The sequence below is a fragment of the Jannaschia seohaensis genome, assembly GCF_900116765.1.
In the GTDB taxonomy this organism is placed as follows: Bacteria; Pseudomonadota; Alphaproteobacteria; order Rhodobacterales; family Rhodobacteraceae; genus Jannaschia; species Jannaschia seohaensis.
On the sequence record NZ_UETC01000009.1, the window covers coordinates 54,827 to 107,035 of the forward strand.

Sequence of the window (52,209 nt, forward strand, 5' to 3'; positions counted from 1 at the left end):
GGCCTCAACACCAAGGAGTATCAGCCCGCCAAGGTGGCCGCGATGGAGGGCAACTGGTCCGATACCGACGGCAACACGCCCCTGATCCTCTTCGCCCTGCCCGATGACGAGGCGCGGGAGAACCGGATGGAAATCGGCGTGCCCGGCATGGCTTCGTTGATCCTGGGGCACAGCTTCGACGCGCCGATCCCCGCGCTCGACGAGTTCGTGACCGAGGACGGGACCGTCCTGCACCCGCCGGTGGACAAGGTCTTCTGGTCGTTCCGCGTGATGGTCGGCACGGGGATGGCGATGCTGCTGCTGAGCTGGGGCGCGATGGTCTTCCTCTGGCGCCGCCGTCCGGATCCGGAAACAGGCGTAGAGCGCCGCTTCGTCCTCCGCAGCCTGCCTAGGCCGATGCTCTACGCGCTGGTCCCAATGGCCTTCTCGGGCTGGGTCGCGACGCTCGCGGGCTGGTACACGACCGAGATCGGCCGTCAGCCCTGGCTGGTGCAAGGCGTGATGTCGACGGCGGAGGCCGTGGCCGACGTGCCCGCGCCGATGGTCCTGTCGACGCTGCTGGGCTATCTCGCGATCTACGCGGTGCTGCTCTTCGCCTATGTCGGTGTGATCGTCTATCTGGCGCTCAAGGCGTCCGGGGACGACCCGCTCGACTCGATGACCCCCTCCTCCGGCGAGGCCGTCGTCGACGCCATCGCCCGCGAGGATCGCGGCCTGGTTCCGGCGGAGTGAGTCCCATGGAGATGTTTGGATATCCGCCCGAGACCTGGCTGCCCTTCGTCTTCGCCGGCCTGATGGGCGTGTCGATCCTGCTCTATGTCATTCTGGATGGCTATGATCTGGGGGTGGGTATCCTCACCCCCTTGGCCTCCGATGACGAAAGGCGCGACATGATGGTCGCGTCGATCGGCCCCTTTTGGGACGCCAACGAGACTTGGCTGGTGCTGGCCGTCGGCCTGCTCCTGGTGGCCTTTCCGGCGGCACATGGGATGATCCTGTCGACGCTCTACCTGCCGGTCTTCGTGCTTCTGGTGGGCCTCATCTTGCGCGGCGTCTCGTTCGAGTTCCGGGTCAAGGCGCGGGCGAAATACAAGGAACTCTGGAACCGCCTGTTCTTCGTGGGCTCGCTGATGGCGACGCTGGCGCAGGGGTTCATGCTGGGCCTCTACGTGATGGGGCTGGAGTTCACTGTCCTCACGGTCGCCTTCGCCACGCTCTGCGCGCTGGCGCTGACGGTGGGCTATGCCTTCATCGGCGCGACCTGGCTGATCCTGAAATCGGAGGGCGCGTTGCAGGCGGCGGCGGTGCGCTGGGCGCAGAATTGCATCTGGGGGCTGGTGATCGGCATCGGGGCGATCTCGCTCGCCTCGCCGCTGGTGAGCCCGCGGATCTTCGACAAATGGTTCGCCTTTCCGACGTTTCTCTATCTGCTGCCGCTGCCGCTCTTGTCGCTGGGCCTGCTTTGGCTGCTCTGGCGGTCGTTCCGGCATCTGCCCGCGCAAGGAGATCGTTGGGCCTGGGCGCCCTTCGTCTCGGCGCTGGGACTGTTCACGCTCGCTTTTCTCGGTCTCGCCTACAGCTTCTACCCCTATGTCGTGCCGGATCGGCTGACGATCTACGCGGCGGCCTCCGCGCCCGAGAGCCTTATGATCATCCTGATCGGGGCCTGTTTCGTGGTGCCGTCGATCCTTGGCTATACGGCGCTGGCCTATTGGGTGTTCCGCGGCAAGACCAAGGCGCTGCGCTACGATTGAGGGCCAACGGTGAAGAGCCGGGCCGCCGCTGTCTCCGTCCCGGGAACGGGGCGGAGGAAGGCGGGCACCGCGCCCGCGGCGATGCGGGCGGCGAAGCTGTCCGGGTGGCCGTCGATGAGGGTCGCGACATCGCCATCGCCGGGGCAGAGCGCGACGTAGTCGGCACCGGTCCGTCGGAGGACAGCCTCCGCTTCGGCGTCGGTTTCGGCAAGCATCAGCGTGTAGGCGACCCGGAGCCCGGCCTGATTGCGGTGATAGGGCGCCGCCAGCACGCTGTGCCCGGTCCCAAGCAGAATCGGCACGCCCGCATTGGACCCGTTGGCCACCCGCCCCGGAGGCAGGGCGGCGAGGGCCTCCCAGGCCCCTGCCTCGGCGCAGCTGGGCGTGCTGGCGGTCGCGGTCGGCCTTGGCTCCAGAATCTTGCTGCCGGGGCCGAGCAAGGTCGCGGCCCCGGCGAGCAGGAAGACCGCAGCGGCGGAGAGGCCGGTCGTCGCTGGCGCGGGCCTCGCCTTTGCCCGGTCGCGCAGGATGGCGGCCACGACCGACAGGGCGAGAACCGTCAGTACGACGACCGAGAGCAGCCCACGCACCTGGTAGGTCGCGATGGCCAGTCCCAGACCAATCAGCGCCCCAGGCAGCAGGCCCGCCCGGCCGATGGTGAGCGGCAGGGCAATGGCCGCCAGCGCGGAAATCACGGCGATGACGAGGTAGCTGAGCTCGCCCTCGGCGGTCTTCATGGCGATGCCTTTTGCCTCGTCGGTCTGTTTCAGCCAATGCTCGACGAGGAAGGGATCGAGCGCCGCATAGGGGTTCGAGAGGCAGGTCGGCATGAAGACCGCCACGGCGGCGGCCAAGGCCGCGCCGCCGCCGACCAGAGCCGCGCCGCGGACCGGCGCCGCGCGCTCCGACAGGGTCCAGGCCAGCCCGGCCAGCAAGGCCGCGCCCGCCAGAACAGGGATGGCGAGGTCGGTCGAAATGGCATCGCAGAACCCGCCGCGCCAGGCCATCTCCGGCGCCGTGAGTGGGAAAAGCACGGTCAACCCGCCGCCAAGGCCCAGGGTGAAGCCCAGGGCGGGCGCGCGTTCGGCCTCCCCGCCCGTGGCCCAGAGTCCCGCGACCGTGAGTCCCAGCAGCGTCAGCAGCGGCAAGGTCTCGACGCCCACGCAGAGGCTTGCCGCGATGGCGAGCCCCGCGCCCGGTGCGGCCCATCGCGATTCGTGGCGCGTCAGCACGCCCCAGAGCGCCAGCACCAGCAGCAGCACCTGCACGTTGTGATGGTCGATATCCCCCGGCATGAAGCGCCACCGCAGCATCAGCGTCAGCAGTCCGGCGCCAACCGTCAGCAAGGCGGCCAAATCCCCGCCAAGGCGGCGGGCGATCATCGCGCAGGTGGCCAGCACCGCCGCCAGCATCGCCAGCGGCCAGACCAGCAGAAGGGCGTATTCCGCGCCCGCGCGGCCGAGCACCGGCTCCAACGCCGCGACCAGCACCAGCATCGGCGCATCGACCAGCCGCGACCAGTGCATCTCCGTTCCGTCCAGCCCCAGCCGAGGCTGCCTTGCGTCGAACCAGCCCTGGCCCGCGCTCAGGTCGCGCAGTGTGAGCAGGCGCATGCCCGCGTCGTTGCCCATCACCATCGTCTCGACCGGGCCGTCCGGCAGGCCGATCGTGCTCCACAGCGCGAGCAGCAGGACGAAGCAGCCCGTCCAGATTGCGGGCCAAAGAGGCAGGCCCGCGCGGAGACGGGCAGGGGCGGCACTCATGGTCATCGCGCGCACCTCCCGCGCGGGGCTGGCGCGCAACGGGTCAAGGGGCTACTCGGCGCGTCATGGGTCCGTCTCCCTCCTACCGGATGCGGCGCGCGCTGTTCTTCGTCCTGGCGGGGAGCGCGGGCTTCGTCGTCGATGCCGGCGTGTTGATGCTGGGGCTCTGGGCCGGTCTTCCGGCCTGGGCGGCGCGCGGGCCGTCCTTCCTTTTGGCCGTGATCACGACCTGGGCGGTGAACCGCACGCTCACCTTCCGAACAGGCGCGCACCCCAGCCTGCGCGAGTTCGGCGGCTATCTCGCCGCGATGTCCCTGGGCCTTGCCGCCAATTACGGCCTCTACCTGCTCGGCCTGATCCTGGGCCTGCCGCCTCTGGCGGCGCTGGCGGGCGCGTCGATCATCGCCATGGGGATCAACTACCTGGGCGCGCGGCGGGTGCTGGACCGGTCCTGAGCGCCTCATTGCGGCGCCGGATGCTGGAGGTAGAGCGCATAACGCGCCTCCCGCCGGCTCCGCGCCAGACTGTCGAGGATCAGCGCGCAGCCGAAGCACATGACGGCAAGGCCAAGCCCCCCGACCGAGACGATCAGCGTGGGGAAGCGCTCCACCAGGCCCGTGCGCAGAAATTCCAGGAAGACCGAGAGGAACAGCGCCACCGAGGGCAGGCCCAGCGCCAGGGTCAGGGCGCCGAAGACCTCCATCGGCTTCTCTTCCTTGGCCAGCAGGCCGATGGTGCGCAGGATCCGGATCGCGTCGCGATAGGTCGAGAGCTTGGAGGCCGAATTCTTGGGCCGCGCGGCATATTCCGTGGCGACTTCACCCGCCGGAACTCGCATCTGGAGCGCGTGGATCGTCAGCTCGGTCTCGATCTCGAAGCCGTGGGACATGGCCGGGAAGGTCTTGACGAAGCGGCGCGAGAAGATGCGGTAGCCTGAGAGCATGTCCTCGAACCGACGCCCGAAGATGCGCTGCACCAATCCGGTCAGCAGGCGGTTGCCGAGCCGGTGGCCCGGGCGATAGGCGGCGGCGTCGCTGTGGCGGCGGGTGCCGACGACCATGTCGAGACGCTCGGCCCGCAGCTTTTCGATCATGGCGGGTGCGGCGGCGGCGTCATAGGTCAGGTCGCCATCGGCCAGCACGTAGATGTCGGCCTCTACATCGGCGAACATGCGGCGCACGACATTACCCTTGCCTGGGCGCGGCTCGGTCCGGACGACGGCGCCCGCGGCCCGCGCGGCCTCGGCGGTGCGGTCGGTGGAGCCATTGTCGAAGACATAGACGACCGCATCGGGAAGGGCCGCGCGAAAGGCCGCGACGGTCGCGCCGATGGCGGCCTCCTCGTCCTTGCAGGGCAGCAGAACGGCGGTGCGGGGACCGGTCGCGACGAAAACGGTTGGGTCGAAGCGTTCGTGCTTCATGAGGGAGCCCCCACGGCTGTTTCTCAATCCCGAAAAATCATGGAAATGTGGCCCGACTGGGGGCAAGCGGCGGCCAAAAGTCGGAATCGGTCGGGATGGGCAATCGCCCGACTGTCAGGCAGAGCGGCCGGCGTTTGACGAAACTTCTTTGAGGGGTGGGCAATCGAGCCTAGTCTCAGGCACGGGCCGCGACGGTGTGACCCGCATTCTCGACATCCAGGGGGCTCACGATGTCTATCGAAACCACCGCGCGCGACTTTTTCGAGGCCTGTGAAACAGGCAAGGGCTGGGAGGGGTGCAAGGCGTTCTGCCACGATGGCGCCGCCTTCGCGGCCCAATGCGACGCCCTGGCCGATGTCACGACCGTAGAGGCCTATACCGAATGGATGAAGGGCCTCTTTGTCCCGATTCCCGACGGGCACTACGAACTCAAGGCCTTTTCGACCGATGAGGCGAACAACACGGTCACGGCCTTTGCCGTCTTCCACGGAACGCATACGGTCGATGGCCCCGTCCCTGCGACGGGTAAGACGGTCGCGGCGGACTACGTCTATGCGATGGTCTTCGAGGACGGCAAGATCAGCCACATGACGAAAATCTGGAATGACGCCCACTCGCTGAAGCAACTGGGCTGGGCGTGACGGGGGTCTAGAACGCCGCCTCGATCGAGGGCAGGTTCAGCGACTTCAGCAGGTCGCGCACCTCTTGCCGGGCGGCGATGTTGCTGAGGTTCAGGTTCGCCACCCCGATATCCTTGAGGTCCAGCAGGGTCATGCCGCGCGGGAAGAGCTCCCGGAAGATGACGCGCTCGGTGAAGCCGGGGGCGACGCGAAAGCCGATGCGCTTGGAGAGATCCTGCAACGCCTGGCCCATCTTGCGCTTGTTGTGCATCTCCTGCTTGCCCAGCCGGTTGCGCAACACGATCCAGTCGATGGGCTTCAGCCCCGCCTTGGCGCGCAACTGGCGCGCGTGCCAGACCATCTCGGAATAGACCGAGGGACCGAGGATGCGGCTGGAATCGGGGTCGATCTTCGCCAGGAGGTCGAAATCGACAAAGCTGTCATTGAGCGGCGTGACCAGCGTGTCGGCCAGGGAATGGGCGACCTGGCTCAGCCGCGTGTGGCTGCCGGGGCAGTCGATGACCACGAAGTCGCAATCGGCCTCCAATTCGGCCACGGCAAGGGTCAGCGCCTTGTCGAACGGGTTCTCCCCCGGTTGCAGCCCGTTGCGGTCGACCTTCGGCAGCTGCGCCACCTTCGGCGTCGGCAGGGTGACACCGTTCTTGGCCGCGTAGGCCGCGCGATTTTCGAGGTAGCGGGTAAATGTCCGCTGCCGCAGGTCGAGGTCGAGCGCACCAACCCGTGCGCCGGACCGCGCCAGCGCCGTTGCGGTATGCATGCAGGTCGTGGACTTGCCCGACCCGCCCTTCTCGTTTCCGAATACGATAATATGCGCCATGGCTCACTCGTATGGTACGCCCCGGGGCGCAAGACTACGCATGGCTCGCACGCAATGAAAGCGATGGCGGGCCGATATCCGGGAATCTTGAGGGCGGGAGCGGGGCCCAAGACGCGAAAGGGCCGCCCGAGGGCGGCCCGACCGTGTCGCGATGATGGCGCGTGGGATCAGAAGCCCAGGCCGGCGTACTTGTTCTTGAACTTGGAGACGCGGCCGCCCGTGTCCATCAGGCGGGACGTGCCGCCCGTCCAGGCGGGGTGCACCGAGGGGTCGATGTCGAGCGCAAGCTGGTCGCCCTCGCCGCCCCAGGTGGATTTCATCTGAACGACGGTACCATCGACCAGTTTGACGTCGATGATGTGGTAGTCGGGATGGGTATCGGCTTTCATCACACCGTCTCCTTGGCGTTGGGCGCGCGATAGTTGGACTGCTCGGCGATGCGGGCGGACTTCCCGCGGCGCGTGCGCAGGTAATAGAGCTTGGAGCGGCGGACCCGGCCGCGGCGCACCACGGTGATCGAATCGATATTGGTCGAGTGCAGCGGGAAGACGCGCTCCACCCCCTCGCCGAAGCTGATCTTACGGACGGTGAACGAGCCGGCGATGCCGTTGCCGTTCTTGCGGCTGATGCAGACGCCTTCGTAGTTCTGCACGCGGGTGCGCGTGCCCTCGGTCACCTTGAAGCCGACGCGAATCGTGTCGCCGGCCTTGAAGTCGGGAATGTCATGGCCGAGCGCGGCGACTTGCTCCGCCTCGAGCTGTGCGATCAGGTCCATCGGACCCTCCTATGATACGGCAGGGTTTGCCCCCGGATGATGTCCTGGCCCGTTCGGCGGACCGGCTGTTCTTTGCTGAAAACAAGACAGCCCCCATGCGGGGGGCGGTCCTGGATCGCCGGTGCATTAGCGCCACACGGCCCGCCGCGCAAGGGGTCAGGCGCCCCGCTTGGCCCATAGATCGGGCCGGCGCGCGCGCGTCAGCGCCTCGGCCTGGGCGCGGCGCCAGGCGGCGACCTTCGCGTGGTCTCCCGAGGTCAGGACCGGAGGGATGCCATGGCCGCGCCACTCCGCGGGCTTGGTGTATTGCGGGTGCTCCAGCAGACCGGCGGAATGGCTCTCTTCCTCGGTGGAGGCCGCGTTGCCCAGCACCCCCGGGAGCAGCCGCACGGTGGCGTCCAGCATCGCTTGCGCCGCGATCTCGCCGCCGGTCAGGACGAAATCTCCCAGCGACACCTCCTCCAGGCCGTAATGGTCGATGACCCGCTGATCGACGCCCTCGAACCGGCCGCAGAGCAGGGTGACGCCGGGCGCGGCGGCCCAATGGCGCGCGGTGGCCTGGGTGAAGGGGGTGCCGCGGGGGCTGAGATAGACGAGGGGGCCGGGCAGGCGCGCCTCGTCCAGGGCCGGGCCGACCACGTCCGGGCGCAGCACCAGGCCCGGGCCGCCGCCCGCGGGCGGAGCATCGACATTCCGGTGCTTGCCCAGTCCGAAGCGGCGCAGATCGGTGACCCGAAGATCCCAGAGCCCGGCCTTGAGAGCGCTGCCCGTCAGCGACAGGCCCAGCGTGCCTGGGAAGGCGTCGGGAAAGAGCGTCACGATGCTGGCAGTCCAAGCACCGGCGCGGGCGGTCTCGGCCATCAGGTCGCGGGGCTGCGCGGTGAGCCGGATCTGCTTGGTTCCGTGGGAGCGGGCGGGGGGTTCCATGTCCCCGGCTTACCCCGGAGGTCCGGAGGGCGGAAGGGTGGAAGGACCAGGTCGTCACGGCGCAACCGCCGATCGGCGACAGGGCCGATGCGCCGCGCGGGCATAACGGGGATCTCGGTCCTTAGACGCGTGACGCCGGATCGGCGTCCCTGCGGGGAATGCCGCGAAGGCGGTGACGGCACCGGGAGTGGACCCCCGTTCGGGCGGAGGCTGCGGGTCTCTTTCGCGACGGCGCTTCGGGGGCGGGCGCCCCCATCCTCTCCGGTTCTAGCCCTTGTCGTCCTCGTCCAGCAGGCCCGCCGGCGGGTCGACGACGAGTCGCCTGGCGGCCAGATCGACGGTCGGGACGACCGCGCGGGTAAAGGGGATCAGGACCGGCGCACCGCCCTTCGGGCGCAACTCCAGCAGATCGCCGGCGCCGTGGTCGTGGACGGCGTGAACCCGGCCCAGAGGCGCGCCGCCGGTGTCGTAGGCCTCCAGGCCGATCAGATCGGAATGGTAGAACTCGTCGTCGGGCAAGTCCGGCAAGGCCGCCCGCGGTGCCCATAGGCGCGTGCCGCGCAGCGCGTCGGCGGCCTCCTTGTGTGGCACGCCGGACAGGCGCACCGCATAGCCGCCCTTCACCGGGCGCAGCACGGTGACCGTGTAGGTCTTTCCGTCATCGCCGGTCAGAGGGCCGTAATCGCCGATGGCGGACGGGTCCGCGCAGAAGCTCTTGACGCGGACCTCGCCGCGCACGCCGTAGCTGCCGGTGACGGCGCCGAGGCAGACGTGATCCTTCATGGGGCCTCTCGCTTGTGTCGGGACGGGACGGTTGCGCGCCACGCGCGACCGGTCAAGTCAGCAGCGCGATGGCGACCAGCATCGCGGCCCCGGCCAGGAGGCCCAGACCGATCAGCCGCGCGCGCGGATGTTCCGATTGCAGGGACAGGGCCGACCCGATCACGGCGAAAAGCACCGCTAGGATCAGGGGGGCCAGGGTCAGATGGGCCATTGGAGCCTCATGGAGGGGTTGGCCGACCCGGGAAGCCGCCCGACGCGATCTCGATCAGGAAACCCATGCGTCTTCTTCTGGCCGGAAATCCTCCGGGGGATCGAGGGCCAAGCCCGAGCGGCCTGGCCCCCGGTCCGAACTCCGAAGCGCGCGATTACTCCGCGCTTTCCTCGGCGGGAGCGGCCGCGGCGGCGGCCTTATCGGCCTTCTCCTTGGCGCGTTCCTGCGCCTTCTTGCCCGGCTCGGCCTTCTTCATGTTGGCGCGGGTCTTCTTGGGCGCCAGCTCGGCGGCCTCCAGGAAGCGGGAGACGCGGTCGGTCGGCTGCGCGCCCTGGCCCAGCCAGTACTGCACGCGCTCGACATTCATCTTCACGCGGTCTTCGCTGTCCTTGGGGAGCAGCGGGTTGTAGGTGCCGAGCTTCTCGATGAAGCGGCCGTCGCGGGCCATCCGGCTGTCGGCGGCGACGATGGCGTAATGCGGGCGCTTCTTGGAGCCGCCGCGGGCGAGACGAATTTTCATGGCCATGGATCTTGTTCCTTCGATTGGCAGGTGGGGTGGCGGGGTCAACCCCGCCCTACGATTGGTGTTTCCGGTGGTGACGGATGACTTCCTCGATGATGAAGGCGAGGAATTCCTTGGCGAAGGAGGGGTCCAGCCCCGCCTCCGTCGCGAGCCTCTCCAGGCGCGCGATCTGCTTGGCCTCCCGATCGGGATCGGAGGGCGGGAGAGCGTGCTCGGCCTTCAGCTTGCCCACGGCCTGAGTGTGGGCGAAGCGCTCGGCGAGCGTGTAGACGAGGACCGCGTCGAGGCGGTCGATGGAGGCGCGGTGCTCGGCCAGCAGAGCGGCGGCGCGCGCGGCGGTGTCGGTCTCGGTCATGGTCGGATGATCCCTGCGGGGCGGTGCGGGTGCCTAATGCGGGTTGCGGCGTCAGTCAACGGGCATGCCCTCCGGGCTGAGCTTGGGGTCGGCATAGTGCTCGATCTCGCGCGCGATGGCCCAGGAAAGGCGCGTGTCGGCGAGCTCGGCCGGGCTGGGATGGCGGTAGACGAGGTCGTCGCCGGCGATGGTCTGCGCCTCGGGGTCGCGCTTGGCGCCGAGCCGCTCGCACAGACGGATGGAATCGAGGTTGCGGGAGCCGACATAGCTCACGGCCCCCTCCCAGCCGGTGCGGTAGAGATAGCGGCGCACGGCATCCGTGGCCTCCAGCGCGTACCCCTGGCCGGCTTCCTTGGGCCAGATGATCCAGGCCAGCTCCCGCTCCGGCCAGGCTGCGGGCTGCCAGCCGCCGGCCATGCCCAGGGTGCGGTCGTCGGCCTTGGCGTGGATCATCCACATGCCGAAGCCGCGGATGTCCCAATGGCCGATCTCGGCGGCGTAGAGCATCCAGGCCTCATAGGGCGTGAGCGGCCCGCCCATGAAGCGCGAGCGGTAGGAGGCGAAGGTCGCCTTGAAATCGGGATAGTCCTCCGGCTCGGGCGCGCGCAGCACCAGGCGGCGGGTTTCGATCAACGGGATCTTCGCACGGGTCATGCCGCCTCTCCTTCGGGGTGGTGCCAACGCACGGTCTCGCCATAGGTCGGGTGGGGCATCGTCTCGCCGGGCGTGCAGCCCAGGCGGCGCGCGAGGGCGACGGAGCGGGTGTTCCGGGGCGCGACGTGGCTGACGAGCGCGGGCTTGCCCTGTGCGTGCCACCAGCGTCGTGCGGCGCGCGAGGCCTCGTAGGCGAGCCCATGGCCTTCGGAGCCGGGAAAGGTCGCCCAAGAAAGTTCGACCGCGGGCCAGTCAATCGGCTCGAAGAGGCCGACCAGTCCGCGCGGCGTGGGCTCCTCCCGGCGGGTGACGATCCAGCGGCCATGGCCCCTGAGCCGCCATTGCCCGAGGAGCGCGCAGAACTGGTGCCAGGCGGCCTCCCGATCGATGGGACCGCCGAGCCAGGCCATCGCGTGCGCATCGGCGCGGAAGGCGGCATAGGCGTCGAAATCCGCAAGCTCGGGCACCCGAAGGATCAGACGGTCCGTCGTGAGCGTGGGGATCATCGGATCCTCTCCGGCTGTGCTGTCCCGATCGCGCGGGTCGGGCAGGATGCCGGTCTCCGCGTCACGTCTCGCTGCCGGAGCGCGCGGCGTGCCCCGCTCGATGACCGTGAGGGAAGATTGAGCGATCATGCCCCCGCTCCCCAATGCCGCCAGACTGTGACAGTGCCGTGAAGGAGCGTTCCGTCCGGTTGCGCTCCAAGCCGGGCCGCGATGCGCTCCGAGCGCGTGTTTCCCTGCGGGATGTAGGAGACGAGCGACGGCAGGGTCAGGACGTCGCGGGCATGGGCCAGGGCCGCTTGGGCGCCCTCGGTCGCGAGGCCGCGGCCCTCGAACTCCGCGGTCATGAGCCAGCCGAGCTCATGCTCGCGGTCGCCGGGTTCGGTTCCGATCAGAATGAAGCCCGCGGCCGCGCCGTCATGTTCCAGCGTCCACATGCCATGCCCGCGCAGGAGCCAGGTCGCCGTCATGGCGCAGAAGTCGGCCCAGCTCTCTTCGGGGGTGGAGGGCCCCCCCTCGAAACTGTTGCGGTCGGAGCCGGTGATGGAATGCAGCACGCTGAAATCCGTCAGGCGGGGCGCGCGCAGCATCGTGCGTTCGGTCCGAAGGACCGGGACGACGGCGTCCAGCGCCGCGGCCTGGGCGGCGGCGGCGGGGACAACGGGGATGGTCAGCGGGGCGATCATCGGCACCCCCGCCGCAGGGGGCGGCCCGGCAGGGGCATCGAGCCCCCGCCGGCCCGGCGCGGGCCGCAGTCCGGCGCGTGCTGTCGATGGGGGCCCCGCGCAGGGGCGGCGGCATGCGGGGCGCGCCGCTGCCTGGGCTCCGCGTGGGGCGCGGACGGGATTTGAGTATTTGGGAACCCGTGATGCGGGAGACGCGCCTCCTGGGCGGTGTTGCGCGGGTTTTTGGAGGCGGGGGCTCGGAGGGGCCGGCCGTTCCGTCGGTCGGGCCGGTGGTGGAGGACTCGCCCGAAGCCGCGGCCCTCCCCATGATCGACGGTCCTGCGGAGAACTCGCCAGGCCCCGGTACCGTACAGGGGAGCGTCCGCCCAACGGGCGCGGGCCGATCCCGTGAAGCCGTGCAGGCTCGGCCAGCCGGAGGCCATCGCGGCGCGTGGGGTCGGGCGCTCGCTGCGCAGGACGGCGGTGGGGACGGGACGGATCATCGCGCCGCTTCCGAGGAGGGGGCGGGATGGCGCCAGACCGTCGCGGGGCCGAAGCGCTCATGGGTGAAGCGGCCGTCCGGGGCTGCGCCCAGGCGCTGGGCCACGCGGGCGGAGGCGTCGTTGCCGTCCCGGATCAGGCTGACGAGCGTGGGCCAGCCGAGCACGTCATAGGCATAGGCGCGGGCCGCGCGGGCCGCCTCGGTGGCGTAGCCCTTGCCCTCATGGCCGTCGAACAAGTCCCAACCGATCTCCCGTTCGGGGAAGCCCTCGGGGAACCAGAGGCCGACCATGCCGACCGGCGCGCCCGCGGCCTCGACCACCCACCGGCCGTAGCCGCGCAGCTGCCAGTGCCCCGCCTCCTGCGCGAGCGCGCGCCAGGCCAGCTCCCGCGTGAGCGGCCCGCCGACAAAACGGGAGCGCGGGGAGGCGTAGAACGCCGCCAGCGCCTCGAAATCCTGGAGCGTGGGTGCGCGCAGGGTCAGGCGGTCGGTGGTGAGGACCGGGATCATGCGGCATGCTCCCAGATGGTGCAGTCCGGGTCGTGGGCCGGAGAGGCCTCCGTGTCCCGTGCGCCGAGCCGGGCGGCGACCCTCTGGCTCGCCGTATTGCCGCGGTCGATATGGCTGACGATGCGGGGCCAGGGTTGGCGCGTCTCCCGCGCCCAGGCGAGGGCGGCCCGCCCCGCCTCGGTGGCGTAGCCCTGGCCTGTGGCGGAGAAGAGCGACCAGCCCAACTCGACCTCGGGCCGCCCGGCGGGCAGGTGAAAGCCGCAGGTGCCGATGCAGCCCGTCCCGTCGTCCAGCGCCCACCAGCCGAAGCCCCGCAGGTGCCAATGACCGACATCGTTGGCCAGCACCTTCCAGGCGGCGGTCTCGTCCCGCGGGCCGCCGATGATGTGGCTCCGCTCGGAGGCGTAGAAGGCGGCATAGGCCGCGTGATCGCGCGCCTCGGGGGCGCGGAGGGTCAGGCGCTTGCTGGTCAATGTCGGGATCATGCCGCGACCTCGGGTGCGGGATGGCGCCAGGCGCGGACCGGTCCGCCGGGGAGCCGGGCCTCGGCGTCGACCGAGCAGCCCAGACGGCGGGCCAGGGCGGTGGAGCGGTGGTTGCCGTCCTCGATATAGCTGACCGCCGTGGTCCAACCGAGCCGGTCGTAGGCGTCCCGCCGCGCGGCGCGGGCCGCCTCGGCGGCGATGCCTCGCCCGGCGGCGGGGGCGAAGACGATCCAGGTGATCTCGCCCTCGGGCCAGCCGGCGGGGCGTTTGGGGCCGACGATGCCGACGCAGCTGTCGTCCCCGGTCTCGGTCACGGCCCAAGGTCCGAAGCCCAGATGCATCCAGTGCCACATGATCGCACCGTAGCTGCGCCAGGCCGCCGTCTCGCTGCGGTGGCCCGCAAAGTGGCGCGCGGCGTCGGTTCGCATGAAGGCGGCATAGGGCGCCCAATCGGCAACGGTCGGGGGGCGGAGCGTAAGGCGCTCGGTCGTGAGGGCGAGACGGTCGGTCATGCCGCAGGCCTGTCGTGACGCCAAATGTCGAAGGGGCCGAACTCCGGATGGGTCCAACCCCCGTCGCGACGGGCGCCGAGCCGTTCGGCCACGCGGGCGGAGCGCGGGTTGTCCGGCGCGCAGGAGGAAATCGCGGTCGGCCAGTCCAGCGTCTCGAACGCATGGGTTCGGGCGGCGCGGGCGGCCTCCTGTGCGACGCCCTTCCCGCGCCCGTCTCCCCAGACTGTCCAGCCGATCTCGGGCTCGGGCCAGTCGTCGGGCCGGTGCAGGCCGACGAGGCCTATGGCGACGTCGCGGCCCGTCCAGGTGACGATCCAGCGGCCGAACCCGCGCAGCGTCCAATGGCCGATCACCTCGGCCAGGGACCGCCAGGCGCGGGCCCGCGAAATGGGGCCGCCCACGGGCGCGGAGTCCGGCGAGGCGTAGAAGCCGGCGAAGGCGTCCAGATCCTGCGGGCCGGGGGCGCGCAGGGTCAGACGCTCGGTGGTGAGCGTGGGGATATGCGTGGCCGCCGTCACAGGACCAGATCATCGGCGGACGCGCCGTCCCGGACGGACCGGGTGAGGTTGCGGTCATCGCGGCCGATGCCCTTGCCGCGCTCGGCGTGATCATGGGCGTGCAGATACGCCGCGGTCTCCCTCTCACGAAGCATGTGATAGCCGTGCCGCGTCCCGCCCTTGACGGGGATATCGGCCAGCCAGACGCGCTCACAGGTTTCGAATTCCGGCCGCGTGTCGGGATCGATCTCGTATCGGGTGGTGCAGGAGATCATTTTTTGCCCCCGAAGCCCTTGGGCAGGCTCATGCCCTTGGGCAACCCGCCCATGCCCGGCATTCCGCCCATGCCGCCGAGCTGCTTGGAGGCGGCCTCCAGCGCGGCGGGGTCCATTTGCGACGGGTCGGGCATCCCGCCGCCCTTGCCGGTCATCATCGCCATGGCCTTCTTGAGCATCCCGCCCTTGCCCATCTTTTTCATCATGTCCGCCATCTGGCGGTGCATCTTCAGCAACTGGTTGAGCTCGGACACTTCCAGCCCCGCGCCCTTGGCGATGCGCTTCTTGCGGCTGGCCTGGAGCAAGGCGGGATTGGCGCGCTCCTTTTTGGTCATGCTGTCGATCAGGGCCATCTGGCGCTTCAGGATGCGGTCGTCGAAGCCCGCCTTGTCCATCTGCTTGGCCATCTTGCCCATGCCGGGCATCATGCCCATGACGCCTTCCATGCCGCCCATCTTCTCCATCTGCTGGAGCTGGCCCTTGAGGTCGTTCATGTTGAACAGCCCCTTCTGGAAGCGCTTCATCATGCGCTCCTGGGCCTCGATGTCGGCGGTCTCCTGGGCCTTCTCGACCAGCGCGACGATGTCGCCCATCCCCAGGATTCGGCCGGCGATGCGATCGGGCTCGAAGGTTTCGAGCGCGTCCATCTTCTCACCCAGGCCGACATAGCGGATCGGCTTGCCGGTGACGGCGCGCATCGACAGCGCGGCGCCGCCGCGCCCGTCGCCATCCATCCGGGTCAGCACCACGCCGGTGACGCCGACTTTGGCGTCGAACTCCTCGGCGACCTCGACGGCGACCTGGCCGGTCAGGCCGTCGACCACCAGGAGGGTCTCGCGGGGGTTGACCGCGGCATGGACCTGCTGGACCTCGTCCATCAGCACCTGGTCGATCTGGAGCCGGCCGGCGGTGTCGAGAAGGTAGATGTCGTAGCCGCCCAGGGCCGCCTGCTGCTTGGCGCGCTTGGCGATGTCGACGGGCTTCTGGCCCATGACGATGGGCAGGGTGTCGACGCCGATCTGGGTGCCGAGAATCTTGAGCTGCTCCATGGCGGCGGGGCGGTTGACGTCCAGCGAGGCCATCAGCACGCGCTTGCCGTCCCGCTCCTTCAGGCGCTTGGCCAGCTTGCCGGTCGTCGTCGTCTTGCCCGAGCCCTGGAGGCCGACCATCAGGATCGGCGCGGGCGGGTTGTCGATCTTGAGCGGCGGGATGCCCTCCTCGCCGGCAAGCATCGCCTTGAGCTCGTCATGGACGATCTTGATGACCTGCTGGCCCGGCGTGATCGACTTGGTGACGGCGGCGCCGGTGGCCTTGGCGGTGACCTTCTTGACGAAGTCGCGCACCACCGGAAGCGAGACGTCCGCCTCCAGCAGGGCGACGCGCACCTCGCGCATGGCGGTGCGAACATCGTCCTCCGACAGGGCGCCCTGCTTGGTCAGGCGGTCGAAGACGCCGCCCAGGCGGTCTGACAGGCTCTCGAACATCGGCGTCTCTCCTTCAGGTGGCCGACCCCAATGTGGGGCCCAACCGGCGAATGCACAAACGCCCCCGTGGGCGCAACGCGCTGACGGGGGGCGATCCCCGCACGGCGCGGGGACCGGAGGCGCAAGGCATCCGGGTACGGTGCGCCGGATAGGCCGGGGGCGGGGGGTGTGTCAAGGCGAGGCTCTCGCGGCCAAAGGGCCCCCAAGCGCGCCTCGACGGGCCGAGGCGCGGCCCGTCGAGGCGCCGCATCTGACAGAGCCGTATGCCGTTTCGCGCAAGGCTTGGCAGGGGCCCTGGTCCTTCCGAGCCTCTCCGGCCCTACACCCGCACCGTGAACCCGCGCGAGATGTGGTTGCGCACGAACCAGATCATCACCAGCCCTGGGATGAGCGACAGCACCGTCATCGCCATCACCAGCCCGATATCGGTCCGAAAGCCGAACAGGCTGCCGATGGCGGTGGTGATGGGCTTGCCGTCGGTCACCGTCAGGGTGCGGGCGAAGACGACCTCCACCCAGGAGAACATGAAGCAGAAGAACGCCGTTACCCCGATCCCCGGCGCGATCACCGGCAAGAGTTGCGTCACGACGAAACGCGGCGTGGAGTAGCCGTCGAGGAACGCCGTCTCGTCCAGCTGCCGCGGGACGGCCGAGATAAAGCTTTCCAGGATCCAGATCGCGATGGGCACGTTGAAGATGCTATGCGCCAGCGCCACGCCCACGGGCGTGTTGAGCAGGTTCAACTCGGAGAAGACCAGAAACACCGGCAGCGACAGCACCACCGGCGGCGTCACCCGGAAGGCGATCAAGGTAAAGAACGCCGCCCGCGCCCCCCGGAAGCGGTAGCGCGAAAAGGCATAGGCCGCCGGCAGCGCCACGGCGATGCAAAGGCCCACATTCAGCGTGACGTAGATCGTGGAATTGACCAGCGACGCGGCCAGCCGCTCGGTGGCGAAAACATTCGCGAAGTTGAGCCAGGTCGCGCTGCCCAGGACGACGTCCTCGCGCGTGATCGTCGAGGTGAAGCTCAGCAGCACCACCTGCACCAGCGGCAGCAGCACGAACAAAGTCAGCGCGGCGAAGCCCAACGTCTGGAAGACCCGCTTCATGCCGCCTCCGCCCGCTCGGCGGTCATCGCGCGCCAGAAGGCGAAGGCGATCGCCAGGGTCATGGCGAAATACACGACCGAGCGCGCGGCGGCGGGGCCGTAATCGAAGGCCTTGATCTCCTCGCCGAGATCCAGCGACAGGAAGGTCGTCGCGCCGCTCGGCCCGCCCGCATTGATGCCGAACGCCTCGGTATAGATCATGAAGCTGTCCATGAATCGCAGCATCACCGCCATCAGCAGCACACCCCGGAGCCGGGGCAGCTCGATGAAGCGGAACACCTGCCAGCGCGACGCCCGGTCGATCGCGGCGGCCTGGTAATAGGCCGCAGGGATGCTCGCGAGCCCGGCACAAGACAGGATCGCCACCAGGCCCACCCAGTGCCAGGTGTCCATCACGATCAGAAGGATCCAGGTGTGCAGCGCCTTGAACCTGTGGTCGAAATCGATCCCGGCCCAGGCCATGGCCTGGCCCAGCAGGCCCGTCTCGGGGTCGATCAGGCTGAGCCAGATCATCGGGATCATGTTCCAGGGCACCATCAGCGGCACCGCCAGTAGGACCAGCCCCAGCGAGCGCAGCCAGCCCGCGCGCGGCAGGTTGAGCGCGATCAGCAGGCCCAGGGGCACCTGCACCGCGAGGACGGCGGCCGAAAAGACGAGGCTGCGCCCGAAGCTTTCGTAGAAGCGGGCAGAGGTCAGGATCTCCCTATACCAGTCGAGGCCGACCCAGAGCTTGCTGTCCAGCGTGAAGACGTCGAACAGCGAATGCCACGCATTGATCGCCATCGGCAGCGCACCGAACAGGGCGAGGAGGGAGAACGCGGGCAAGAGGTATAGCCACGGGCGACCGCGGTTTGGGTCCTTCGTCACAAGGGCGCTCCGAAATCGATGGGGACGCGCCCCGACACGGGGCCGACCATAGGCGCTGCGCGTTGGTCGCCGCAAGCGGCCCACCCCAAATCGCAGTGCATTCAGTCGGTTGGGGGCTGGTGGGATGTGTCGCGCCGGGCACTCCCCCGGGAGTGGGGCACCGCGCGGCGAGACGCAGCGGCTCCCGTCCGCGCAACGGTCACGCGTGATGAGCCCCGGTCATGGCGACGGGGGGCGCCGCCGCGTTCCCTACGGGTCGGACGTGATTTCCCGGTTCGGTGCGTTGGTCCGGGCCATGGGGGACATGAATGGGCACGGCTGGACCGGCTTCGCCTTTTTAGCGACGGATACGGGCAACGGATACGGGGTCGGCGATAGGCAAACTCTCGACCGGGCCGCGCAGCCGGACGAGGGGCTGCTCTCGACGATCGAGGGCGATCTGGCCGACGCGCGGGATGGGGGTGACGATGAACCTGGCGGGTGACGTCAACGGCAAAGGATTTGGCGCTGTGAAGCTCTGGCGGTGTGAATATGAGGCCGTGGGTGACGACATCATCCTGTTTCGGCGGGTCGGACGATAGAGTTAGGGAGAACTCCATCGTCCGGCGCCCGCCGCTGTGGGCGCGGCGCGCAGCCGGGCGTGTCGCTCCCCTGGGCCGCGCCAGAGCGGTGGGCGCTGGGGGGCGGCGCGGGGCGGTGCCGATACGGCGGTGCGCGGCGTCGGAGGCGGGTGGTTCTGCGGCCTGGGCGTCGACGGGGTGGGGGGCGGTGCGTGCGCACACGCACCCTATGGGCGTCGCGTATGACGGTTTCATGTCGGCCCACCACCTAGCCGCGCGAGAGACGTTGCGCGTGGGGCGCCTTGCCCGCAAGGTCGATGCAAGCCAGGGGAGCCGCCATGACCGACACCGCCCTCCGCCGCCGGGTGCGCGGCTGGATGATGTTCGACTTCGCGTCGCAGCCCTTCTACACCCTGTGCCTGACCTTCGTCTTCGGTCCCTATCTGGCCGGCGTGCTGGCCGAGGCCTACCGGGCCGACGGTCTGGACCCTGCCGCCGCCAACGCCGCGGCGCAGTCGCTCTGGTCCGGGACGCAGACTTGGATCGGGGTTGCCATCGCCCTTTCGGCGCCGGTGATGGGCGCCCTGGCCGACCGGGCGGCGCGGCGGATGCCCTGGATCTGGGCCTTTTCGGTGCTTTACGTGGTCGGCACGGCGGGGCTCTGGCTCATGGTGCCGGATGCCAGCCAGACCACGCTGGCGCTGATCGCCTTCGCGCTCGCCATGGTGGGGGCGGAGATGACGACGCTCTACACCAACGCGATGCTGCCCTCGCTCGGGCCGCCGGGCGAGGTCGGGCGGATCTCGGGCTCGGGCTATGCGCTGGGCTATGCGGGCGGCGTGGCGGCCCTCTTTATCATGCTGCTGGTCTTCGCCGAGAACGAGGCGGGCGTGACGCTGCTGGGGAACCCGCCGCCTTTCGGGTTGGACCCGGAGGCGCGGGAGGGCACGCGCTTCGTCGGCCCGTTCACGGCGCTGTGGTTCGCGGTCTTCATGATCCCCTTCTTCCTCTGGGTGCGGGAGCCGCGCGCCCCCGCTCTGGGCCGGCTGTCGCTGCGGGGCGCGGTGGGCGACGTGGTCACGCTGGTCCGCGCGCTGCCCGGCCGTCCCTCGCTGACGGCGTTCCTGCTCGGCTCGATGCTCTACCGCGACGGGCTGGTGGCGCTATACGCGTTCGGAGGCGTCTACGCGCGGCTGGTGCTGGACTGGTCGACGGTCCAGATCGGGATCTTCGGCATTGTCGCGGCGATCACGGCGGCCATCGCCTCTTGGGTCGGGGGGCGGCTGGACCGGCGCTTCGGGCCCAAGCCCGTGATCGTCGGCGCGGTCCTGTCGCTGACCGGCGCGCTGCTCGCCATCTGCTTTACCGACCGGACGATGGTGCTGGGCCTGCCGGTGGCCGAGGGGTCGGGCGCGCCGGACATGCTGCTTTATGTCACGGGCGCGGTGATCGGCGGCGCGGGCGGCGTGGTGCAGGCCGCCTCGCGCACGATGATGGCGCTGCATGCCAACCCCGCGCGGCCAACCGAGGCGTTCGGTCTTTACGCCCTCTCGGGCAAGGCGACGGCGTTCCTGGCGCCCGCGATGATCTGGATCGGCACGGAAGTCACGGGCTCGGCACGGCTGGGCTATCTGCCTGTGGCGGGCCTGTTCATCGCCGGGCTCGTGCTGCTAGCCTGGGTGCGACCCAAAGGGGAGTCCGACACATGGTCCGCGCCGCCCTCATCTGCCTGATCGCGCTGATCGCGCTGCCTGCGCAGGCGCAGCTCGCCAAGGAGCTGTTCGGCGCCGCCGACCGGCCCAGCGACCACCGGCCGGAGCCGCACGGCTCCTACGCGCGGGGATGCGGGGCGGGGCTCGTCGAACTGCCGGAGACCGGGCAGAGTTGGCAGGCCATGCGCCTGTCTCGCAACCGCAACTGGGGCCACCCCGATCTGATCGACCTGGTGCAGGATATCGGCCGCCACATGGACCGGATCGGCTGGGGCGGCATCTATGTGGGTGACCTGAGCCAGCCGCGCGGCGGGCCGATGCTGACGGGCCATCGGTCTCATCAGATCGGGTTGGACGCCGATATCTGGCTCTATCCGGCGACCGACATGACCCTGAGCCGCCGGGAGCGCGAAGAGATCTCCGCCATCTCGATGCGCCGGGCCGAGGGGGCCTATGTCAACTCGAATTGGTCCCGCGGTCAGCACGAGTTGGTCAAGAAAGCCGCGCAGGATCCGCGCACGGCGCGCATCTTCATCTTCCCCGGCGCCAAGGTTCAGATGTGCAACGACGAGACCGGCGACCGGAGCTGGCTGCGCAAGGTGCGGCCCTGGTGGGGGCATCACTATCACATGCATGTGCGCATCGCCTGCCCGCGCGGCGCCCGCAACTGCGAGGATCAGGCCGCGCCGCCGCCCGGCGATGGCTGCGCCGAAGCGCAGGACTGGGTGAACAACATCCTCAACCCACCCCCGCCCGACCCCAACGCACCGCCGCCCAGCCCGCGCCGCGAGCTGACGATGGCGAACCTGCCGCAGCAATGCGCCTCCGTTCTCTCCGCGCCGGCGCGCTGATCGCAGCCCTCGCCGCCGCCCCCGCCCTCGCCGCCGATTACCTGGGCAGCCACACCTGGCGCCCGAACTGGCATGGCGCGGGCGGGTTCTCGGCGCTTTGGCTCGGACCGGAGGGGCGCGACTTCGTGGCTCTTTCGGATCGGGGCAGCTGGGTGCGCGGGCAGCTTTCGCGCGATGCCGCCGGGGCGGTCAGCGGCGTCGAGGTTCAGGCTCGCGGGCCGCTTCTGCATTCCACGGGGCGGCGGTTGCGCGGCTACGAGACGGATGCCGAGGCCATAGCCCGGGTGGGCGATACCTGGTTCATCGCCTTCGAGGGCATCCACCGCGTCATGCGCCATTCCGCGCTCGACGCCGCCCCGGACCGAATGCCGCGCCCCGAGGCGTTCCTCGGGTTGCAGGAAAACGCGGGGCTGGAGGCGCTGGCCGCTGCGCCGGACGGCACGCTCTATGCCATCCCCGAGAGGTCGGGCCGGATCGACCGTCCTTTCCCGTGCTGGCGCTTCCGCGACGGAGTGTGGGACCAGCCCTTCACTCTGCGCCGCGACGGCCGCTATCTGGTGGCGGGGGCCGATGTCTTCGAGGGTCGGCTGTATCTGCTGGAGCGGGACTTCGCGCTGATTGGCTTCCGCACGAGGTTGCGCAGCTTCGACCTGACCGGCGGGGATGAGCGGTTGGAGATGGAGAGCACTTTGGGCCAGCATGACAATCTGGAGGGGCTGGCGCTTTGGCGCGACGTGGCGGGGCGCCGCCGTGTGACCTTCCTTGCCGACGACAATCTCCGCGCGCTCCAGCGCACGGAGTTCGTGGATTATGTGCTCGACTGATGCGCCGGACGATGTCCCGAAGGCCCGGGGAGACGGGCCGCTCCCCCGGGGTCGAGACCGGGAATGGCCGTTCCGGGGCAACCGGCGCGTGGTGGCATAGATGAACCGTCTCGTCGTCCCGGGCCTCGCCTCCGGCCCGGTCTTGGCCCTGGACGAGCCGATCAGCTTCTGGGGCGGGGTGGACCCTGCCACGGGCCGGATCGTGGACGCCTTCCACCCCCAGCGGGGCGAGTGCGTGTCCGGCTGTGTCCTGGTTCTGCCCGGCACCCGCGGCTCCTGCACCGGGAGCGGAGTGCTGCTGGAACTGGCGCTGACGGGACGGGCGCCCGCCGCGCTGGTCTTCCGCGACGCAGAGGACGTGGCGACGACCGGGGCGCTGGTCGCGGCAGAGCTGTTCGGGCTCGCCCTCCCGGTGGTCCGGCTGGAGCCGGGCGCGTTCGCCCAGGTCGCGCGGGCGGACGATCTCCGGATCGAGGGGGCGACCCTGACCGCCGACGGGGAAGCGATCCCGCTCCGCGCCGGGGGCGCCGATGCCCTGGAGCTCTCGCCGCAAGATCGCGCGATGCTGGACGGGGCCGAAGGCCCCGCGCCCGCCTTCGCCATGCGCGTCCTGGTCGCCTTGGCCGCCGTTCAAGGCGCGCCTCGCCTGATCCCGATCACCCGCGCCCATATCGACGGCTGCATCCACGCCGCGCCCGCCTTCCTTCGCTTCGCCGAGGCGATGGTGGCGATGGGCGCGAAGGTGCGGGTGCCGACGACGACCAACGCGATCTCGGTCGACCGGGAGGGCTGGCGCGCCCAAGGCGTGGCCGAGGCGGTGGGCGCCCCTGCCGCCCGCCTCGCCGACGCCTATGTCGAGATGGGCGCGCGGCCCAGCTTCACCTGCGCGCCCTACCTGCTGGAGGACGCGCCAGCCGAGGGCGAGGCGGTCGCCTGGGGCGAGTCGAACGCGGTAATCTATGCGAATTCGGTGTTGGGCGCCCGGACCGCCAAGCTGCCGGACTTCATGGACCTCTGCGCCGCCGTCACCGGCCGCGTGCCCTTGGCAGGCATGTATGCGGAGGCGGCGCGCGCGCCCCAGATGACGGTGGCGGTCGACTGGCCGGAGGGGGCGGAAGATGCCATCTGGCCGCTGCTCGGCTGGCTGATCGGACGGGCGGCGCCCGACCGCGTGCCGCTGGTCACCGGATTGGAGGCGGCGGACCGGTCGCCCGACGATCTCAAGGCCCTCTGCGCGGCCTTCGGCACGACGTCGGCCGCGCCGATGCTGCGCCTCGCCTCGGGCGCGGAGGAGCGGCCTGGCCCGGTGGTCCGGATTGACCGAGACAGCTTGCGCGCGGGCTGGGACCGGCTGGCCGCGGGGCCGGAAGCGGTGGATCTGGTCGCCATCGGCTCGCCCCATGCGTCCCTGGCGGAGATGCGGCGCCTGGCGGATCTCCTGGACGGGGCGCGCTGCGCCATCGACTGCCTGGTGACGGTCGGGCGGGACGTGGCCCGTGTGGCCAGCCGGGAGGGCGTGATGCCGCGCCTGCTGCAAGCGGGCGTCCGCGTGGTGCCGGATCTCTGCTGGTGCTCGATTTCGGAGCCGGTCTTTCCGCCCGCTGCGCGTGAGGTGCTGACGAATTCCGGCAAATACGCGCATTACGGCCCCGGTCTGCATGGCCGCCGCGTGCGTCTGGCGCCGCTAGACGCCTGCGCCGAGGCGGCCTGCACGGGCCGCGCGCCGACCGCGCGCCCGCCCTGGCTCTGAGCGCGGCGTTCGACCGTGCCACGAGATGCGGAGCGCTCCGCCTTCTTCTGGCCTGAAATACTCAAGGGCGGCGGCTTCCGCGTCCCAAGATCCGATCAGCGCGTTGCGTCTGCGGCCGCCGCCCGCCCCGCCACACGCCCCAGCGCTACCGCCGAAAGCAGGCCGTTGCCCGAGAGATACCCGCTATCGCCCTTGCCCGACACGCCAAGCGCCGCGCCGCCCGCGGCGAAGAGGCCAGGGATCGGCCCGTCCGCGCCCACCACGCGGGCCGCGTCGTCGACCTCCAGCCCGCCTTGGGTGTGGAACAGCGCGCCCGTGACTTTCACGGCCCGGTAGGGCGGGGTTAACCCCGCCCTACGGAAACGCCGCCCGAACCGGTCCGTCCCCGAGAGCGCCGACAATTCCGCGGCGAGCCGGTCCTCAGGCAGGTCGCAGGTGGCGGCGAGGGCCGCGATGTCCTCGGCCTCGCGGACGGCGCCCGCCGCCTCTGCCGCGCGGAAATCCTCGAACTGCCGGGCCACGCCGGCGATGCGCGCATCGAAGATCGTCCAGGCCACGCCGCCCGGCTGCGCCAGCACGGCGCGCGCGGCCTCGGAATAGCCCTGGCTCTCGTCCCAGAACCGCTCACCGCGGGTGTTCACCTGGACCCCGCCTTCGGTGATCGTGGCCCAGGTGATCAGGATGCCGTGGGGGTGCGCGACATTGCCATGGCCCTGATAGGCGCCCAGATGCCGGACCCGCGCGCCCAGAGCCCGGCCCCAGGTCACGGCGTCGCCGCGATTGCCATCATGGCCGAACCAGATCGCATCGGCGATGGCGGGCATCTCGGCGGCGACCATCTCCCGGTTGCCTCCATAGCCGTTGCAGGCGAGCACGACCGTCTGCGCCCCGATCCGCTCTGTCCCTTCGGGCGCGGCGATTTCGGCGCCGGTGACGCGGCCCGCCTCGGCATAGAGCGCCACCGCCCGCCGGTCGCAGACGATGTCGATGCCGCGCGCCTCGCAGAGGCTGCGCAGACGGTCGATCAGCTCCCGCCCCGCGCGCGAGGGCAAGCCATGCATCCGGTGCCGCGAATGGCCCGGGTAGTCGAAATCGTCCACCACCGAGAAGGGCAGCCCCAGATCGCAGAGCCAGTCCACGGCGGGCGCCGCCTCCCGCGCCAGCAGGTCGACCAGCGCCTGGGGGTTCTCGCCCTTGGCCTTGGCCTGGATGTCGGCGGCGAAGCGGGCGGGGTCGTCCGCGATCCCGGCCTCCGCCTGGAGCCGCGTGCCCGCCGCCGGGATCAACCCCGCCGAGAGCGCGGTGGAGCCCGACGGGACCGGATCGGCCTCCAGCACCAGCGGCTCGGTGCCCGCCTCCTGGGCGGCGAGGGCGGCGACCATGCCGCAGGCCCCCGCGCCGATGATGAGCACCGGCACCTCCAGGTCGACGGCCTCCGGGGGCGGCAGGACGCTCATCCCTCGTAGCGCCGCCCCGCCGCCAGCATCTCCGCGGTGCCCAAGCGCCGGTTCAGCCCGTCGAAATCGTCCATCCGATCCGCGAAGGGCCGGTTGGAGCCATGGGCGCGCAGGCTGGCATAGTAGTCGGCCGCCGTCCGGGCCAGGGCGCGGACGATGCCGCCGGGGAAGATCACCAGCGAATAGCCCAGCGCCTCCAGGTCCGCGGCTGACTGGATCGGGGTCGCGCCGCCTTCGACCATGTTGGCGAGCAGCGGCACGCGGCCCGCGAAATGCTGCGCCACGCGCGCCAGTTCCTCGCCCGAGCGCGGCGCCTCGACGAAGAGCACGTCGGCCCCGGCTTCGAGATAGGCCTCGGCGCGCTCCAGCGCGGCGTCGATGCCTTCGACGGCGATGGCGTCGGTACGGGCGATCACCAGCGTCTCCTCCGAGGCGCGCGCATCCACCATGGCGGCGATCTTGCCGGCCATCTCGATCTTCGGGATCAGGGTCTTGTCCGACAGGTGGCCACAGCGCTTGGGAAAGGTCTGATCCTCGACCTGCAAGGCGTTCGCCCCCGCCCGTTCGTAGAGGCGCATGGTCCGCTGCGCGTTCAGCGCATTGCCGAAGCCCGTATCGGCGTCGATCACCACCGGCACCTCCACCCGGTCGCGGATCAGCGCCATTGTCTCGGCCATCTCGGTGACCGAGGTGAGCCCGATATCCGGGCGGCCGAGCCGCGTATAGGCGACCGCGGCGCCGGAGAGGTAGAGCGCTTCGAACCCCGCGTCTTGTGCCAAGGCGGAGGTCAGCGGGTCGAAGACGCCCGGAGCGACCAGGATGTCGCGCTGGGCGAGGCGGGTACGCAAGCTCATTGCAGTCGCTCCGTCATCTCGGCGCAGGTGACGGCCGGGCAGATCGAGCCCAGCGAGACCAGCGTCGCTTCGTGCACCTTGGGATCGAAGGCCGCGCAGCCATCCGACAGGATCACGGTGTGAAGGTTGCGCAGATGGGCGTCGCGGATGGTGCTGGCGACGCCGCCATTGGTGACGATCCCGCCCAGGATGAGCGTGTCGATGTCAAGCGCACGCAGGATATATTCCAGCCGCGTTTGGTAGAGCGCCGAATAGGCGACCTTTTCGACCGTGTAGTCGGCGGGGGCGAGCGTATCGACCAGACCGTGGCCCCAGGCGCCTGGGGCGAAGTCGCCTTTCCCGAGGAAGGGGCGTAGCGTCTTCAGATGCGGCGCGATCAGGGGCTCTCCGCCGGGACCGGGGACCAGCGTGAACTGCGCGCTGATATAGGTGCCGCCCTTCGCGCGCAGCGCGTCGCGGAGGGGGGCGATTCGGGCGGGCAGGGCGGCGATGGCCTCGGAGCTTTGTCCCGCGCGGCCATAGGCGCCGTCTGGGTGCAGGAAATCGTTCTGCAGGTCGATGGTCAGCAGCGCGGTGCGCTTGGGGTCGATCTCGGTCATGCCGGTTCCACTATGGTGTTGCCGAAGTGGTCGACCCGGGCCACGAGGCCGGGGTCGACCAGGACAGTCGTGTCGGGCTGGACCAGGATGGCGGGGCCCGGGATCTCGGCGCCGACCGGCAGCGTCAGGCGGTCGTAGATCGCCGTCTCGTGCCAGCTGTCGCCGAAATGGACCTGGCGGTGGGCCTTGGGCGCGGTGGTGCCGCCTTCGGGGGCGAGGGTCGCCAGGTCGAATTTGGGACGGCGGCCGGTCACGGCGCTGCGCAGGTTCATCACCCGGCGCGTGCCGCCGTCCAGCAGCCGGCCATAGGTCGCCCGGTAGGCGGCGTCGAAGGCGGCCTCGATCTCGGGCACGGTGACAGGGGCGACGCGGCCGTTCTCCACCGCCACGGCCAGCGGCACGGCCACCGTATGGGTCTGGCCGAGATAGGCCATGTCGAGCTCGAAAATGGCCTCCCGCGCCTCGAAGCGGGAGCGGGCGGCGTCGAGCAGCGCCATGCCGTCATCGACATGGGCCTGCATCGTCGCGCGCAGGGCGTCCACGTCCAGCGCCGCTGTGGCCGCGTTGATCGTCTGCACGAAGTCCTGGCGCATATCCGCGATGACGCAGCCCATGGCCGAGGTCACGCCGGGATAGCGCGGCACGATGGCCCGCGCGATGCCGGTCTCGGCCAGCATCGCGCCCACATGCAGCGCGCCGCCGCCGCCGAAGGGCATGAAGGCGAAGCGCTTCGGGTCGAAGCCGCGCTCGATGGAGACGAGACGCAGCGCCCCGGCCATACGCGAATTGGCCACCCGCAGGATCGCCTCGGCGGCCTGCATGGTATCGAGCCCCAGCGGTTCGCCGACATGGATGTCGATGGCGCGCGCGGCGCCCTCCACATCCAGCCGGTCCAGCGCGCCGCCGATCGGCGCGTCCGGGTCGATCCGGCCCAGCACGACATTCGCGTCGGTGACGCTGGGGCGGTCGTTGCCCTGGCCATAGGCGACCGGGCCGGGCGTGCTGCCCGCGCTTTCCGGCCCGATATTCAACAGCCCGCTCTTATCCACCCAGGCGATGGAGCCGCCGCCCGCGCCGATGGTTGTGATCTCGATCATGGGCGTGCGCACGACCATGCCGAAATCGATGGAGGTCTGAGGGCTCAGGCCCGGCTGGCCTCCGGCGATCAGCGCCACGTCGAAGCTGGTCCCGCCCATATCGCCGGTGATGACGTTCTCGAACCCCGCCGTCGTCGCGATATGGGCCGCGGCGATCACGCCCGCGGCGGGACCAGAGAGCGCCGTGCGCACGGGCAGGCGGCAGGCCGTGGCGGTGTCCATGACGCCGCCATTGGATTGGACGATCAGGAACTCCCCGCCAAAGCCGCCGCCGGTCAGCGCCGCCTTGAGGCGGTCGAGATAACCGCTGACCTCGGGTTGCAGATAGGCGTTGAGGGACGCTGTCGAGAAGCGCTCGAACTCCCGGATCTCCGGCAGGATCTCGGAGGAGACGCTGACATGCGGGTTGGGCCAGAGGGCGCGGACGGCCTCGGCGGCCCGCGCCTCGTTCTCCGGATTGGCATAGGCGTTGGCGAAGAGGATCGCGACGGCCGCGCAGCCCTGGTCGAGTAGCGCGCGGGCTGCCGCACGCACCGCGTCGAGATCGACGGGCGTCCGGACCGTGCCATCGGCCAGCGTGCGCTCCGGCACCTCCAGGCGCAGGTCGCGGGGCACGACCGGCTGAAAGTCGCCGCGCAGGCCCCAGGTGCGGGGGCGGTCGCGGCGGCGCATCTCCAGCACGTCGCGCAGGCCTTCGGTGGCGATGACGCCCGTTTTCGCGCCCTTGCGCTCCAACAGAGCGTTGGTGCCGGCGGTGGTGCCATGCACGACGACGGAGAGGCTCGAGAGATCGGGCGCCAGCTGGCCGATCCCGGCCAGGAACCCGCCCGACTGGTCAGGGCGGGTGGTTGGAACCTTGGCGACCTCGGCGCGGCCCGTCGCTTCGTCGAGCAGGAACACGTCCGTGAAGGTGCCGCCGACATCGATGCCGATCATCATGGCGCGGTCCTCCATGCGGGTCCGTAGGCGGCATCGGCGGCGGCCTCGGTCAGATAGCCAAGCGCCACGTCGCGCGCGACCTGTTCGGGCGGTCGTTCCGAGGCGGGGCCGTAGCCGCCGCCCCCCGGTGTCTCCAAGCGAACGGTCTGGCCGCGGGTCAGCTTGATGCCGGTCATCTTCGAGACCAGCGGGGGTGTCGCGCGGCCATCCGCCGTCTCGTAGTCGAAGTGGTTCATGGCCCCGTCGCCGCCGCCCGCCACGCCCTTGGGCGCAAAGGCGCCCCGTTCGCCGAAGAGAAACGCCTCGGCCCGCTCTTCCAGCAGTTCGATCTCATAGATGGCGCCCAGGCCCCCGCGATGCCGCCCCGCCCCCGCGCTGTTGGGGCGCAGGGCCCATTGGCGGAACATGACGGGATAGGCGGCTTCCAGGATCTCAAGCGGTGGGATCGTCGCGGTCGAGATCGGCGCGTTGCCGTGGTTCAGCCCGTCGCCCTCGGGCGTGCCGCCATGGCCGCCGCCATAGAAGCTGAACATCACCCAGCGCGTGCCGTTCGCCCGCCGCCCGGCGATGCTAAGCGCGTTGATCGTGCCATAGGCATTGGCGACGACCCGGTCAGGCACGGCTTGCGCCGCGGCGGAGAAGATCACGTCGATCATGCGCAGGATCGTCTCGGTATAGCCGCCGACCGGGGCCGGAAACTCGGCCGCCAGCAGGGAGCCCTCGGGCACCCGCACATCCACCGGCCGCATCACCCCGGCATTCGCGGGCATGTCCGGAAAGACGTGCTTGATCGCGACATAGGCGGTAGCAACCGCCGTCGGCAGCGCGATGTTGACCGGGCCCGCAGTGACCGGTGCCGTGCCCGCGAAGTCGAGGGTCATGCGGTCGCCCGCGATCTCCAGCGCGACGCGGATCGGGAGGGGATCGGCGCTGATCCCGTCATTGTCGAGGAAATCCTCCGCCTCCCAGCGCCCATCGGGCAGGGCGGCGATTTCGGCGCGCATCAGCGTTTCGGCCCGGTTGCTCAGCGCGTCCAGGGCCGCGCCGACGGTCGCGGCGCCATACTCGTCCAGCACCTCGTCCATGCGGGTCTCGCCCAGATCGAGCGCGCCCAACTGCCCGTTCAGATCCCCCTGGGCCGAGGCGGGCAGGCGCGTGTTTCGCATCAGGATGTCGACCACGTCCCGCTGCATCTCGCCGCCGCGGATCAAGCGGACCGGGGGCAGGATAAAGGCCTCCTGAAAGGCCTCGGTGGCCTGCGGATTGTAGTTGCCGGGCACCGCGCCGCCGACGTCGTGCCAATGGCCGACCGAGGCCAGCCAGCAGAACAGTTTCCCGTCCCGGAAATAGGGCCGCACCAGCCGCATGTCCGATAGATGCGTGCCGCCCAGATGCGCGTCGTTGAAGATCCAGGTATCTCCTTCGCGCGGGCCTCCCTCCTCCGCGCAGCGGTCGATCACGGCCTTCACGGCGAAGCTCATCACTCCGACGAAGATCGGCAGGCCCGACTTGCCCTGCACCAGCGTGTCGCCGGTCTCGGCATGGTAGAGCCCGTGGGAGGCGTCATGCGCCTCGGCGATGATGGGGTTGAAGGCGGCGCGGAACAGGGTCGCGTCCATCTCGTCGGCGATCTGCTCCATCCGTCCGGCGAGCACGGCGAGGGTGACGCCGTCGATGCTCATGCCTGGACCTCGGCGGGGCGGGCGGCTCGCATCTCGGCGAGATCGTTCCAGACCTGCTGGTCGGTGATACGCCCGTCCACGATCTCGAACCGGTCGATGAAGCGGATCCCGTCGAAAGGCGTGCCGTCCGGCCAGTCTCCGGCCAGCGTTCCGCGGGTATAGACCACCGATTTGGCTTCGTCGGCGAAGCTCTCCACCGCGTCGATCGTCTTGCCGACCCGGCGGTAGCGGCCTGCGGCCCAGTCCATCAGCTCGGCGAAGTCGGTCATCGCCCCGGTGCCCGGAAAGCGCATCTCGAAGCCCGGTCCGGTCAGCGCGCGTGCCGTGTCGAGATCGCGGGCCTCTAGTGCGGCGAGAAACGTCCGTACGACGCGCTCGGCCTCGCTCTGGCTTTTCGTGTCGGTCATCCCTTACCCCCAAAATCTGTCCTTTCCATAGGACAGGTTTTGGGCTAAAGCCAAGACAAATCGACGCGCTGCGAGAGTAAGGGGACCAACTGGGTGACGGTGCAGCCTGAGCAGATGACGCCGCAGAGCGGGCCGGCCGGAGGCAAGGCCCGCAGCGTATACCTGTCTCTGCGCGGCGAGATTTCCAGCGGAACCTATGCGCCTGGCGCGACGCTCCCTTCCGAGGCCAAGCTTGCCGCCGCCCATGACGTCAGCCGCGTGACGGTGCGCCGCGCGCTCGCCGCGCTGTCCGATGAGGGGCTGGTCGAGACCCGGGGTGGGGCGGGAACGCGAGTGACCGGCGGCACCGGGGGTGTGCCGCTTTCGGCCGATATCGCGCTGCCGCACTTGTTTCAGATGGGGCGCGAGACGACGGCTCGGCTGCTGTCCTTTTCCTATGTCGCGCCGCCCGCGCCGGTGGCCGCCGCGCTCGATCTGCCGGCGGGGGCGCGGGTGCAACGCGCCACCCGTATACGCCTGTCCGAGGGGCGTCCGTTCAGCCACCTCACCACCTATGTGCCCGAAGAGATCTCGAGCCACTATGACGAGACCGATCTCGCGCAGTCTCCGCTCCTGCAGCTTCTGGAACGGTCGGGCACCCGGATCGAGGCCGCCGCGCAATCCGTCACCGCCACCGCCGCCACGCCCGATGTCGCCGAGGCGCTGGGCGTGACGCTCGGCGCGCCGCTGCTGTCGCTGACTCGGACCGTTCGGGACGCGGGCGGGCGCGGCGTGGAATATCTTTCCGCGCTCTACGTGCCCGAGCTGTTCCGCCTGGACATGACGCTGTCCCGCGTGCGGGATGGGGGTGAGGGCCATTGGCGGCCCGTGATCGGGGAGGGGGCATGACCACGCTGCTGGACCGTCTCTGGAGCGCGCATGAGGTGCTCCGCCGCGAGGACGGCGCTTCGCTGCTCTGGGTGGACCGGCATCTGGTGCATGAGGGCTCTCATCACGCTTTCGCCAAGCTCGACGCGCGCGGCCTGCCGGTGGCGGAGCCCGGCCTGACCTTCGGTGTGGCCGACCATTATGCGCCCACGCGTGGGGCGCCCAAGGATGCCGCCGTGGCCCGGATGATCGAGACGCTGGCCGCCAACACGGCCCGTCACGGGATCACCTGTTTCGGCCTGGACGACCCGCGCCAGGGAATCGTCCATGTCATCGGGCCGGAGCAGGGGCTGACCCTGCCGGGCCTCCAGGTGAATTGCGGCGACAGCCATACCTCCACCCATGGGGCCTTCGGTGCGCTGGCCTTCGGCATCGGCGCCACCGAGGTCGCGCATGTGCTGGCCACCCAGACCATCTGGCAGCGTAAGCCTAAGGCGATGCGCATCACCGTCGAGGGCCAACTGGCCCCCGGTGTCGGCGCCAAGGATCTGGCGCTGGCCTGGATCGCGCGGCTGGGTGCGGGCGGGGCGACCGGCCATGCGGTGGAATATGCCGGGAGCACCGTGCGCGGCCTGTCGATGGAGGCGCGCATGACCCTGTGCAACCTCTCAATCGAGGGCGGGGCGCGGTTCGGCATGATCGCCCCGGACGAGACGACCTATGCCTATGTGGAGGGCCGCCCCTACGCGCCCGCCGACATGGGGCGCGCGGTGGCCGATTGGCGTTCGCTCCGTTCCGACGCCGACGCGCGCTTCGACCGGGAGGTGACCCTGGACGCCGCCGAAATCGCCCCCATCGTCACTTGGGGCACATCGCCCGAGGACGCGCTGCCCATCACCGAGTCGGTGCCCGAACCTCGGAGCGACCACGCCCGCGCCGCGCTCGATTATATGGGGCTGACGCCGGGCACGCCCTTGGCCGCCATTCCGATCGACCGGGTCTTCATCGGCTCCTGCACCAATGCAAGGATCGAGGACCTGCGCGCGGCCGCCGCCGTGCTGGCCGGGCGCCGCGCCAAGGTTCCCGGCCTCGTCTCCCCGGGCTCACGCCTCGTCAAGCAGCAGGCGGAGCAGGAAGGACTGGACCGCATCTTCACCGAGGCAGGGCTCGACTGGGTCGGCTCCGGCTGTTCGATGTGCGTGGCGATGAACGGAGATTCGGTCGCCGCCGGAGAACGCTGCGCCTCCACCACCAACCGCAACTTCCGTGGCCGCCAGGGCAAGGGCGCGCGCACCCATCTGATGTCACCGGCCATGGTCGCCGCCGCCGCCGTCGCGGGCCATCTGACCGACCTGCGTCCCATGCTGAACGGGAGGGACGCGGCATGACGCTCCTCTCCCGACCCTTCTGCTTCGCCCGGCCCGGCGCGCACCCGGTCCTGTCTTCTTCTGGCCAAAAATACTCAAATCCCGGCCTCTGCCAGCACGCGGCGGCATCGGCCGGAAAGGCACGCCCATGACCGGCTGGACCACCCATACCGGTCGCGCCGCCGCCCTGCCGCTGGCCAATGTGGACACGGATCAGCTGATCCCGGCCCGCTTCATGTCGACCCCGCGCTCCGAGGGGTATGGTCGCTTCCTGCTGCACGACACCGACGCGCGCATCCCCGAAGGTACGACGATCCTGGTCGCCGGGCCCAATTTCGGCTCCGGTTCCTCGCGGGAAGCCGCGGTCTACGCCCTCGTCGATTTCGGCATCCGCGCGGTGATCGCGCCCAGCTTCGGCGACATCTTCGCGGCCAATGCCGCCAATAACGGACTGCTCCCCGCCTGCATCCCCGAGGCCGAGACGCTCTGGCCCCGGCTCCCCGCCGAGTTGACGATCGATCTGGCCGCGGGCACCGTGACCGGGCTGGGCGAGACGCTCCGCTTCACGCTGGACGAGACCCGGCGCGACAAGCTGATTCATGGCTGGGACGATATCGACCTGACGGCGCGCCACGCCGCCGCCATCGCCGCGTTCCGGGGCGACCACCACAACAAACACCCCTGGGCCGTCCCGGCCCGGGACAACAACGGATCGGGACACCCGACAGGAGAGGAAATATGAGACTTACGCTGACCGCCGCCCTTATCGCGGCCCCCATCGCGGCGAGCGCGCAAGACACGATCACCGCCGTCCACGCTTTCCCGGAGACGCTGATCTACACCCAGTCCTTTCTGGAGTTCGTCGACAAGGTGAACGAGGCCGGCGAGGGCGTCGTCCAGATCGAGGTTCGCGGCGGCCCCGAGGCCATCGGCATGTTCCAGCAGCCCGACGCCGTGCGTGACGGGATCGTCGACATGGTCTACACGCCGGGTTCCTTCTACGGCGGCGCGCTGCCCGAAAAGGACGCCCTGGTCGCCTCCAACCTGACCGCCATCGAGACCCGCGAGAATGGCGGCATCGCCCTGATCGACGAGATCCACCAGGAGAAAATGGGCCTGAAATATCTCGGCTGGTTCGACTCGGGTGTCTGCTACAACCTCTGGACACGAAACGCGCCCGAGTTCGACGATGCCGGCAACTTGGAGGTCGAGGGGCTCAAGCTACGCGGCAACGCGGTCTACAACGCCTTCTTCACCAACTATCTCGGCGCCCAAGTGATCGACCTGCCCACCGGCGACGTCTATGCGGCGCTCCAGCGCGGCGTGGTCGACGCGACCGGCTGGACCCAGATCGGCCTGATCGACCTGAAGTGGAACGAGTTCCTCAACTACCGGATCGAGCCCTGCTTCTTCTCCACCGACCTGGGCGTGATCGTGAACCTGGAGAAGTGGAACTCCCTCTCGGAGGAGGCCCGCCAGATCGTCCAGGACGTCGCCATCCAGCATGAGATCGACTCGGTCGAGGCCCTGCGCGCCAAGCGCGACGAGGATTTCGCCGCCCTGGAAGAGCAGGGCATGCAGGTCGTCGAACTGGAGGGCGAGGCCCGGGCCAACTACCTCGCCGCCGCCCGGGAGAAGACCTGGGAGCGCATGAAGGAGTTGATGGCCGAAAGCCCGCAGGGCGATGGCAATTACGACCGTCTGATCGAGTTGTTCTACGACCCCGAGGCGGACAGCTGAGTTTGGGCGGCGCAGAGCACTCGTCCCGCCGCGCCGCCCGCATCGGGCTCCGGCCCGAACGTCCCCCGCCGATCACTCACATCACGGCGGGGGGCGACCCTCTATATATGGGCCACCCGCAGTGGCTCCCAGACTTGACAGGCGACAGAGATGCGGTGTGACAGACCCTTTTCCGGCCTCGATGCGCGCCAATGGCTAAGAGAGCCGTCAAGGCTCGATGAGCGGCCCCCATGCGCCTTGTGATCCGCCTCTACGACCTGCTCGTGCAGGCCATGGCTCTGATCGCGGCGCTGACGCTCGTCTGGCTGATGGTCTCGGTGGTGACGTCGGTCGCGATGCGCAATTTCGGGATGCAGCCCTTCGCCTGGCTCTTCACCTCGACGGAATACGGCCTGCTCTACATGACGATGCTCGGCGCGCCCTGGCTCGTGCGCGAGCGCGGCCATGTCCATATCGAGCTTGTCACCGCCGCGCTGCCCGGGCGTGCCCGCCGCGCCGTCTCCCGCGCCATCGCCGCGCTCTGCGTCGCCGTCTGCCTGGTGCTGGCCTGGTATGGGCTGGAGCTGTTCCTGACCAATCTGGAGCGCAACGATTTCGACGTGCGCGCCTATTTCTACCCGCGCTGGATGCTCACCATCACGTTCCCCATCAGCTTTACCGTCATGGCCATCGAATTCGGGCGCTTCGTCTTCGGGCCCGAGCTTCTCCACTCCGGCGAAGCGGGGATTCACGAATGACCCCCTGGATCGGAGCCCGCTGATGGAGTGGTTCGAGGCGCTCGGCCTTCTGATCGGCACGATCATGCTGCTGATGGCGCTCGGCATGCCCGTGGCGCTGGCCTTCCTGGCGGCCAATATCGTCGGCGCCTGGGTCTTCATGGGGGGCGAGCGCGGGGTTGTGCAGCTTCTCAACAACGGCTGGGGCGCGCTGACCAGCTTCGCGCTGGTCCCCATCCCGCTCTTCCTGCTGATGGGAGAGCTGTTCTTCCATACCGGCCTGGGCGGCCGGATGTTCTCGGCCATCGACCGGCTGCTGGGCAAGCTGCCGGGACGGCTGAGCTATGTCACCGTGCTGGGCGGCACGGGCTTTTCGACGCTCTCGGGGTCGTCGATGGGGTCCACGGCGCTGCTGGGCTCGCTGATGGTGCCCGAGATGAACAAGCGGGGCTACAAGTCCCATATGTCGATCGGCCCGATCCTCGGCACCGGGGGGCTTGCTATCATCATCCCGCCCTCGGCGCTGGCCGTGCTGCTGGCGACGCTGGCGCAGATCGATGTGGGCGCGCTGCTGATCGCGGGCGTGATCCCCGGGCTGATTCTGGCCGGCTTCTATCTGGCGACCATCTACCTCCAGACCCGGCTCGACCCGGAGGCCGCGCCCCCCTACGAGGTCGATGACCGCACGATGGGCGAAAAACTGGCCCTGCTCCTCCGCGACGTGGTGCCGATGATCGGCCTGATGGTCGTCATCGTCGCGATGATGATCGGCGGCATCGTCACCCCCTCCGAGGCGGCGGCCTTCGGGGCGCTAGGCGTGATAATCCTGGCCGTCTTCTACCGCTGTCTCACCTGGGCGGCCCTGCGCGCCTCGGTTCGCGGCACGCTGCGGGTCACGTTGATGGCCTATCTGATCGTCTTCGGCTCGGCGACGTTCTCGCAGCTCTTGGCCTTTTCCGGCGCATCCCGCGGTCTGATCGACTGGGCCACAGGGTTCGAGCTTGCGCCGGTCGTCATGCTCCTGGTGATGTTCGGGGTTCTGCTGATCCTCGGCATGTTCATGGAGCAGATCTCGATGATGCTGCTCACCGTTCCGATCTTCTTTCCGCTGGCGACGCAACTGGGCTACGATCCGATCTGGTTCGGCCTGATCATGCTGCTGGCGCTGGAGATCAGCTTCACGACGCCGCCCTTCGGGCTGTTGCTATTCGTGATGAAGGGGGTCGCGCCCGAGGGGACGACCATGCGCGAGATCTATCTCGCTGCGATCCCGTTCATCCTCTGCTCGCTCGCGGTGGTGGCGTTGCTGATCCTGATGCCCGGTCTGGCGCTCTGGCTCGCGTATCTGTGATCGCGGGTTGGAGGGGGCGGATCGCCGCCTAGCTCCTGTCCCATGAGACAGTTGACCCGTCGCACCGCTCTTTTCACCGGAGCCGCCGCTCTGGCCGCGCCCGCCGCGCTGCGCGCGAGCGCCGCGCTCGACGCCGTGGCCGCGGAGGCCGCCGCGCTCGATCAGCTCCATTCCTTCCAGCTTGTGCAGGGCGGCGCGCCGCTGCTGTCGCTTGCGCCCCGGGGGCCGGGGTTGGAGCGGATCGCCAACGTCAAATCCGTCTCCAAGACGCTGTTGTCGCTGCTCACCGGGATCGCCGTCGACCGCGGCCATCTGTCCGGTCCGGAGGTCCGGGTGCTGCCGCTCCTGGGCCGTGCGCCCGCCGGAGACGCCCGCGACGCGCTGACGGTCGGGCATCTTCTGTCGATGCGCACCGGTCTGCCTTCGACATCCGGTCCGCGTTATGGTGCCTGGGTCGAGAGCCGCGACTGGGTCTCCTACGTGCTCGACGCCGAACCGGAGGGCCGCCCCGGCACCGGCTTCACCTATTCGACCGGCACATGGCACGTGCTGGGGGCGGTGCTCGCGCGGGTTACAGGGCGCGACCTTCACGCGCTGGCCTCCGACTGGCTGGCCGATCCGCTGGATATCGCGCTGCCGCGCTGGGATCGGGACCCGCAGGGGTTCTATCTGGGCGGCAACCAGATGGCGATGACGCCCCGCGCTCTGGCCCGCGTGGGTGAGATGGTGCGCCAGGGCGGGCGCTGGCAGGGCCGGCAGGTCGTGCCCGAGGCCTGGATCGACGCCTCCTGGGAGCCGCGCGCGCGGTCGCCCTGGTCGGGAGACTCCTATGGCTACGGCTGGTTCCTGACCCAACTCGACGGGGTGCGGGCGGCCTATGGGCGCGGCTATGGCGGTCAGGTGCTGGCCGTCGTTCCGGCGCGTGGGCTGACGCTGGCCGTGACCTCGGACCCGAACCGGCCCGCCCGCTCGCGCGGCTATTTCGGCGACCTCAAGCGGCTGATGGCGGCGGCGGCCGAAGCGGCCGCCTGAGCGCGGCGGGTGGACGGATGGACGGTGGCGGCCTAGACGGCTGCTGTCGTTAGAAAGGGATCCGCCGCATGAGCTTCACCGTCGCCATCGACGGCCCGGCCGCCTCGGGCAAGGGCACAATCTCCCGCGCGCTGGCCGCGCGTTTCGGGATGCGGCATCTCGATACCGGGTTGCTCTATCGGGCCGTTGGCGCCCGTGTGGACGCGGGGGAAGAGGCCATCGCCGCTGCCCGCACGCTGACGCCCGAGGATCTCGCCCGCGACGATCTGCGCGGTCCGGCCGCCGCTTCCGCCGCCAGCCGCGTCGCCGTGATCCCGGAGGTGCGCGCCGCCTTGCTGGACTTCCAGCGCAGCTTCGCCCGCGCGCCCGAAGGGGCGGTGCTGGACGGGCGCGACATCTGCACGGTGATCTGCCCCGATGCCGAGGTGAAGCTCTATGTCACCGCCGCGCCCGAGATCCGGGCCGAGCGCCGCTATGCCGAGCTCGTCGCCCGCGGCATGGACGTGACCCGCGAAGGAGTGCTGAAGGATGTGCTGGCCCGTGACGCCCGCGACATGGGCCGCGCCGACGCGCCGCTGGTCGCCGCGCCTGACGCCACCGTTCTCGATACCTCGGAGATGGGCATCGAGGAGGCCGTCGCCGCCGCCGTCGACCTGGTGGCACGGGCCCGCGGCGGCTGAGATGGGGCTGGCGCGCCAACTCGGTCGAGTGTGGCGCAGGGCGTGGCGTAGGCCGCCGCTGGCCCCGCCCGATGCGGTGCTGATCCTGCGCCGTCCCGGTACCCGCTGGGGGTATCTGGGCCGCGCCTGGACCGTCGAGTTGGATGGTGTGCGGGTGGCCAAGCTGCGGGCCGGGACCGTACTGCGGCTGGAGCTGCGCTCGGGTCGCCACAGGCTGAACGTCTGGTTCGGCGACGAGGGGAGCCTGCCGATGGCGCTTACCCTCGCCCCCGGCGAGACGGCGCGTGTCGAGGCGATGACCATGGCTCGCGCGGTGCGTCTGGGCCTTGTGGATGGGCGCTTTGCGCCCGATCCGCTGCTCCTGCGGCGCATGAGCTGAGGGGCGCTCGCGGGAACGTGCCTGTTCCGGGCGGCCCCTCCGGGCGTATCGTAGGCCCTGTCACTGCCGAAAGGAGCCGCCATGCCGATCCTCGCCGTCTTGCGTGCCTTTGTTCTGGCCCTTCTTTTCGCGGGCACCGCTGCCGCGCAGGAGGTCCCGGCGGATATGACGCTGGACCGGATGGAGGCAGTGCTGACCCGCCTCGATCCGGCGACCGAGCGGGCGGGCGTGGCCTTTCGCCTGACCGTCGAGGACGTGCCGCTGATCGTCATCACCGACCCGCGCGCGGACCGGATGCGCGCCATGGTCCCGATTCGTTCAGCCGAGGGGCTGACCCCCGAGGACCTGCGCCGCATGATGCAGGCCAATTTCGACAGCGCGCTCGATGCCCGCTACGCCGTGGCCGAGGGGCGACTCTGGGCGGTCTATATCCATCCGCTCTCGCCGCTGCGCGACGACCAGCTGATCTCGGGAATCGGGCAGGTGGTGAACGTGGCGCTGACCTATGGCACGCTCTATTCCTCCGGCGGGGCCCAGTTCGGGCGCGGCGACAGCCGGGGCGAGCAGCAGAAGCTGCTGGAGCGGTTGCAGGAGCAGGGGCGCGACCTCTGAGCTTGCCCATGTCCCCCGGCTCTCGCTAGGGTACAGCCAAATCGGCAGGAGTGGATCATGGGCGAGCGGCACAGCTACGATGCGGGCGGGACAGAGATGCTGGGCTACCGCGCCCGGCCCGAGACGCCGAACGGCGCGGGAATTCTCGTGATCCCGGCTTTCTTCGGGCTTCGCGACTTCGAGATGGCGGAATGCGACCGCTACGCCGCGATGGGCTACGAGGCGCTGGGTGTCGACTATTATGGCGGCGGCTGGGTCGCCTCCGACATGGAGGAGGCGGGCGCCGCGATGGGCAAGCTGAACTCTGACCGCGAGACGCTGCTGGTGCGCACCCGCGCGGCCCTGGCGGCGCTGGGCACGGCCCGGACCGGCGCGGTCGGTTTCTGCTTCGGCGGCAAGGCGGTGATCGACATGGCCCGCGCGGGCGACCTTCAGGCGGGGGTCTCAATGCACGGGATCTACGACCGCCCGCCCTGGGAGACCGTGACGATGCCCCCGGTTCTGCTGTGCCATGGCTGGCTCGACCCGCTGGCAACGCCGGAACAGTTCGTCGAGATGACCAACGAGTTGGAGGCCCATTGCTCCGACTGGCACGCGCTGTGCTTCGGGGGCACGGGCCATGCGTTCACGAACCCCGCGCAGGTCTCGGACGATCCGGGCATGGGCTATGTCGCCCGCTCGGCCGAGCGGGCGCAGGCGGCGGCGGCGGCGTTTTGCGCGGGCCATCTCACCGGCAAAGGCTAGGCGGCGCATGGCCCGCCGGAGCGCGGCGTGAACCGCTGGGCGATCCTTGGCGTGCTCTTCGTGGCGCGCATGGCCATGGCATTCCAGTTCCAGTCGGTTGCCGCGCTCTCTCCGCTGATGCTGGAGGTCTACGGCCTGACGCTGGTCGATATCGGGCTGCTGATCGGTCTCTATCTCGCCCCCGGGATCGTGGTGGCGATCCCCGGCGGTGTGCTGGCGGCGCGGATCGGGGACAAGCGCATCGTCGGCTGGAGCCTCGTCCTGATGCTGGCGGGCGGCGCGCTGCTGGCCTGGGCCCCGGGAGACTGGGCCTTGGGCGCGGGGCGCGTGTTGGCCGGGATCGGGGGTGTGGTCGTCAATGTGGTCATGACCAAGATGGTCGTCGACTGGTTCGCGGGGCGCGAGATATCCACGGCGATGGCGGTCTTCGTCAATTCCTGGCCGGTCGGCATTGCGCTGGCGCTGGCAACGCTACCCTGGGTCGCGACGCTGGGCGGGCTCGGGGCCGCCTGGGGCACGGTGCTGGCCATCGTGGGGATCGGCTTGGTCCTGTTCGCGCTGGGCTATCGCGCACCCGCGCAGGCGGCCTCCGGGCCGACGGTCCTGGCGGTCCGCGCCTTTCCTGTCGCGCCGCTGGTCTTCGCGGGGGCGATCTGGGCGCTCTATAACGGGGCGTTGGCGATGGTCTTCGGCTTCGGCCCGGCGCTGCTGACCGAGCGGGGGCTGGACGGGCCGTCGGCCAGCGGCGCGACCAGCCTGTTCATGTTCGCGCTTTGCCTCACGGTGCCGTTGGGCGGGATCGTGGCCGACCGGCTGGGGCGGCCGGGCGCGGTCATCGCCGCCGGGCTCGCGGGCTTCGCGCTGCTGCTGCCGCTGACGGTCCTCGTGCCGCCCGGCTGGGCGGTCGCGGTACTGGTCGCCGCGGGCCTCCTGGTCGGGCTGCCCGCCGGGCCTGCGATGGGCCTGCCCGCGACCTTTCTCGCTCCCGAGGCGCGGGCCTTCGCCATGGGCGTCTTCTTCACGATCTACTATGTCTGGATGATGGCCGCGCCGCCCTTGGCCGGGCTTCTGTCCGACGCAATCGGATCGGCCGGCGCGGCGATGGGATTCGGGGTGGTGATGTGCCTGGCCGCACTGGCCTGCCTGGCGGCGTTTTTCGCCCGGCCCCGGGCGGGTTGAAGGCAGGCCCGCGGCGGGTCCGTCGGAAATTTTTTCCAGGGCGTTCATGAACCCAGTCCGGCTTGACGGTTGTCAAAGGGTGTCCCCGGTCAGGCGTTACGGTGACGTATAAGGGATGGCTGGTTTGATGGCTGTCCCGAACCACTGGAACCAGCACTGGAGAGAAAGATGAAGACCGCGCTGTACCTGTCCGCCGCAATGGCAGTCGCCCTGACCCAAGGGGCGTTCGCGCAGACCCTGGAGGAGATCGAACGCTCCACTGCCGAGCAGATTGCCGGGCATCTCGGCGTCGAGCCCGACGCCTACACGCTGTCTGAGCTGACGCGGCTCAACTGCCTCGTGGAATCCGCGTCCACCGAAGCGGAGCGCCAGCGGCTTCTCAGCGACCCGCTCAGCATGGAGCCGACGGTGGATACCGGAACCACCCAGGGCGACGAGCAAATTGCCGCGAGCCTGGGCGTCAATGCGGGAGACTACACCACCAGCCAGCTCGCGCTGCTCAAGACGCTTTCGGAGGATGACTCCTGCAACGTCGGCGACATCGAGGCCTTTGCGGCTGGAGGCGAGCAAGTCACGGTTGGTTCGGCGCGGGCGAAGCTTCAGCTCGCCACCTCCCTGGGTGTCGACCCGAGTGAGCACACGCTTGCTGAACTCGTGAAGATGCGCTTCGACACCGAGCGGCACGAGAACAACTGAACCCAGCCGCGCCGGCCCTGCCGGCGCGCCGAACCGGGAGGAGGGCGCGCGTGCTGCCCTCTTCCCCTTGCGCTCGAACGGCCAATATCCTAGGCAGCGCGCGTCACCTGACAAGCTAGAGGCAAAGGGCGCCCAGGCGCCCCTCTGCTCGTTTCAGACCAACGTCAAGACCGGCGGAGACAACCGCACGGCCAGTCAAATCGCAACGAATAGGATACCCACAGCCACATGGCTCAGAACGCGACCATGGAGGAGTTCGAGGCCCTCCTGAACGAAAGCCTCGAAATCGACACGCCCACCGAGGGCAGCGTCGTCAAGGGCAAGGTCATCGCCATCGAGGCGGGCCAAGCCATCATCGATGTCGGCTACAAGATGGAAGGCCGCGTCGATCTCAAGGAATTCGCCAATCCCGGCGAGGCTCCCGAACTGGAAGTCGGCGACGAAGTCGAAGTCTACCTCCGCAACGTCGAGAACGCCCGCGGCGAAGCCGTCATCTCCCGCGAGATGGCCCGTCGCGAAGCCGCCTGGGACCGCCTGGAGGAAGCCTACGGCAAGGAAGAGCGCGTCGAGGGCGCGATCTTCGGCCGCGTCAAGGGCGGCTTCACCGTCGATCTGGGCGGCGCGGTCGCGTTCCTGCCCGGCTCGCAGGTCGATGTCCGCCCGGTGCGTGACGCCGGCCCGCTGATGGGCCTCAAGCAGCCCTTCCAGATTCTCAAGATGGATCGCCGCCGCGGCAACATCGTCGTCTCGCGCCGCGCCATCCTGGAAGAGTCCCGCGCCGAGCAGCGCGCCGAGGTCATCGGCAACCTGGCCGAGGGCCAGAATGTCGATGGCGTGGTCAAGAACATCACCGAGTACGGCGCCTTCGTCGACCTGGGTGGCGTCGACGGCCTGCTGCACGTGACCGACATGGCCTGGCGCCGCGTCAACGACCCGCGCGAGATCCTGTCGATCGGCGAGACTGTCAAGGTCCAGGTCATCAAGATCAACAAGGAGACCCACCGCATCTCCCTGGGCATGAAGCAGCTCCAGGAAGATCCTTGGGATACCGTGATCGCCAAGTATCCGCTGGATTCGGTGCATACCGGCCGCGTCACCAACATCACCGATTACGGCGCCTTCGTGGAGCTGGAGCCGGGGGTCGAAGGTCTGGTGCACGTCTCCGAAATGTCCTGGACCAAGAAGAACGTCCATCCGGGCAAGATCGTCTCCACCTCGCAAGAGGTCGAGGTCATGGTCCTGGAGATCGACACCGCCAAGCGCCGCGTCTCGCTCGGCCTCAAGCAGACCATGCGCAACCCCTGGGAAGTCTTTGCCGAGACCCATCCCGAGGGCACGCTGGTCGAGGGCGAGGTCAAGAACATCACCGAGTTCGGCCTGTTCGTCGGCCTGCCCGGCGATATCGACGGCATGGTCCACCTCTCCGACCTGACCTGGGAAGGCCGGGGCGAGGATGTCATCGGCGACTACCGCAAGGGCGACATCGTCCAGGCCGTCGTCTCCGAGGTCGATATCGAGAAGGAGCGCATCTCGCTCTCGATCAAGGCGGCCGGCGGCGATCCCTATGCCGAGGCGATCGGCGGCGTGAAGCGCGGCTCGATCATCACCGTCACGGTGACCAAGATCGAGGATGGCGGCATCGAAGTGGAATATGAGGGCATGAAGTCCTTCATCCGCCGCTCCGACCTGGCCCGCGACCGCGCCGACCAGCGGCCCGAGCGCTTCCAGCCGGGTGACAAGATCGACGTGCGCGTGACCAACGTCAACTCCAAGGACCGCCGTCTGGGCCTCTCGATCAAGGCGCGCGAGATCGCCGAGGAGAAGGAAGCCGTCGAGCAATACGGGTCGTCCGACTCGGGTGCCTCGCTGGGCGACATCCTGGGCGCCGCGCTCAAAGGCGACGACTGAGCGCTGGCCGAATTGCAATTGGAAAGGGCCCCCACGTGGGGCCCTTTTTCGTGACGGGCTGGGCGCAGACCACCGGAAGGCGGGTTTGCGCGAATCGCCAAGCCGCATCCGGGGCGGGACGGGGGTGAGACCTCGCGTCGCAGGGCCGACTTGCAACTTAAGGTTGATTTAACGGTCGGTTGCCCGCTTTTTTTGTCCTAATAGAAGCTGTTCCAACCTTTCCTGAACCCACGGAATAGGGGTATAGAACAATAGCCTGCATCGATCACAAAGCCGTTAGAGCGGCGCTCACAGCAGCGGGGGAAGGGCGAACATGATCCGTTCGGAGCTGATCCAGAAGGTCTCAGAGGAAAACCCGCACCTGTACCAACGAGACGTCGAACGGATCGTGAGCACCATCTTCGACGAGATCGTCGAGGCGCTTGCCAATGGCGACCGGGTCGAGCTGCGGGGTTTCGGTGCTTTTTCGGTCAAACATCGCGATGCCCGGACCGGGCGCAACCCACGCACCGGCGAAGCCGTCGAGGTCGAAGAAAAGCATGTTCCGTTCTTCAAGGCCGGAAAGCTTTTGCGCGACCGGCTCAACGACAAGGCGTGAGCCCGGCGCGCGCTGCCATGGCGTCTGGACAGTCGCCTGAGACGGGGCTAGGTCGAGACCCATGACCTTCATCAGATACGTTTTCCTCGGTCTGCTCGGCCTCGTCCTCGTCACGCTGATGTTGGCGAACCGTGAGATGGTGTCGTTGCGGCTCATTCCCGATGAGCTCGGCATTCCCCCTCTGGTCGAGGGCGGGATTTCAATGCCGCTCTTTCTCGTGATCTTCCTGGCGATCGCTCTGGGCTTGCTGATCGGCTTCACCTGGGAATGGATGCGCGAGCATAAGCATCGGGCCGAGGCCCGCTCTCAGCGCGCTGCGAAGGAGCGTCTCGAGAAGGAGCTGGCCAAGACGAAGGCGCGCGCCGAGCCGGAGGACGACATCCTCGCCCTCGTCGAGCGCAAGCGCGCCTGAGCCCATGCTTCGCGTGCAACGGCCCGGCGCACGCGTCCGGGTCAAGGTATGCGGCCTGACCCGTCCGGCCGATGTGGAGGCCTGCGCCGCTGCTGGCGCGGCCTATATGGGTCTGGTCTTCTTCCCGAAATCGCCGCGCCATGTGGATCTCGACACCGCGCGGGAACTTGCGCTGCTGGCGCCTCCAGGCCTGGCCAAAGTGGCGCTGACCGTCGATGCCGATGATGCCACGCTCGACGCGATTTCCGCCGCGGTGCCTCTGGACATGCTCCAACTGCATGGGCGGGAGACGCCCGAGCGGGTGCGCGCCGTGCGCGCGCGGCTCGGCCTACCGGTGATGAAGGCGGTGGGCGTGCGCGAGGCGGCCGATCTGGCGCGCATCGCGGACTACGAGGGCGTCGCCGACCAACTGCTGATCGATGCGAAGCCGCCCGAAGGGGCCGACCTGCCCGGGGGCAACGGGGTGGGCTTCGATCACAGGCTGATCGCCGGGCGCGTGTGGCAGGGGCCCTGGATGCTGGCCGGCGGGCTCACGCCCGAGAACGTCGCCGAAGCCGTCCGCCTGACCGGAGCGCGTCAAGTCGATGTGTCGTCGGGCGTCGAGGCCGCGCCGGGCCGCAAGGACCCGGACCTGATCGCGGCTTTCTGCGCCGCGCTCTGAGCCGCGATGCGTACGCTCATCCTCCATCTCGGTATGAACAAGGCGGGGTCGTCCACCTTGCAGGCCGCGCTGCAAGGGACGGAGACCGCTACGCTCCGCTACCCGGATCTGGGCGGCACCGGGCACGCCCATGCGTTAGTCATGGCCTATATGGAGGGCACGCCGCCGCGCTTCGGCCCCATGCCTGGCGGGCGTGAGGCAACGCGCGTGGCCGCCCGCGAGCGGATCGTCGCCGCCTATGAGGCGGACGACCGAGATGTGCTGCTGAGTTCGGAATATCTCTCGATCTTCCGGGATCCGGCGGAAATCGAGGCGCTACTGGCCGATGCGCGTCCGCGCTTCGACCGCATCCGCGCGCTCGCCTATCTGCGGGAGCCGCAGGCCTACATGACCAGCACGCTGCAACAGGCCGCGCGGCATAATGACGTCCCCGACGACCCGTTCGAGCGCATGTATCCCCGCTACCGCCCCCGCTTCCACCCCTGGATGAAGGCGCTCGGCAAGGAGGCGCTGGACTTGGTTTGCTTCGACCGGGCGGCCTTTGCGCAGGGTGACCTGCTGGTGGATTTCGCCCAACGGGTCGGGCTGCCCGAAGGGACGCTCCGCGCCGCCCGCCCGGTCAACGAATCCCTGACCGCCGAGGCGGTCGCCGTGCTGCTTTGCCGTCATCGCGCGCGGGCCGGACGCGCGCCCGGGCGAGGCCATGGCGAGCTGCTCCAGGCGCTCGCCGGGTTCGGAGAGACCCGCCTGGCGTTCGTCCCGGCTCTGCTGGACAAGACCATCGCGACCCGCGCGAGGGACGTGGCCTGGGCGGAGGTGCATATGGGACGCGCCTTTCCCCCACCTCCCGCCGATCGGGGCCGGAGCTGGCCGGACGTCCCCGCCTTGCGCGCCTATGGCGAAACGCTGGCCGAGCCGCTCTTGGCATGGCAACGCCGCACCGTCCCGGATGCGCGCCCGCCGACCGACACCGTTCCCGACATCATCGACGCCATGGCCCACGCCCTGGCCCCGCGCCGCGGCCCCCTGTCGCTTGTCCGCCGGGTGCTGGGCCGCTAGCAAGGCCGGGACCCGAGACCAGAGGCCAGGCCCATGCCAGACGATCTTCTCAACAGCTTCAAAACCGGCCCCGACGAGAACGGGCGCTTCGGCGATTTCGGCGGGCGGTTCGTCTCCGAAACGCTGATGCCGCTGATCCTGGAGCTGGAGCGGCAATACGAGCACGCCAAGACCGACGAGAGCTTCTGGGCGGAGATGCACGATCTCTGGACCCATTATGTCGGTCGGCCCTCGCCCCTCTACTTCGCCGAGCGGCTGACCGAGCGACTGGGCGGCGCCAAGATCTATCTCAAGCGCGACGAGCTGAACCACACCGGCGCGCATAAGATCAACAACGTGCTAGGCCAGATCATCCTGGCGCGGCGCATGGGCAAAAGCCGCATCATCGCCGAGACCGGGGCGGGCCAGCACGGCGTCGCCACCGCGACGGTCTGCGCCAAGTTCGGCCTGAAATGCGTGGTCTATATGGGCGCCCATGACGTGGAGCGGCAGTCGCCCAACGTCTTCCGCATGAAGCTGCTCGGCGCGGAGGTCGTGCCCGTGACCTCGGGGCGCGGAACGCTGAAGGACGCGATGAACGACGCACTGCGGGACTGGGTGACGAATGTCGACGAGACGTTCTACTGCATCGGCACCGTCGCCGGGCCGCATCCCTATCCGGCCATGGTCCGCGATTTCCAGGCGATCATCGGCAAGGAAGCCAAAGAGCAGATGCTGGCCGCCGAGGGGCGCCTGCCCGACACGATCATCGCCGCCATCGGCGGGGGGTCGAATGCGATGGGCCTGTTCTACCCGTTCCTCGACGACAAGGAGGTTTCGATCATCGGGGTCGAGGCCGGCGGCAAGGGCGTGAACGAGAAAATGGAGCATTGCGCCTCGCTGACCGGCGGGCGGCCCGGCGTGCTCCATGGAAACCGGACCTACCTTTTGCAGGATGCGGATGGGCAGATCCTGGAGGGGCACTCGATTTCGGCGGGGCTCGATTATCCGGGGATCGGGCCGGAGCATTCCTGGCTGCACGATATCGGGCGGGCTCAATACGTATCGATCACGGACGTGGAAGCCTTGGAGGCGTTCAAGCTCTGTTGCGAGATGGAGGGCATCATCCCCGCGCTGGAGCCGTCCCACGCGCTCGCTCATGTGATGAAGATCGCGCCGGAGCTGCCCGCCGATCACATCATCTGCATGAATATGTGCGGCCGGGGCGACAAGGATATCTTCACCGTGGCTCGCGCCCTGGGCTGGGAGATGGGCGAGGTTCAGTGAGCCCGCCCGCGTGGTCCCCGCGCCGCGCATCCCTCGCTCCGCGCCCGGTTCGGCCCCCCGGCGGCGAGCGGCACCAATTGTCCAAGGCCATGCGTCGGAAGCGATGGGCGGCGCCGGATTTGAGCGCGGCCGGTGGGCTGGGCCCCGCGCTGAGACGCTCCCGATTGCCGTAAACTTCGGTTTAGGCCCTTCGGTCTGGGGTTTGCGGGACCCGGCGCAAACCCTCGGCCCATAGTGGCGGGGTGCGGGAACGCTCCATGCCCATCATACGGCACTTCGCCGCGCAACCGATGGAGCATCCCATGACCAAATCCCTGACCCTTTCCGCTCTGGCCGCGCTCTGCCTGGCCCCTGCGGCTGTTGGGGCGCAGACGACGACCGATCTTCTGGTCGAACGTCTGCGCTCCGACGGCTATACGTGGATCGAGATCAAGAACGGACCGAACCAGACGAAGGTCGAGGCGGTGCGGGGCACCGAGGAACTGGAGTTCGTCTACGACAACGTGACCGGCGCGATCCTGGAGGAAGAGCGCGGGCGCGCCGATGCGGAGGAAGTGGGGCGCCAGGGCCTGGAGGTCGGGCGCCGGGATCGCGACTTCGTGGACGTGGCGGAGGCGCGGCAGGCGCGCGACGACGATGATGACGGGGATCGCGGCCGGGGCCGCGGTCGCGATGATGATGACGACGACGACGACGACCGGGGCCGGGACCGAGATCGCGACGACGATCATGGGCGTGGCGATGATCGGGACGATGACGACGACCACGATGAAGACGACGATGATGAAGATGAAGATGACGATGATGAAGACGACGATGACGACGAGGATGATCGGGACGATTGATCGCGGGCGGGCGGGTTCGGCATGCGACGCTTGACCCGAGCGGCCTCGGCCCTCGCCCTTTGCCTCTGTTTGCCCACCGCCGTGGCGGCCGATGCGACTCAGGACATCATCGGGAGACTTCAGGCCGAAGGCTTCGAGCAGATCAGGATCAGTCGGACATTCCTGGGCCGGACGCGAATCGTCGCGTCCGGCCCCTCTGGCGAACGGGAGATCGTGCTCAACACGCGGAGCGGCGAAGTCCTCCGCGACTATTTCGATGAAGACGACGACGACCGCGGCGGCAGGGGAGGTCGTGACGACGATGACGACGATCGCCACAGCAGCGGCAGCGGCTCCGGCCGTGAAGACGACGATGATGACGACGACGATGACGATGACGACGACGATGACGATAACGACGATGACGATGACGATTGAGTTCGCCGCGCGACGGCGCGGCCTCCGCGTCTGATGAAGGGCCAGGCCGCCATCGCCGGTATCGTTGCCGTTCAGGCGGCCTGTGCGCTGATGGTGGTGTCGGATACGGTCGTCTCGGTCCTGGGTCTGCGCGCCACGCCGCTCGACTGGCAGCTGCGCGAACTTTTGGAGGTGGGAGCGGCGCTAGGCCTCGTCCTCGGCACGGTCATGGGGGTCGTCGCGCTCCGGCGTTCGGATGCGCGCCGCCGCAAGGTGGAGGACCAGTTGCGGATCGCGTCCGGTGCGTTCTCGGCCCTGATGGAGCAGCGCTTCGCCGAATGGGGGCTGACGCCTGCGGAGCGGGATGTCGCGCTGTTCTCGATCAAGGGTCTGACCCTATCCGATATGGCGGCCACGCGGGGCACGTCCGAAGGCACAATCAAGGCCCAGACCGCCGCCGTTTACCGTAAGGCGGGCGTGACAAGCCGCACACAGCTTGTCTGCCTGTTCATCGAGGACTTGATGGGCGAGCCGCTGGTGCCCCTACCAAAGAAGGCGGGCGACGCGGTGGAGGCGCACCGGGTCGAGACGCTCCCGCTGGACGGCGCCGGGGTACGCTGAGCGCTCAGCCGATGCGCGGGATGTGGGGCGCGGCGTCCGGTGGCAGCGTCCCGTCGGCGCGCGGATCGCGCACGACCTCTACCTCCTGGCGCACGGGGACGAAGCCGGAGCGCATGTAGAAAGGCAGCGCGACGGGGCTGTCGAAGGTGCAGGTGTGCACCGTCATCTCCGGCACGCCCCGCGCGAAGCCATGATGCAGCGCCGCCTGCATCATCCTGCGCCCCAGCCCCTGGCCTTGCAGCGCCGGAGCGAGGCCGAAAAAGGCCAGCTCGCAGGTGCCGGTTGTCCGAAAGTCGAGCTCCATCAGGCCCTCGGCGCGGCCATCGCGTTCCAGCACGCGGATCTCCACATCCGGGTCGTGGAGGATGGCGCGCAGTTCCGCCTCGGACATCCTCAGCCGTGAGAACCAGAGCCAGTCGACGGCGCCGACCCGGGTGAATAGGTCGCGATACCAAGCCGGGTCCGGCGCGGGCACGTGCCGCAGGTCGAGTTCCGGCGCCGGTGGCGCGGCGGGCGGGCGGTCCATGCGCAGATGGGTGACGATGGCGGCGACGCGGCCGGGCGGGATCGGGTGAAAGCCGTCGGTGAGCATGGGACGGGCATAGGCCGCGCCGCGCCCCGGCGCCAGCGGCCTCAGCGTAGGAAGGCCGCGATCGCTTCCGCCACAAGCTCGGGCGCCAGGAAGTGGTCGTCCCCCTCGATCCAGATGGCGCGCGCGTCCGGCATTTGCGCCGCCAGCGCGCGGCCATGATGGACGGGGATGATCTCGTCCTCGGTGCCGTGGAGGATCAGGATCGGCGCCGCAACCTCGGGGAGGATCGCGGCGGTGTCGAACCTGTGCCGGTTCAGGGCGTGGACCGGGACCCAGGGATAATGCTCCGCCGCGCGGTCGGCCACCGAGGTGTAGGGCGCGTCCAGCACCAGCGCCCGCCAGCCCGCGTCGCGCCTGGCCATCCGCGCGGCGACCCCCGTACCCAGCGATTCGCCATAGAGCACGGTGTCGGCGGGGGCGAGGCCCGTCGCCGCCGCATGGGCCAGAACTGCCTCGGCATCCGCATAGAGCCCCGCCTCGGAAGGCGCGCCCGAATTGCCCGCAAAGCCACGATAGGCGGCGATCAAGATGCCCCAGTCACGGGCGGCGAAGGCCTCCAGCTGCGACCATTGCGTGCCGGCATTTCCGTGGAACACGACGATCGTCGGCGCGCCGGGGCCCGGGGGCCGCGTCCAGGCGCGCAGCGGCACCTCACCCGGGATCACGATTTCCTCCAGGCCGGGGACGGCCGCGACCTGCGCGGCGCTGGGGCCGTCCCATCCGGGAAAGATGAAAGTTTCCTGAAACGCCCAGAGGCCCCCTACCGCCAGGAGATAGAGGCCGGCGCTCAGGGCCAGCAGACGGGAGATCAGGCGTCTCATCGCGTCAGGTAAAGGAGGTCGAACCGCGACTCGAGCAGCGGCGCGGGCAGCATTAGGCGCGCCCGGTCGGGCGACAAAAGCTCGAAGCGGCCGACATCGGCGGTGGTCTGGTTGGGCTCGACCGGGGTCTGGTCGAGCGGGGGCAGGCCCGCATAGTCGGTCGCGGGCGCGGTGCCGACATGGCCCACGCCGAGGAAGGTGCCATCCTCCAGGATTCGGCCCTTGAGCCGCTGGCTCCCCGTTTCCTTGATGAGGACCAGCCCGTCGGACCCGCGGCTGATGCGGCAGCGGAAATTCGGATAGACGGTCAGATCGGTGATCCCGCCCAGTTTCAGCGTCCGGCAGGCCCAAGCGCCCTCGGCTCCGACCAGGGGGCCTGCCGCGCCCGACAGCGTCTCCACCAGAACGGCGCGGTCGGCCGCCGTCCCGCGGGCAAGCGCTACATGCAGGGCCAAGCCCAGATGGTGATGGAACGCCTCCAGCCGGGCGGCGTCGGGCGGCCGAACCGTCTGTGCGTAGGCCGGGGCGGCCAGCATCAGGGCGAGGAGGAGAACGGATCGCATGGCCGGGCCGCCTCAGTCGACGCGGTATTGCTCCAGCACGGCGCGGGGCACGATGTCGAGCGCGCGGGCATGCGTGGAGGACAGATGGACCTGGGGGGCCACGCCCTCTTCGTGGGCCTGAAGGAAGCGCGCGGCGCAGAGGCACCAGCGGTCGCCGGGCTTGAGGCCCGGAAAGCGGAATTCGGGGCGCGGGGTGCTCAGATCGTTGCCGAGATACTTGGAATGGGCCAGGAACTCGGCTGTCATCACGGCGCAGACCGTGTGCTGGCCCGTATCCATCGGCCCTGTATTGCAGCAGCCATCGCGGAAAAAGCCGGTCACGGGGTCGGTCGAGCACGGCTC

General features: G+C 69.4%; 62 protein-coding genes (2 of these 62 only partly in view). 31 read left to right on the forward strand and 31 right to left on the reverse strand.

Features of this window, described 5'->3' with window-relative positions; all coding sequences use genetic code 11:
- Window positions 1–732 carry the 3' portion of a cytochrome ubiquinol oxidase subunit I gene (locus tag DTQ71_RS16400; RefSeq protein WP_211317149.1) on the forward strand. Its footprint begins 723 nt before the window's first position, so the window shows 732 of its 1,455 coding nt (coding positions 724–1,455); the start codon falls outside the window, past its left edge; it ends in the stop codon at window positions 730–732.
- Window positions 733–737: 5 nt separating this feature from the next.
- Entirely contained in the window at window positions 738–1,754 is a 1,017-nt protein-coding gene (locus DTQ71_RS16405; RefSeq protein WP_109565383.1) for a cytochrome d ubiquinol oxidase subunit II, read from the forward strand.
- Here DTQ71_RS16405 and DTQ71_RS16410 read toward each other — a convergent pair.
- On the reverse strand, window positions 1,745–3,523 hold the full coding sequence (locus tag DTQ71_RS16410; protein ID WP_109565384.1) for a hypothetical protein: 1,779 nt from the start codon (window positions 3,521–3,523) through the stop codon (window positions 1,745–1,747). The genes DTQ71_RS16405 and DTQ71_RS16410 overlap by 10 nt on opposite strands.
- 59 nt (window positions 3,524–3,582) lie before the next feature.
- Between DTQ71_RS16410 and DTQ71_RS16415 the strand changes: the two genes are divergently transcribed.
- Window positions 3,583–3,972, forward strand: coding sequence for a GtrA family protein (locus tag DTQ71_RS16415; RefSeq protein WP_211317150.1), 390 nt, complete (start codon window positions 3,583–3,585; stop codon window positions 3,970–3,972).
- A 5-nt stretch (window positions 3,973–3,977) separates the two neighbouring features.
- On the opposite strand, the gene DTQ71_RS16420 is transcribed toward DTQ71_RS16415, so the two are convergent.
- Window positions 3,978–4,937, reverse strand: a complete 960-nt coding sequence (locus tag DTQ71_RS16420; protein ID WP_109565386.1) for a glycosyltransferase family 2 protein — start codon at window positions 4,935–4,937, stop codon at window positions 3,978–3,980.
- A gap of 230 nt (window positions 4,938–5,167) precedes the next feature.
- Between DTQ71_RS16420 and DTQ71_RS16425 the strand changes: the two genes are divergently transcribed.
- On the forward strand, window positions 5,168–5,578 hold the full coding sequence (locus DTQ71_RS16425; protein WP_109565387.1) for an ester cyclase: 411 nt from the start codon (window positions 5,168–5,170) through the stop codon (window positions 5,576–5,578).
- Between the two features lie 7 nt (window positions 5,579–5,585).
- Here DTQ71_RS16425 and DTQ71_RS16430 read toward each other — a convergent pair whose 3' ends face one another.
- The 19 genes from DTQ71_RS16430 to DTQ71_RS16515 all read right to left on the reverse strand — a co-directional run bounded on the left by DTQ71_RS16430 (window position 5,586) and on the right by DTQ71_RS16515 (window position 17,988).
- On the reverse strand, window positions 5,586–6,395 hold the full coding sequence (locus tag DTQ71_RS16430; RefSeq protein ID WP_109565388.1) for a division plane positioning ATPase MipZ: 810 nt from the start codon (window positions 6,393–6,395) through the stop codon (window positions 5,586–5,588).
- A gap of 167 nt (window positions 6,396–6,562) precedes the next feature.
- Window positions 6,563–6,784: a 50S ribosomal protein L31 gene (rpmE, locus tag DTQ71_RS16435; RefSeq protein WP_109565389.1), complete on the reverse strand. Its 222-nt coding sequence runs from the start codon at window positions 6,782–6,784 to the stop codon at window positions 6,563–6,565.
- On the reverse strand, window positions 6,784–7,170 hold the full coding sequence (gene rplS / locus DTQ71_RS16440; protein ID WP_109565390.1) for a 50S ribosomal protein L19: 387 nt from the start codon (window positions 7,168–7,170) through the stop codon (window positions 6,784–6,786). The genes rpmE and rplS overlap by 1 nt, the downstream gene beginning before the upstream one ends.
- A gap of 156 nt (window positions 7,171–7,326) precedes the next feature.
- The gene (gene trmD / locus DTQ71_RS16445) at window positions 7,327–8,097 is read right to left on the reverse strand and encodes a tRNA (guanosine(37)-N1)-methyltransferase TrmD (RefSeq protein ID WP_109565391.1); all 771 of its coding nucleotides are present in this window, start codon (window positions 8,095–8,097) and stop codon (window positions 7,327–7,329) included.
- Window positions 8,098–8,364: 267 nt separating this feature from the next.
- Window positions 8,365–8,880: a ribosome maturation factor RimM gene (gene rimM, locus DTQ71_RS16450; protein ID WP_109565392.1), complete on the reverse strand. Its 516-nt coding sequence runs from the start codon at window positions 8,878–8,880 to the stop codon at window positions 8,365–8,367.
- Window positions 8,881–8,932: 52 nt separating this feature from the next.
- Complete coding sequence (locus DTQ71_RS23565; protein WP_170125466.1) at window positions 8,933–9,091, reverse strand: hypothetical protein; 159 nt, start codon at window positions 9,089–9,091, stop codon at window positions 8,933–8,935.
- A 154-nt stretch (window positions 9,092–9,245) separates the two neighbouring features.
- Window positions 9,246–9,617, reverse strand: coding sequence for a 30S ribosomal protein S16 (gene rpsP / locus DTQ71_RS16455; protein WP_109565393.1), 372 nt, complete (start codon window positions 9,615–9,617; stop codon window positions 9,246–9,248).
- A gap of 49 nt (window positions 9,618–9,666) precedes the next feature.
- On the reverse strand, window positions 9,667–9,969 hold the full coding sequence (locus DTQ71_RS16460; RefSeq protein WP_109565394.1) for a chorismate mutase: 303 nt from the start codon (window positions 9,967–9,969) through the stop codon (window positions 9,667–9,669).
- Between the two features lie 51 nt (window positions 9,970–10,020).
- A complete protein-coding gene (locus DTQ71_RS16465) occupies window positions 10,021–10,623 on the reverse strand; it encodes a GNAT family N-acetyltransferase (protein WP_109565395.1) in 603 nt (200 codons plus the stop codon).
- On the reverse strand, window positions 10,620–11,258 hold the full coding sequence (locus tag DTQ71_RS16470) for a GNAT family N-acetyltransferase (RefSeq protein WP_245947615.1): 639 nt from the start codon (window positions 11,256–11,258) through the stop codon (window positions 10,620–10,622). The genes DTQ71_RS16465 and DTQ71_RS16470 overlap by 4 nt, the downstream gene beginning before the upstream one ends.
- Window positions 11,255–11,812, reverse strand: a complete 558-nt coding sequence (locus tag DTQ71_RS16475; RefSeq protein WP_109565396.1) for a GNAT family N-acetyltransferase — start codon at window positions 11,810–11,812, stop codon at window positions 11,255–11,257. The genes DTQ71_RS16470 and DTQ71_RS16475 overlap by 4 nt, the downstream gene beginning before the upstream one ends.
- A gap of 478 nt (window positions 11,813–12,290) precedes the next feature.
- The gene (locus tag DTQ71_RS16480) at window positions 12,291–12,803 is read right to left on the reverse strand and encodes a GNAT family N-acetyltransferase (protein WP_109565397.1); all 513 of its coding nucleotides are present in this window, start codon (window positions 12,801–12,803) and stop codon (window positions 12,291–12,293) included.
- A complete protein-coding gene (locus DTQ71_RS16485) occupies window positions 12,800–13,288 on the reverse strand; it encodes a GNAT family N-acetyltransferase (protein WP_109565398.1) in 489 nt (162 codons plus the stop codon). The genes DTQ71_RS16480 and DTQ71_RS16485 overlap by 4 nt, the downstream gene beginning before the upstream one ends.
- A complete protein-coding gene (locus DTQ71_RS16490) occupies window positions 13,285–13,800 on the reverse strand; it encodes a GNAT family N-acetyltransferase (RefSeq protein ID WP_109565399.1) in 516 nt (171 codons plus the stop codon). Before DTQ71_RS16490 ends, DTQ71_RS16485 begins: the two co-directional genes overlap by 4 nt.
- Window positions 13,797–14,318 (reverse strand): GNAT family N-acetyltransferase, encoded by a 522-nt coding sequence (locus tag DTQ71_RS16495; protein ID WP_109565400.1) that lies wholly within the window; start codon window positions 14,316–14,318, stop codon window positions 13,797–13,799. The genes DTQ71_RS16490 and DTQ71_RS16495 overlap by 4 nt, the downstream gene beginning before the upstream one ends.
- A complete protein-coding gene (locus tag DTQ71_RS16500; RefSeq protein ID WP_109565401.1) occupies window positions 14,315–14,572 on the reverse strand; it encodes a hypothetical protein in 258 nt (85 codons plus the stop codon). Before DTQ71_RS16500 ends, DTQ71_RS16495 begins: the two co-directional genes overlap by 4 nt.
- On the reverse strand, window positions 14,569–16,056 hold the full coding sequence (gene ffh / locus DTQ71_RS16505) for a signal recognition particle protein (protein WP_109565402.1): 1,488 nt from the start codon (window positions 16,054–16,056) through the stop codon (window positions 14,569–14,571). The genes DTQ71_RS16500 and ffh overlap by 4 nt, the downstream gene beginning before the upstream one ends.
- A gap of 319 nt (window positions 16,057–16,375) precedes the next feature.
- Entirely contained in the window at window positions 16,376–17,164 is a 789-nt protein-coding gene (locus DTQ71_RS16510) for a carbohydrate ABC transporter permease (RefSeq protein WP_109565403.1), read from the reverse strand.
- Entirely contained in the window at window positions 17,161–17,988 is an 828-nt protein-coding gene (locus tag DTQ71_RS16515) for a carbohydrate ABC transporter permease (RefSeq protein ID WP_245947617.1), read from the reverse strand. Before DTQ71_RS16515 ends, DTQ71_RS16510 begins: the two co-directional genes overlap by 4 nt.
- Before the next feature lie 250 nt (window positions 17,989–18,238).
- Here DTQ71_RS16515 and DTQ71_RS16520 point away from each other — a divergent pair, with 250 nt between their 5' ends.
- The 5 genes from DTQ71_RS16520 (at window position 18,239) to lhpI (ending at window position 23,727) form a co-directional block, all read left to right on the forward strand.
- Window positions 18,239–18,514, forward strand: coding sequence for a hypothetical protein (locus DTQ71_RS16520; RefSeq protein ID WP_109565404.1), 276 nt, complete (start codon window positions 18,239–18,241; stop codon window positions 18,512–18,514).
- 414 nt (window positions 18,515–18,928) lie between these two features.
- Window positions 18,929–20,323, forward strand: a complete 1,395-nt coding sequence (locus tag DTQ71_RS16525; protein WP_109565405.1) for an MFS transporter — start codon at window positions 18,929–18,931, stop codon at window positions 20,321–20,323.
- Complete coding sequence (gene mepA / locus DTQ71_RS16530) at window positions 20,296–21,153, forward strand: penicillin-insensitive murein endopeptidase (protein ID WP_109565406.1); 858 nt, start codon at window positions 20,296–20,298, stop codon at window positions 21,151–21,153. The genes DTQ71_RS16525 and mepA overlap by 28 nt, the downstream gene beginning before the upstream one ends.
- Entirely contained in the window at window positions 21,120–21,977 is an 858-nt protein-coding gene (locus DTQ71_RS16535; protein ID WP_109565407.1) for an esterase-like activity of phytase family protein, read from the forward strand. The genes mepA and DTQ71_RS16535 overlap by 34 nt, the downstream gene beginning before the upstream one ends.
- 100 nt (window positions 21,978–22,077) lie before the next feature.
- A complete protein-coding gene (lhpI, locus tag DTQ71_RS16540) occupies window positions 22,078–23,727 on the forward strand; it encodes a cis-3-hydroxy-L-proline dehydratase (protein WP_109565408.1) in 1,650 nt (549 codons plus the stop codon).
- A 95-nt stretch (window positions 23,728–23,822) separates the two neighbouring features.
- On the opposite strand, the gene DTQ71_RS16545 is transcribed toward lhpI, so the two are convergent.
- From DTQ71_RS16545 to DTQ71_RS16570, 6 genes are read right to left on the reverse strand one after another with little or no spacing between them, the layout of a single operon-like run.
- Complete coding sequence (locus tag DTQ71_RS16545; protein WP_109565409.1) at window positions 23,823–25,184, reverse strand: FAD-dependent oxidoreductase; 1,362 nt, start codon at window positions 25,182–25,184, stop codon at window positions 23,823–23,825.
- Window positions 25,181–26,038 carry an isocitrate lyase/PEP mutase family protein gene (locus DTQ71_RS16550; RefSeq protein ID WP_109565410.1) on the reverse strand — a complete coding sequence of 286 codons (858 nt, stop codon included), beginning with the start codon at window positions 26,036–26,038 and terminating at the stop codon, window positions 25,181–25,183. Before DTQ71_RS16550 ends, DTQ71_RS16545 begins: the two co-directional genes overlap by 4 nt.
- Window positions 26,035–26,637: a cysteine hydrolase family protein gene (locus tag DTQ71_RS16555; protein WP_172500067.1), complete on the reverse strand. Its 603-nt coding sequence runs from the start codon at window positions 26,635–26,637 to the stop codon at window positions 26,035–26,037. Before DTQ71_RS16555 ends, DTQ71_RS16550 begins: the two co-directional genes overlap by 4 nt.
- Window positions 26,634–28,673 carry a hydantoinase/oxoprolinase family protein gene (locus DTQ71_RS16560; RefSeq protein ID WP_245947618.1) on the reverse strand — a complete coding sequence of 680 codons (2,040 nt, stop codon included), beginning with the start codon at window positions 28,671–28,673 and terminating at the stop codon, window positions 26,634–26,636. Before DTQ71_RS16560 ends, DTQ71_RS16555 begins: the two co-directional genes overlap by 4 nt.
- A complete protein-coding gene (locus tag DTQ71_RS16565; protein ID WP_109565412.1) occupies window positions 28,670–30,355 on the reverse strand; it encodes a hydantoinase B/oxoprolinase family protein in 1,686 nt (561 codons plus the stop codon). Before DTQ71_RS16565 ends, DTQ71_RS16560 begins: the two co-directional genes overlap by 4 nt.
- The gene (locus DTQ71_RS16570; protein ID WP_109565413.1) at window positions 30,352–30,762 is read right to left on the reverse strand and encodes a nuclear transport factor 2 family protein; all 411 of its coding nucleotides are present in this window, start codon (window positions 30,760–30,762) and stop codon (window positions 30,352–30,354) included. Before DTQ71_RS16570 ends, DTQ71_RS16565 begins: the two co-directional genes overlap by 4 nt.
- Window positions 30,763–30,855: 93 nt before the next feature.
- Between DTQ71_RS16570 and DTQ71_RS16575 the strand changes: the two genes are divergently transcribed.
- From DTQ71_RS16575 to DTQ71_RS16685, 22 genes are all read left to right on the forward strand, one after another.
- The gene (locus DTQ71_RS16575) at window positions 30,856–31,650 is read left to right on the forward strand and encodes a GntR family transcriptional regulator (RefSeq protein ID WP_342768135.1); all 795 of its coding nucleotides are present in this window, start codon (window positions 30,856–30,858) and stop codon (window positions 31,648–31,650) included.
- A complete protein-coding gene (gene leuC / locus DTQ71_RS16580) occupies window positions 31,647–33,017 on the forward strand; it encodes a 3-isopropylmalate dehydratase large subunit (RefSeq protein WP_109565415.1) in 1,371 nt (456 codons plus the stop codon). Before DTQ71_RS16575 ends, leuC begins: the two co-directional genes overlap by 4 nt.
- A 127-nt stretch (window positions 33,018–33,144) precedes the next feature.
- Window positions 33,145–33,738, forward strand: coding sequence for a 3-isopropylmalate dehydratase small subunit (locus DTQ71_RS16585; protein WP_109565416.1), 594 nt, complete (start codon window positions 33,145–33,147; stop codon window positions 33,736–33,738).
- Entirely contained in the window at window positions 33,735–34,736 is a 1,002-nt protein-coding gene (gene dctP / locus DTQ71_RS16590; RefSeq protein ID WP_109565417.1) for a TRAP transporter substrate-binding protein DctP, read from the forward strand. The genes DTQ71_RS16585 and dctP overlap by 4 nt, the downstream gene beginning before the upstream one ends.
- A 230-nt stretch (window positions 34,737–34,966) precedes the next feature.
- Window positions 34,967–35,473: a TRAP transporter small permease gene (locus DTQ71_RS16595; protein ID WP_109565418.1), complete on the forward strand. Its 507-nt coding sequence runs from the start codon at window positions 34,967–34,969 to the stop codon at window positions 35,471–35,473.
- 22 nt (window positions 35,474–35,495) lie between these two features.
- Window positions 35,496–36,803 (forward strand): TRAP transporter large permease, encoded by a 1,308-nt coding sequence (locus DTQ71_RS16600; RefSeq protein ID WP_109565419.1) that lies wholly within the window; start codon window positions 35,496–35,498, stop codon window positions 36,801–36,803.
- 42 nt (window positions 36,804–36,845) lie between these two features.
- A complete protein-coding gene (locus tag DTQ71_RS16605) occupies window positions 36,846–37,835 on the forward strand; it encodes a serine hydrolase domain-containing protein (RefSeq protein ID WP_109565420.1) in 990 nt (329 codons plus the stop codon).
- A gap of 68 nt (window positions 37,836–37,903) precedes the next feature.
- Window positions 37,904–38,515: a (d)CMP kinase gene (locus DTQ71_RS16610; RefSeq protein WP_109565421.1), complete on the forward strand. Its 612-nt coding sequence runs from the start codon at window positions 37,904–37,906 to the stop codon at window positions 38,513–38,515.
- Window position 38,516: 1 nt separating this feature from the next.
- Entirely contained in the window at window positions 38,517–38,894 is a 378-nt protein-coding gene (locus DTQ71_RS16615; RefSeq protein WP_146204883.1) for a hypothetical protein, read from the forward strand.
- An 81-nt stretch (window positions 38,895–38,975) separates the two neighbouring features.
- Entirely contained in the window at window positions 38,976–39,506 is a 531-nt protein-coding gene (locus tag DTQ71_RS16620) for a polysaccharide deacetylase family protein (RefSeq protein WP_109565423.1), read from the forward strand.
- A 57-nt stretch (window positions 39,507–39,563) separates the two neighbouring features.
- Window positions 39,564–40,250 carry a dienelactone hydrolase family protein gene (locus DTQ71_RS16625; protein ID WP_109565424.1) on the forward strand — a complete coding sequence of 229 codons (687 nt, stop codon included), beginning with the start codon at window positions 39,564–39,566 and terminating at the stop codon, window positions 40,248–40,250.
- Between the two features lie 27 nt (window positions 40,251–40,277).
- On the forward strand, window positions 40,278–41,429 hold the full coding sequence (locus tag DTQ71_RS16630; protein WP_109565425.1) for an MFS transporter: 1,152 nt from the start codon (window positions 40,278–40,280) through the stop codon (window positions 41,427–41,429).
- Between the two features lie 168 nt (window positions 41,430–41,597).
- Entirely contained in the window at window positions 41,598–42,125 is a 528-nt protein-coding gene (locus tag DTQ71_RS16635) for a hypothetical protein (protein WP_109565426.1), read from the forward strand.
- A gap of 228 nt (window positions 42,126–42,353) precedes the next feature.
- Window positions 42,354–44,033 (forward strand): 30S ribosomal protein S1, encoded by a 1,680-nt coding sequence (rpsA, locus tag DTQ71_RS16640; RefSeq protein WP_109565427.1) that lies wholly within the window; start codon window positions 42,354–42,356, stop codon window positions 44,031–44,033.
- Between the two features lie 313 nt (window positions 44,034–44,346).
- Window positions 44,347–44,631, forward strand: a complete 285-nt coding sequence (ihfB, locus tag DTQ71_RS16645; RefSeq protein ID WP_109565428.1) for an integration host factor subunit beta — start codon at window positions 44,347–44,349, stop codon at window positions 44,629–44,631.
- A 61-nt stretch (window positions 44,632–44,692) separates the two neighbouring features.
- A complete protein-coding gene (locus tag DTQ71_RS16650; protein WP_109565429.1) occupies window positions 44,693–45,043 on the forward strand; it encodes a LapA family protein in 351 nt (116 codons plus the stop codon).
- Window positions 45,044–45,047: 4 nt separating this feature from the next.
- Window positions 45,048–45,704 carry a phosphoribosylanthranilate isomerase gene (locus DTQ71_RS16655; RefSeq protein WP_109565430.1) on the forward strand — a complete coding sequence of 219 codons (657 nt, stop codon included), beginning with the start codon at window positions 45,048–45,050 and terminating at the stop codon, window positions 45,702–45,704.
- Between the two features lie 6 nt (window positions 45,705–45,710).
- Window positions 45,711–46,763: a hypothetical protein gene (locus DTQ71_RS16660; RefSeq protein WP_109565431.1), complete on the forward strand. Its 1,053-nt coding sequence runs from the start codon at window positions 45,711–45,713 to the stop codon at window positions 46,761–46,763.
- Window positions 46,764–46,796: 33 nt separating this feature from the next.
- Window positions 46,797–48,029, forward strand: a complete 1,233-nt coding sequence (trpB, locus tag DTQ71_RS16665; RefSeq protein ID WP_109565432.1) for a tryptophan synthase subunit beta — start codon at window positions 46,797–46,799, stop codon at window positions 48,027–48,029.
- A 302-nt stretch (window positions 48,030–48,331) separates the two neighbouring features.
- Window positions 48,332–48,874 (forward strand): PepSY domain-containing protein, encoded by a 543-nt coding sequence (locus DTQ71_RS23570; protein WP_245947620.1) that lies wholly within the window; start codon window positions 48,332–48,334, stop codon window positions 48,872–48,874.
- A 30-nt stretch (window positions 48,875–48,904) separates the two neighbouring features.
- On the forward strand, window positions 48,905–49,291 hold the full coding sequence (locus DTQ71_RS23575; RefSeq protein WP_170125463.1) for a hypothetical protein: 387 nt from the start codon (window positions 48,905–48,907) through the stop codon (window positions 49,289–49,291).
- Between the two features lie 33 nt (window positions 49,292–49,324).
- The gene (locus DTQ71_RS16685; protein WP_109565435.1) at window positions 49,325–49,891 is read left to right on the forward strand and encodes a helix-turn-helix transcriptional regulator; all 567 of its coding nucleotides are present in this window, start codon (window positions 49,325–49,327) and stop codon (window positions 49,889–49,891) included.
- 4 nt (window positions 49,892–49,895) lie between these two features.
- Here DTQ71_RS16685 and DTQ71_RS16690 read toward each other — a convergent pair whose 3' ends face one another.
- The 4 genes in view from DTQ71_RS16690 to DTQ71_RS16705 are tightly spaced (at most 41 nt apart) and all read right to left on the reverse strand, a layout consistent with a single transcriptional unit that may run on beyond the window.
- Window positions 49,896–50,483, reverse strand: coding sequence for a GNAT family N-acetyltransferase (locus DTQ71_RS16690; RefSeq protein ID WP_109565436.1), 588 nt, complete (start codon window positions 50,481–50,483; stop codon window positions 49,896–49,898).
- Window positions 50,484–50,524: 41 nt separating this feature from the next.
- On the reverse strand, window positions 50,525–51,304 hold the full coding sequence (locus DTQ71_RS16695) for an alpha/beta hydrolase (RefSeq protein WP_109565437.1): 780 nt from the start codon (window positions 51,302–51,304) through the stop codon (window positions 50,525–50,527).
- Window positions 51,301–51,867, reverse strand: a complete 567-nt coding sequence (locus DTQ71_RS16700) for a DUF4893 domain-containing protein (protein ID WP_109565438.1) — start codon at window positions 51,865–51,867, stop codon at window positions 51,301–51,303. The genes DTQ71_RS16695 and DTQ71_RS16700 overlap by 4 nt, the downstream gene beginning before the upstream one ends.
- Window positions 51,868–51,879: 12 nt before the next feature.
- Window positions 51,880–52,209, reverse strand: partial view of a DUF2237 family protein gene (locus DTQ71_RS16705; protein ID WP_109565478.1) — the 3' portion only. It continues 36 nt past the right edge of the window; 330 of the gene's 366 nt are visible here — the last part of the coding sequence; the start codon falls outside the window, past its right edge — the gene reads right to left on this strand; the stop codon is at window positions 51,880–51,882.

What these genes read in the sequence shown, in the direction of transcription:
- DTQ71_RS23565 (WP_170125466.1), bottom strand. Translation starts at nt 9,091, where the DNA reads ATGGCCCATCTGACCCTGGCCCCCCTGATCCTAGCGGTGCTTTTCGCC.
- DTQ71_RS16490 (WP_109565399.1), bottom strand. Translation starts at nt 13,800, where the DNA reads ATGACCGACCGTCTCGCCCTCACGACCGAGCGCCTTACGCTCCGCCCC.
- DTQ71_RS16535 (WP_109565407.1), top strand. Translation starts at nt 21,120, where the DNA reads ATGCGCCTCCGTTCTCTCCGCGCCGGCGCGCTGATCGCAGCCCTCGCC.
- DTQ71_RS16625 (WP_109565424.1), top strand. Translation starts at nt 39,564, where the DNA reads ATGGGCGAGCGGCACAGCTACGATGCGGGCGGGACAGAGATGCTGGGC.
- DTQ71_RS16410 (WP_109565384.1), bottom strand. Translation starts at nt 3,523, where the DNA reads ATGACCATGAGTGCCGCCCCTGCCCGTCTCCGCGCGGGCCTGCCTCTT.
- DTQ71_RS16610 (WP_109565421.1), top strand. Translation starts at nt 37,904, where the DNA reads ATGAGCTTCACCGTCGCCATCGACGGCCCGGCCGCCTCGGGCAAGGGC.
- DTQ71_RS16615 (WP_146204883.1), top strand. Translation starts at nt 38,517, where the DNA reads ATGGGGCTGGCGCGCCAACTCGGTCGAGTGTGGCGCAGGGCGTGGCGT.
- DTQ71_RS16405 (WP_109565383.1), top strand. Translation starts at nt 738, where the DNA reads ATGGAGATGTTTGGATATCCGCCCGAGACCTGGCTGCCCTTCGTCTTC.
- ffh (WP_109565402.1), bottom strand. Translation starts at nt 16,056, where the DNA reads ATGTTCGAGAGCCTGTCAGACCGCCTGGGCGGCGTCTTCGACCGCCTG.
- DTQ71_RS16700 (WP_109565438.1), bottom strand. Translation starts at nt 51,867, where the DNA reads ATGCGATCCGTTCTCCTCCTCGCCCTGATGCTGGCCGCCCCGGCCTAC.
- DTQ71_RS23570 (WP_245947620.1), top strand. Translation starts at nt 48,332, where the DNA reads ATGACCAAATCCCTGACCCTTTCCGCTCTGGCCGCGCTCTGCCTGGCC.
- DTQ71_RS16585 (WP_109565416.1), top strand. Translation starts at nt 33,145, where the DNA reads ATGACCGGCTGGACCACCCATACCGGTCGCGCCGCCGCCCTGCCGCTG.
- rimM (WP_109565392.1), bottom strand. Translation starts at nt 8,880, where the DNA reads ATGAAGGATCACGTCTGCCTCGGCGCCGTCACCGGCAGCTACGGCGTG.
- leuC (WP_109565415.1), top strand. Translation starts at nt 31,647, where the DNA reads ATGACCACGCTGCTGGACCGTCTCTGGAGCGCGCATGAGGTGCTCCGC.
- rpmE (WP_109565389.1), bottom strand. Translation starts at nt 6,784, where the DNA reads ATGAAAGCCGATACCCATCCCGACTACCACATCATCGACGTCAAACTG.
- DTQ71_RS16460 (WP_109565394.1), bottom strand. Translation starts at nt 9,969, where the DNA reads ATGACCGAGACCGACACCGCCGCGCGCGCCGCCGCTCTGCTGGCCGAG.
- DTQ71_RS16650 (WP_109565429.1), top strand. Translation starts at nt 44,693, where the DNA reads ATGACCTTCATCAGATACGTTTTCCTCGGTCTGCTCGGCCTCGTCCTC.
- DTQ71_RS16465 (WP_109565395.1), bottom strand. Translation starts at nt 10,623, where the DNA reads ATGACCCGTGCGAAGATCCCGTTGATCGAAACCCGCCGCCTGGTGCTG.
- DTQ71_RS16600 (WP_109565419.1), top strand. Translation starts at nt 35,496, where the DNA reads ATGGAGTGGTTCGAGGCGCTCGGCCTTCTGATCGGCACGATCATGCTG.
- DTQ71_RS16695 (WP_109565437.1), bottom strand. Translation starts at nt 51,304, where the DNA reads ATGAGACGCCTGATCTCCCGTCTGCTGGCCCTGAGCGCCGGCCTCTAT.
- DTQ71_RS16545 (WP_109565409.1), bottom strand. Translation starts at nt 25,184, where the DNA reads ATGAGCGTCCTGCCGCCCCCGGAGGCCGTCGACCTGGAGGTGCCGGTG.
- DTQ71_RS16595 (WP_109565418.1), top strand. Translation starts at nt 34,967, where the DNA reads ATGCGCCTTGTGATCCGCCTCTACGACCTGCTCGTGCAGGCCATGGCT.
- rpsA (WP_109565427.1), top strand. Translation starts at nt 42,354, where the DNA reads ATGGCTCAGAACGCGACCATGGAGGAGTTCGAGGCCCTCCTGAACGAA.
- DTQ71_RS16690 (WP_109565436.1), bottom strand. Translation starts at nt 50,483, where the DNA reads ATGCTCACCGACGGCTTTCACCCGATCCCGCCCGGCCGCGTCGCCGCC.
- DTQ71_RS16420 (WP_109565386.1), bottom strand. Translation starts at nt 4,937, where the DNA reads ATGAAGCACGAACGCTTCGACCCAACCGTTTTCGTCGCGACCGGTCCC.
- DTQ71_RS16555 (WP_172500067.1), bottom strand. Translation starts at nt 26,637, where the DNA reads ATGACCGAGATCGACCCCAAGCGCACCGCGCTGCTGACCATCGACCTG.
- ihfB (WP_109565428.1), top strand. Translation starts at nt 44,347, where the DNA reads ATGATCCGTTCGGAGCTGATCCAGAAGGTCTCAGAGGAAAACCCGCAC.
- DTQ71_RS16415 (WP_211317150.1), top strand. Translation starts at nt 3,583, where the DNA reads ATGGGTCCGTCTCCCTCCTACCGGATGCGGCGCGCGCTGTTCTTCGTC.
- DTQ71_RS16510 (WP_109565403.1), bottom strand. Translation starts at nt 17,164, where the DNA reads ATGAAGCGGGTCTTCCAGACGTTGGGCTTCGCCGCGCTGACTTTGTTC.
- trmD (WP_109565391.1), bottom strand. Translation starts at nt 8,097, where the DNA reads ATGGAACCCCCCGCCCGCTCCCACGGAACCAAGCAGATCCGGCTCACC.
- DTQ71_RS16475 (WP_109565396.1), bottom strand. Translation starts at nt 11,812, where the DNA reads ATGATCGCCCCGCTGACCATCCCCGTTGTCCCCGCCGCCGCCGCCCAG.
- dctP (WP_109565417.1), top strand. Translation starts at nt 33,735, where the DNA reads ATGAGACTTACGCTGACCGCCGCCCTTATCGCGGCCCCCATCGCGGCG.
- DTQ71_RS16520 (WP_109565404.1), top strand. Translation starts at nt 18,239, where the DNA reads ATGAGCCCCGGTCATGGCGACGGGGGGCGCCGCCGCGTTCCCTACGGG.
- DTQ71_RS16570 (WP_109565413.1), bottom strand. Translation starts at nt 30,762, where the DNA reads ATGACCGACACGAAAAGCCAGAGCGAGGCCGAGCGCGTCGTACGGACG.
- DTQ71_RS16470 (WP_245947615.1), bottom strand. Translation starts at nt 11,258, where the DNA reads ATGATCGCTCAATCTTCCCTCACGGTCATCGAGCGGGGCACGCCGCGC.
- DTQ71_RS16635 (WP_109565426.1), top strand. Translation starts at nt 41,598, where the DNA reads ATGAAGACCGCGCTGTACCTGTCCGCCGCAATGGCAGTCGCCCTGACC.
- rplS (WP_109565390.1), bottom strand. Translation starts at nt 7,170, where the DNA reads ATGGACCTGATCGCACAGCTCGAGGCGGAGCAAGTCGCCGCGCTCGGC.
- DTQ71_RS16500 (WP_109565401.1), bottom strand. Translation starts at nt 14,572, where the DNA reads ATGATCTCCTGCACCACCCGATACGAGATCGATCCCGACACGCGGCCG.
- DTQ71_RS16655 (WP_109565430.1), top strand. Translation starts at nt 45,048, where the DNA reads ATGCTTCGCGTGCAACGGCCCGGCGCACGCGTCCGGGTCAAGGTATGC.
- DTQ71_RS16660 (WP_109565431.1), top strand. Translation starts at nt 45,711, where the DNA reads ATGCGTACGCTCATCCTCCATCTCGGTATGAACAAGGCGGGGTCGTCC.
- DTQ71_RS16425 (WP_109565387.1), top strand. Translation starts at nt 5,168, where the DNA reads ATGTCTATCGAAACCACCGCGCGCGACTTTTTCGAGGCCTGTGAAACA.
- DTQ71_RS16480 (WP_109565397.1), bottom strand. Translation starts at nt 12,803, where the DNA reads ATGATCCCGGTCCTCACCACCGACCGCCTGACCCTGCGCGCACCCACG.
- DTQ71_RS16685 (WP_109565435.1), top strand. Translation starts at nt 49,325, where the DNA reads ATGAAGGGCCAGGCCGCCATCGCCGGTATCGTTGCCGTTCAGGCGGCC.
- DTQ71_RS16560 (WP_245947618.1), bottom strand. Translation starts at nt 28,673, where the DNA reads ATGATGATCGGCATCGATGTCGGCGGCACCTTCACGGACGTGTTCCTG.
- DTQ71_RS16550 (WP_109565410.1), bottom strand. Translation starts at nt 26,038, where the DNA reads ATGAGCTTGCGTACCCGCCTCGCCCAGCGCGACATCCTGGTCGCTCCG.
- DTQ71_RS16565 (WP_109565412.1), bottom strand. Translation starts at nt 30,355, where the DNA reads ATGAGCATCGACGGCGTCACCCTCGCCGTGCTCGCCGGACGGATGGAG.
- DTQ71_RS16485 (WP_109565398.1), bottom strand. Translation starts at nt 13,288, where the DNA reads ATGATCCCGACATTGACCAGCAAGCGCCTGACCCTCCGCGCCCCCGAG.
- DTQ71_RS16620 (WP_109565423.1), top strand. Translation starts at nt 38,976, where the DNA reads ATGCCGATCCTCGCCGTCTTGCGTGCCTTTGTTCTGGCCCTTCTTTTC.
- DTQ71_RS16430 (WP_109565388.1), bottom strand. Translation starts at nt 6,395, where the DNA reads ATGGCGCATATTATCGTATTCGGAAACGAGAAGGGCGGGTCGGGCAAG.
- rpsP (WP_109565393.1), bottom strand. Translation starts at nt 9,617, where the DNA reads ATGGCCATGAAAATTCGTCTCGCCCGCGGCGGCTCCAAGAAGCGCCCG.
- trpB (WP_109565432.1), top strand. Translation starts at nt 46,797, where the DNA reads ATGCCAGACGATCTTCTCAACAGCTTCAAAACCGGCCCCGACGAGAAC.
- mepA (WP_109565406.1), top strand. Translation starts at nt 20,296, where the DNA reads ATGGTCCGCGCCGCCCTCATCTGCCTGATCGCGCTGATCGCGCTGCCT.
- DTQ71_RS16525 (WP_109565405.1), top strand. Translation starts at nt 18,929, where the DNA reads ATGACCGACACCGCCCTCCGCCGCCGGGTGCGCGGCTGGATGATGTTC.
- DTQ71_RS16605 (WP_109565420.1), top strand. Translation starts at nt 36,846, where the DNA reads ATGAGACAGTTGACCCGTCGCACCGCTCTTTTCACCGGAGCCGCCGCT.
- lhpI (WP_109565408.1), top strand. Translation starts at nt 22,078, where the DNA reads ATGAACCGTCTCGTCGTCCCGGGCCTCGCCTCCGGCCCGGTCTTGGCC.